Source organism: Bacillus sp. OTU2372, assembly GCF_038440275.1.
Lineage (GTDB): Bacteria > Bacillota > Bacilli > Bacillales > Cytobacillaceae > Neobacillus > Neobacillus bataviensis_B.
The window spans coordinates 1-57,671 of the sequence record NZ_JASATK010000024.1; the positions used below are offsets into that span (position 1 = coordinate 1).

Sequence of the window (57,671 nt, forward strand, 5' to 3'; positions counted from 1 at the left end):
CGACCGACGGCGAGTTTTTTATTATATTGTGGGAATTGGTTTAGTGACTAATAAATGGTAATTAAGAAGGTCCTGTAATGATATTAAAAAAACAATTCAAGTGTAACAGAGACATATCTCGTAAATGGCAGCTTGATATTCCTTGTCCGAAGGCGGCCTTTGTTCGGAAAGGGGCTCTTATTTTTTTGCCTCCTCTTGTCCGAAGGCGACCTTTGTTCGGACAGAGCCTTCATTCTTTTTGCCTTCTATTGTCCGAAGACTCCCCATGTTGCGGACACGGCCTTTATTTTTTTGCCTTCCCTTTGTTCGTATGTCACCTGCATTCAGTAGCTCATGCGTGCCACCAGATAGTTGAATGCTTATTTCAAGGAATTAACCCAGTCATCCACTGTCATCACATCTGCTTGACGTGGGAACACTTTTTCAGTCAGAACACGATGAACCTCAGGGTCACCATCGAGACAAGCATCCGAAAGGACCGTAATTGCATAATCTTTATCCGCTGCTTCCCTTACTGTTGAAAGAACAACACCGCTTGTAGCAATCCCACTCAATATTAACGTGTCAATTCCCATCGAACGAAGAATGACTTCGAGGTTACTGCCAGCAAAAGCACTAACCCGAAACTTGGTTACGACTGGTTCATTAGGTTGTGGTTGAAGAGCTTCATGAATTTGCGTTCCTGGGTCTACAACCGTCATTCCACTAGATTTAGACAATACTGAAAACATTTTATTCCGTGGATTGTTCTCAGGATAACCTTCACTAAAGGCCACGCGAACAAATATAACGCGAATATCATTCCCACGCGCTGCTTCCACCGCCTTTTGGAATGGAACAAGAATGTCTTGCTTTTCTGAGTACCGTGAAACAATACCATTTTGCAAATCCATAATTAATAAAGCAGTTTTTTCATTAGGTTTCATCATTGGTATGATCTCCTTCCCATTAAAGTAAATATGTAAGTGGTAGGTATTAACAGACGATTTTATTCCTGATTGATTTAATCATTGAAAACAGACTATATTATTTTAACATAAAAATAAGCAATAAACATGCAGGACAGACTCGAACCTGTATATTTATGGCTTATTATTGTTAGCGTATATTAGGCGTATTTTATACCAGCTACCTTAATATTGTTTTTATCAGATGATCCTCAAGGCGTAACAGCATAGGTCATTTCGCATTTTGGACAGTTCATAACAATAGTTTGTAATGTAAAGGTTTCTCCACACTCACATGTTATCTTATGAGGCACTGTCGGGGCAAAGTTTTCCTTACCTTTACTTTTCACCATTTTTTCAACATAATTTTAAAGAATAAAGATTTATCCTTAGCACATTCTATAAGAGGCTTGACCAATATCAACTTACAAGGGGGATTTTTATGAGCGACTTCTTAGGTTTATTTAGTGATGACCAATCAAAAAATACCGACAATCAAAATAGCCAGACTGATTCAAGTAATCAAGGGAACGAAACCACTTCAGCTACCCAAAGTAATCAAAATGACGGCACACTCCAACTTCATAAAGAAGAGTTAGACATTACGAAAAATAATGTCGATGCCGGAGAAGTAGTGATTTCTAAAGATGTTGTTGAAGAGCAAAAATCGGTAGATGTTCCTGTTATGCACGAAGAGGTTGTCATAAAGAGAACCCCAATGAATAACGAACGAAGCGATTCATCAGCCATCTCGCAGGAGACCATCACGATCCCTGTATCTCAGGAACAAGTGGAGGTAAATAAGTACGCGGTAACGACTGAGGAAATCTCCGCTTCAAAACGTCAAGTTGAGGAAACGCAGCAAGTCCAAGAGTCACTAAAACGCGAAGAGGCTCATGTTGATACAACTGGAAGTGTGAATATCGTTTCCGATTCGTCAAGCTTTAGCGATATTAATAACAGCTAAAAAAAGCACCTATTCATTGCTAGGCAATGAATAGGTGTCTCATCACTTTCCAATGGAGGGAAATTTAGTTGACTGAAAAGCAGAATTCATTAGACCAGCAAAATGAAGTAAAACTCCAACTACATAATGAAGAAATGGAAATAAATAAAAAGTTGGTTGATACAGCTGATGTTACCATTTATAAGAAAAAATATACTGAGGAAAAGCAAATTCTGGTTCCTGTCACCCATGAGGATCTAATTATTGAGAAAAAGCTTGCAAATCCAGAAAATCCTACGGATACAAAATTGGAAACAATCCGTATTCCTTTATCTGAGGAGCAGATTGAGGTCAAATTAACCCCAGCTATTCTGAATGATGTTAAAATATATAAGAATCAATATGAAGACCTTATCCAAGTTCATGAAACCTTGAAGAAAGAAAAAGTTCACATAGAAACTGTTGGAAATGTTAAACTAGCGGACGAAGATCCTTTATCATCGGTTTGACGGCCGCCTTGGTTATCATATTAAAAAAAGCAGCCTCGCTTAAAAAAAAGACTGCAATCCATACTACTTGTCAATTTATTTATTATCTTTCCCCATAAACGGGAGCCCTGAAAGATACCCAACGTATCCTGGATTTTGCGAGCTGTTCATGAGATAGGTATGTCCGTCAAGATTATCAACCATTTGCAGGCCGGTTGATTCTCCGCCACCTGGCACCGATAGGAGTCTAGAGAGTTTTTTGGTATCAACATTATAAGCCCATGTGTAGTTATTTTCATGTTTATCCGAATCCTCGGCGATGAATAAGGTCCTCATATCTTGTGAAAATACGATATTGTCCGGATTCGCAATCTTATCAACATTGGCTGTATTTCCATCTGCATCCGGAGCTGCTAAATCTTCACCTATTAGGGTTCCTTTCATGCTTACAGGAACATAATGACTGTTGATCTTCTTGCCATCCATTGTTTTTCTATTAGGTTCGAAGGAAAGTTCATAGACTCCACCTGCACTAATTTTTGGAAGCTGGATATCATCTGCAGGGGCAGTTGGGTCAGCTAACATTGTTTTTTCTTGGTAAGAGATAGCAACATATGCTTTATTGTCTTTTTCGTTAAAATCAAGACCTTCCATTTTATTAAATTCAACAGTTGCTCCTAGATAAGCCGCATAGCGATGAGTTTCTAAGAACGCGGCAGCGGTTTCCATTCCCGGTTTCACTTTCACCCACTCTACTTTCCCGCCATTCGCGGCTGTTCTGATCGCTTTATAGCCTTCCGCTTTTCCTTTTAAAGCATCATCTGTTGCATCAAAGATATCGCTGAATTTGGTTGTGTCAGCGAGCTTCTCTATGTCTTTATCAGTTGCATGGCCAAGCTTGATCCATTCAAGATCACCCGACCCGCCATTTTCCGTGCCGGTTTGTACCCATTTAGCGGCATAAAGTGTACCTGCTGATAAATCCTTCTCTTTATCAGCCACATACATAAACAGCCCGCCAGGATTGCTGTCGATTCCATAAATAACAGTTCGATTATCAGGCATTACCTTCACTCGTTCAAAGGCCATTCTGCCCATACTGTAATGTTTGACTACCTTTGTCGCACCTTTAGCGTCCACTGTTACTTCTGGTACGTGGCCGTAGTAATAGGGATTGCCAGTTATCGTTGAATCATTATAATAGTTTTTCATGAAATTAGTGACGGCAGAAGCTGCAGGATTTTTTTCATATGCTCTAGCATCTGGGTCTGTTTCTTCAGAGCCAAGATGGGTATTCCATGGAGTCAATAAACCAGCACACGGTTTCCAAATCCCATGAACGGCTGAAAAATCAATAGGTTTGATATCGACAACGGTCAATTGACCTGTAGACGGGTCCATCTTAACGGTGCTCAGACTCATGGTTCCTGGATTTTCTATTCCATTTTCGTTTTTGGGCATAGATTCATAGTGGCTGATCAGATAATATGTATTTTCAGGTAATCCCGGAACCTTCATCAAGCTATTCATATCAGGAGCTGTCGATACGTAGGGAGTGCCATTGGATTTGGTCATCACTTGTCCGTTTGCATTCATGGTCACGCCTGCGATTTTACCATTAATCACATCTCCAGGTTTGAACAACGTTTCATAGCTGAGAGGAACTGTCATCTTTGTTCCGTCATTATAGGTCACCTTAACAGATGCCTTTGAATACATTAACTCAGCTTTTTCTTGCTGGGTCTTGGGCGCATCCATTCCGAGGAATTCAACCGATTTAATTTTGCCAGGTTCTTTAGGGGCTGCCATAACGGCATTAAATGAAGATAGTGTGAACGTTGCTGCGAGAACTGGTACTAATACTTTTTTCAATTCTTCTCACTCCAATTATTGGTTTGGTTTACTCTTAAAACAATAACGGGAAATCATTAAGCCAATGTGAAGGGAGTGTAGAAGTCATGTAAATTTTTAGAATTCTTTTTACAAACAAAACCTGACTCTGTATAGAATCAGGTCTTTTTTAATTAACTCTTTTAGGGATAGAACCATGACGAAAAAATCCACCATTCATAAGAATGATGGAGTAAAACATATTCCGAATGCCCAGTTTTTCAGCTTGAGTTATGTTAGGTCTTTTGCCTTTTTTCTATTTTAATAAAACAAATCCTCAGGTAACCGCATACACTGTTGGTGAACAACCGATGACAGGGGGTGAGAATAAATGAGTTCTAACCATTTTTGCTGGGGAGCTTTTCTTGGATTTTTAACAGGATTCTTTTGGGTACTAGCTGTAGCATTGGGCTGGATTACTACAGTACTTGGAGTAATCGGCCTAACCGGTTTCCTTGTTACCGTTATCAACTTCCTAATTGCTTTAATTGGCATCCTAGCTTTCCTTATATTCGGATTATGTGTTTTCAAAAAAGCCTGGCATCACTGTAAGTGAATAAGCCAAGGTTAATTATAGGTATTCATTCAAGCTTGTAACTTACTAAAGACGGTCTCATATTTAGGGCTCTCTTTATCTAGGCAAATAAAAAAAGCGGGCAATAAGAGGCGTAATGCGCCTTGGCCCGCTTTTATCATTAAATTAGAATTTAGAATGATAGTTATCGATTTCCCATGTATGAACTGCTGTACGGTAGCTATCCCATTCTGCTTTTTTCATAGATACATATTCATTATAAACATGCTCACCAAGTGTATTAAAAGCAATTTCTCCTGCTTCTAATTCTTTAACAGCTTCAGCTAAGCTACCTGGTAGGTTATCAATTCCCCTGAATGCTCTTTGTTCTTCACTCATGTGGAAGATGTCATCGTTAATTGGTGCTGGTGCTTCAAGGCCTTTTTCAATTCCATCTAAACCTGCAGATGCAATCACTGCAAATGTTAAGTACGGGTTAGACGATGGATCTGGACAACGTAATTCTACGCGTGTCGCAAGACCTCTTTTTGCTGGAATACGAATTAACGCTGAACGGTTTGAAGCAGACCAAGCGATATAACAAGGAGCTTCGTAACCAGGTACTAAACGCTTATAAGAGTTTACTAACGGGTTTGTTACCGCGGCAATACCCTTAACGTTTTCTAATACACCCGCAATAAATTGGTACGCTTTTTCTGATAATTGCATCTCATCAGATGGATCGAAGAATGCATTTTCGCTTCCTTCGAAGAATGACATATTCACGTGCATACCAGAACCATTGATTCCGAATACTGGTTTTGGCATAAAGGTAGCATGCATACCAAATTTCTTCGCCACTGTTTTTACAACCCACTTATAGGTAGTTGCAAGGTCAGCTGCTGTTAATACATCCGCATATTTAAAGTTAATTTCATGTTGTCCTTCAGCTACTTCGTGGTGGGAAGCTTCAATAGTAAAGCCCATTGCTTTTAACGCACGGTAGATTTCTAAACGAACGCGCTCGCCAAGATCATGTGGAGATGGTTCAAAATATCCCGCTTTATCAGTTAACTCAGTAGTTGCGTATCCATTGTCATCGTTTTTAAATAAGAAAAACTCTAACTCAGGACCTACTGAAATGGTATATCCTTTATCTGCGGCACGTTCTACTGTTTTTTTCAAAACGTTTCTAGTATCTCCCTCAAAAGGAGTTCCGTCTGGATTTGTTGCTGAGCATAGGAAACGAGCTTCTGAATATCCCGCTTCTACTGTCCAAGGAAGAACAGCAAATGTAGTCAAATCTGGTTGAAGATAAAGGTCAGATTTATTAATAGGTGAAAAACCTTTGATAGAAGATCCATCAAACATCATTTTTCCTTCGACAACATCTTCTAATTGCGCACTTGTAACAGTGACGTGTTTTAAAATTCCTTCAATATCGACAAATTGCAAGTGTAAAAGTTCAACACTTTTTTCTTTGATTATTTCTTTGATTTGTTCTAAAGTTGCTTCTGCAGTTGCGTTTGAAATTAAAGTTTCAGCCACGTCACATTACCTCTCATTTTCATGTTATATTTTGTCACATCATTTAATAACTAGATTATATTTTAAAATTATTAGTTTGACAATCCTTTTTTGCATATTTTTTTGAATATTTATTACATTATTTCCGAAAGCGTTTTCAATTGTATTTAGGTTTAATAAGGTAAATCTCTCTTTACAGCTAGATTCTTATAAATAAAAATGCAAAAATATGCAAGGTTATCAATATACCTGTTCCCTCCGTCTTCCAAACGAGCAGAAAAAAATTACCTTTTTTATAGAAATACTAAAAATGAGAACTTTTTCGAACTTGAACGCGATTATAATAATAGAAAGGGCTGCTCCAAGTTGCGAGTAGCATTTTTTAATCAAACTTTAATGAAATACCAGTTTTTTAAGTTGGACGAGAGTTGGGTAATGGGGGTATAGTAGTTTCCATGAGTTTTTTATAAATAGGAGGACTATCATGTTTGGTATTTCCTTACCGCAATCTTTTTTACAAATGAATACTATTTTTATTTCCATTCTCATTGAGGCCTTGCCCTTCGTAACACTAGGCGTACTTATATCAGGGATTATTCAAATATTTGTAACGGAAGAAATGATCGCTAAAATCATGCCTAAAAATAAAATACTAGCCGTCATTTTTGCTAGTTTCCTAGGAATTTTGTTTCCTTCATGTGAATGTGGAATTGTTCCAATCGTGAGCAGGCTAGTTTCAAAAGGAGTACCAATCTCAGCTGGTATTGCCTTCATGCTGACAGCGCCGATTATCAATCCAGTTGTCTTATTTGCCACCTTCATCGCATTCGGCAGTGATTGGAAGATGCCTTTATACCGTGCCATTGGGGCAATTGTTGTGTCGGTCGTTGTAGGTAATTTAATTGCGTTTAAATATAAAGGCAGCCCTTTTAAGGAACATGTTCATCACCACCACCATCATTCGCATGAAACAACCTTCTGGAAAAAAATCTGGCAGACACTGGATCATGCAGTGGAAGAATTTTTCTCTATGGGTAAATATTTGGTGATTGGTTCATTAATTGCTGCGGCCGTTCAGACATATATTAAAACATCGACACTTGTTTCCATTGGACAAGGACAAGCATCATCCTCTATCGTGATGATGGCTCTTTCGTTTATCCTATCACTTTGTTCTGAGGCCGATGCCTTTATTGCTTCTTCTTTTAGAACAACCTTTTCAACCGGTTCCTTATTAGCCTTTCTAGTGTTTGGACCAATGGTAGATATTAAAAATTTAATGATGATGCTGGCAACCTTTAATAAGAAACTCGTGTTTATGATTGTTTCTTCCGTTTTCGTTGTTGTCTTCGTCTACTCTTTGTTGTTTTAAGGAGTTGAAACTATGATAAGAAGCTTAATACTAATAGGGTTTACGTATTTAATTTTTCACATGCATATCACGGGAGATATTAATAAATATATCAACATGAAATATTCGTACCTTTCCGCGTCTGCGGGGTATGCGTTACTGGTGTTAACGATTATCCAGATTTTGAAGCTTAACAAGGAAGCAGACGAGTCCCATGATGAACACTGTGATCATGACCATTGCGGACACAATCATTCGAAAGAGGATAAATGGTATAAAAAACTGTTGATCTATCCGATCTTCGCCTTTCCAATTATTTCAGGATTATTTTTCCCGATAGCGACGCTGGATTCCAATATAGTCAAAGCAAAAGGATTTCATTTTCCGATTTATGATGAAAGCAAGGGCGACTCCTTTATGCAGCAGCAATTTTTACGTCCCGATACGAGTGTGTATTATGGAAAAGATGACTATGATGCGTTAATGAATAAAGAAAAGAAGAAATATGTAAATCAAAATACGATTGTTTTAAACGATCAAAATTATTTAAAAGGAATGGAAACCATCTACAACTTCCCAGGTGATTTTCTTGGAAAAGAAGTCGAGTTTAAAGGGTTTGTGTTCAATGATTCTGAATCTATTAATAAGAACCAGCTGTTTGTTTTCCGTTTTGGGGTCATTCATTGTATTGCAGACTCAGGTGTTTTTGGAATGATGGTTGAAATGCCTGATGGTACGAAGAAATTGAAAAACGATCAGTGGATTACTGTTAAAGGAAAAATATCAACGATTTATTATCAGCCATTCAAAACGAATATCCCTTACTTAAAGGTTGAGGATTGGAAGACGACCACTGCTCCAAAAGAACAGTATGTTTTTAGAGGGTATTAAGAACCAAAGCGCAAGCGCCTTGGTCAGCCCCGACAAGCATAAGACGAGCCGGCCGAAAGGTTGCTTTTTAACCTTTTGGATGGATTGGCTGTAGACCATCGAAGGGCTAGGCGCTGGAGCTGGACGTGTCTAAACATGTAAAAAGTTGTCCACAAGTAGTAAATCTATTATTTCCTAGACCGTAAAAAAATGACCTATTCCAAGTGTGAATAGGTCATTTTTTTATTTATAACGACGCAAAAAGCCTAACCGGATGAATCGCTATTATTTATATCTTCATTTTCCCTAAATCAATGATTCTTTTCAGGTAATCGTATTCTTTTTGCTCTAGAATGTCGACCTCATTGTTGGTAGCAAGAAGAATCTGATCTCTGCATTTTGCAATTCTTTGGATCATGGGATGAATCGTGAGACTTGATAAATTCACAAAGTCATATAAGTCGTTTAGGCATACGGGCAATTTGTAGCCTTTATTACTGCTCGCTATCAATAACCCGCTGTCCCGCAGCTTAGAGACAATGTTAGAACGAAAATTATGCGGATTTAATTTAACATCCCTAATTGCATTCAGATTATCTAAGATTTCTTCCGTATATACATACTCGTCCGGATTTTCCTTTAAATTAAATAAAAGAAACTTTATAAAATCTAAGCGAAGCCTCTCATCTTCATCATCACTTTTTCGATGCTTTTCAATATATTTGTAAGTTAAATTAACGGCTTGCTTAATAATAATTTCATCATATTTTGGGTGATCATGCTCTGATTGATCGTCAAAAAGAAAGTTTTTGTAGTCCTGGGGCAAAAGGTTTACGGCAGCAATCTTGCTTTTAAAAATTTTAGAAAAAGAACGGTATTGATCCGTATAGATTGTTCTTTCATATCCTGTTGCAAGAATCCTGGTGATAAGGTTCGCTAATTGAAGAAGGATGTCTGAACGAGTTTGGTTGAATCCGAAGCTGGAATAATTAAATAAATCTGGGATACTTCTTGTTTTAATATAATTGTTAAATGAACTAATAAACAGTTTAGATTCTTGTTCATCTGCTGCAAAGTCAAGCTGTTCGAACGTTCGATTTAAGTCATCATAGATTTGTCTGTTTAAGTACTTAAGGAAAGGTACTTTATACAAAATCCCATGGTCTTCTCTTATTTTTCTTTTATCAATAACATAGGCATATACACTAAATGGTAAATCCTTTAGGTCATTTATGAGCTGCATAGTCTGGGTTGGATTATGGTCGATGATATTTGCATCTAATGTTCCGGTTTGAAAGTACTTTTGGCTAATTTGAACAAGCCCACTTTCTAAAGACTCTTTATTTGATTCCTTTAGGAGAATGGACACAATTATAAAGTGGGTTGATCCATTCCCTTTTTCAAAATCAAAACAATAATCACCAAATTCATCTATAAAAGCATATTGGATTTCCTCCATCTTCCCACCGTCCAGAAATGAAATTTTGTTGTTATATACAAGTTCAACAAAATTTCATAGAAACCTCCTAAAGGATACTATTTTCAAAAAATAAAGACACTAAATAAATAGTGCCCCTTCTAACAAAGATTTACTTGTTTTTGCTGTCTTTTTCACCAACCACCGTATTTCCGATTTTCGGTTCGGTCGTGGAGTTGGTTTCATTAGGAACCCAGTCAAAACTTGGTTCGGTAGTCCCTGTTGACATCAAAGGCTGGTTGACTCCGTCGACCGTTGATGCCTTTTTGGTATTTTTGGAGTTAGAGTTGTCTTGTGCCAAACTTTTTTCCTCCTTTAGTTTTACAATTTTCTTTGCTAATTCTCCTTCTTATTATGTAACAGCATTAATGATTTATTCTCTAAAAAGAGTGTTAATTTAATTCTTCCTTCAATTCTTCTATTTGTGCAAGATGTCTTTTTTCATGCAATCCTATAAGGGGAATCCACTGTTTTAAACTTAATTCACCAAACACAGGATGCGGATATGCCCTTTGCTCTAATAATGATGGATCAGCAGTATCCACCACTTTCGTTAATACTTCACGAGATTGAGAGAGCTTATTCTTCATTTCAACTAAAGTGATAAACCTTTTTGGGGGTTCCACTCTTGAAGGTGCATTTACCTTAGTTGTCCGATTAACGGCTAAATGTATTGGTTTATCGCTTATACTTTTAGATTCTCCATTTGCCAGCTGATCGGATATAACAAATGTAATGGCCCGCTCTATTAAGTGCAGATGATGGAGAACCTGCATAATCGACCAGCGTCCATCTTGTACTTGGACATTCAACTGTTCATCTGATAAACCACTAACAGACTGCAAAACTTCCTCTCGAATCTTCTTATTTTCTTCCATATTCTAAGCCCCCTTTTTTTCAGATTGAAATGTGGCCCTACCAGCCTTTTCGACAAATTAAAGATGTAATATGTGCAAGATGGTGACTGCCATGCCAAGCATACATTCCGATATTTCTGCCTATAGAAATCTCGCCGGATACAGGATGAATAAATGTTTTTTTCATATCAGCCGGACTTAAATGACGCAAAAGGAAGACCAATCGTTTATGTAATGCTTCAAGAAGTTCTAATGAAACATCAATCGATAATTTGCTATCTGGAAGCTCTGCCCACATTCCTTCCTCATAAGGCTTGATGACAGGATTTTCTTCGGTAAGAGCTAGTTTAAAACGAATATAAGCATTCATATGACTATCTGCAAGGTGATGGACCACTTGTCGGACTGTCCAACCACCAGATCGATATGGAGTATCTAGCTGCTCTTTGTTTAAGCCTTTTACAGCCCCTCTTAAAAGTCCTGGTAATTCTTCAATCTCCTTTATCCAATCACTTGTTACCTCGTCCGTAATTCCACCATTAAAATCGAATTTCCCAATCGGATACCTTTCGTCCAACACAATCCCTCCTATAAAACAATTAATCTATTAATAATCCAGTATTAACTTAAATAAAGATAAAAGGTTTATTTCATTAAACCTCCTTCTTTCCTAACTAATTTTAGCAAATTATACCATTAAATAAAACATCCCTTTTGTAACTAATTTAAACGATGGAAATGATTTACTTTTTAATCTAATTGTACTATGATATTAATGTGATATCACTTTTATATCACTTTACCTTTGGGAGGGGTTCTAGATGAGGGAAAAATCAATTTTTAAAATCAATGGATTTGCGGCAATGATTATTGCACTTGCATGTATTGGTTTTGGTATCTTTTTAATCGTAACCGGTGCAACAATCACTGAAAAAATAGCCGGAGCAATTGTATTAGTTTTGGGATTGATTATTGCAACAAGTTTAACGATTGTTCAACCAAACGAAGCTAAAGTATTAACTTTCTTTGGTACTTATCTTGGTGTCATTCGCGATCAAGGTTTATGGGCCACTATTCCTTTTACGTTCAAACGAAGTGTTTCACTGCGTGTGACGAATTTTAACAGCGAGAAATTAAAAGTAAATGATTTAGAAGGTAATCCAATTGAAATTGCCGCTGTTGTTGTTTATAAAGTAAATGATGCTGCTAAAGCATTGTATGATGTAGAAAACTATGAAAAATTCATCCAGATACAAAGTGAAACCGGTATTCGTCATATTGCCAGCAGGTATGCCTATGATTCGTTTGAGAATACCGGAAGTACTTTAACGCTTCGTCAAAATAGCGATGAAGTGGCCGATGTGCTTGTTCAGGACCTTCAGAATAGACTTGATGTTGCTGGTGTCGATGTAATCGAAGCTCGAATTATGCATCTTGCCTACTCTTCCGAAATCGCTTCTGCTATGCTACAACGACAACAGGCACAAGCTGTTTTATCCGCTCGTAAAGTCATCGTTGACGGTGCAGTTGGACTAGTAAAAGCGGCTATTGACCAGCTTACTGAACAAGATATTGTCGAGCTAGATGAGGAGAAAAAAGCGCAGATGGTCAATAACTTGATGGTAGCGATTGTCTCAGAGAAAGGTACTCAGCCAATCATCAATACCGGAAGCATTTATTAAGGTTGTGGAGGAAATGAGTAAAAGAAAAGCTTTTCCGCTTCGAATGGATCCGAAATTATACGAAGTATTGGAAAAATGGGCAGAAGATGAGCTGCGAAGTGTAAACGCCCAAATAGAGGTTATTTTAAAAGATGCTGCCAAAAAAGCGGGAAGATTGAAAAAAGACTAAACCTTAAAAGCAATAAATAGCCTGTATCCTTTGTGATATGGGCTTTTTTATGTGGTCTTACCCCTTATGCACAGCAATTAATTCTGCCATTCAACATAATGCTCACAGCCTTGGAAATAATAAACAAATAGTTTAAAGATTAATTGCCGGAGGAAAGAGACTTTGGAGCATACTTGGCTTTCTCTGTTACCTTTTATCATTGTCGTATCCATGTCCATATGGCTGAAAAACATCTTGCCGGGCCTTGTTGTTGGCTTGCTAGCCGGGGCTTTTATTGTTCAAACTGATTTATTGGCTGGAGCCTATCAAGCTGTTTCCTATATCGTCACGACCCTCTCCAACGGGAACAATATTAAAATTATCGGGTTTCTTTATTTATTTGGCGGGCTTGTCGGCATGATGAATATTTCAGGAGGCATTAAAGGTTTTTCGGAATGGATTGGAACTAGGATTAAGACTGAACGCGGACTGTTGGGACTCATTTGGCTTACCCTCCCGTTCACGTTTATGATGCCGATGTTTCGGATTATGATGATTGGGCCCGTCGTAAAATCTCTTATTAAAAAAATGAACGTTCCGAAACAAAGGGTCGGCTTGATGATGGATATCTCCACGGAATCAGTCATTGTCCTTTTACCCGTTGCGACAGCGTTTGTGGGATTCATGGTTTCTTTAGTGGAAGGAAGTATCCGAAAGCTGCAATTAAACATGTCGGCCTATCATGTATTTTTGCTAAGTATCTTGTTCGATTTTTTTGCGATTGTAATGTTAGTGATTGGAATCCTACTTACCTTTTGGAATCCAGCAAAAAGGAATCTTTCTCAACAACGTGATCATGAACTGTTAGATGAGGAAGGAAATGAATTTCATCGGGCTGGCATTCAAAAAGAGTTGTCCTTAGTAAAAGCACAGCCCTGGCATTTGATTTTTCCAGTCTTTTTACTCTTGGGATTATCATTATTCCTATTGTGGAAAGACGGAATAGATAAAGGGGCTAAAACGGTATTCGAAGCTTTTTCGATGGCAGATGCGACATTCGTGATGCTATTAGCCGTTTTTGTTACCCTTGTTCTATCCTTTGTGTTTTACATCATAAGGCGCCAACCTTTGCATGAAATCTTATTCCATTTTTATGATGGCGGGAACCAAATGATGGAGGCCATTAGTTTACTAGTCCTCATTTGGTCATTGACATTGTCGGCAGAGGATCTCGGTTTTTCAAAGTTTATCAGCTCAACATTAGGGTCCTTTCTGCCAGCCTTTTTAACCCCGGTTACGATTTTTGTACTCGGTTCTTTGATTGGTTACTTCATCGGTTCTTCCTGGGGAACCTGGGGATTGTTTATGCCCCTAGGTATGTCACTAGCTGTTTCGACCGGAGCATCGATTCCGTTAACTGTCGGTGCAGTGTTTGCCAGCGGGGCGTTTGGTGCACTAACTTCACCGCTCGGCGATACGACGATTACGACGGCCTCTATTCTCGATATGCCGCTGGTGGATTATGCTCGTTTTAAGTTGAAAATTTCTGTGATTGGGGCAGCGATTGCGATTGGTTTGTATTTAGTTAGTGCTTTGTTTATTATTTAACGAAATTTGGAGTCTTGACGGTCAATAAGATAATTTTTCATTGACCGTTCTCATTATCCACCACTATTTTTTTAGAGGCAGTAGGGTGATCATCCTATCTCGATGAAATTACTTCCATTTTCCTTTAGCTATCCTTTCACTATCCTTAAAAATAGATTATACTGTATTAACAAAACCTATTTGAAAAAGGAGATTTTCCATGACTGAAAATAATCAAACCGAAGAATCTAAAAAGAAGGTTAGTCTTCAAGAACTAATGAAGCAACAGTTAGCAAACAAAAAGAATCAATCTTCTTCAGGAAAAGGAACTGCAAATGGCAGCCTAGCGACACAGAAAATGAAAAGCCAGCAATCAAAGAAGCCAAGCAATACCCGCAGAAAAATGGGTGTCTAATGAACGGACGAAATCGGATCAACCTGCAGCCGGGCATGACGGTTGACATTGTTTTAAAAGCAGACCAAAGATCGGGGAAGCTAACTAGGGGAATTGTCAAAGATCTCCTAACCAAATCGGCGACCCATCCTCATGGTATTAAGGTCCGCCTGACCGATGGACAGGTAGGGCGTGTACAAGTCATTCACACTCCGGAAAAATAATCAAAGCAACGCTCATTTGGGCGTTGCTTTTCATTTTAGTCTTGATTTAGACCAAAATATTGTTTAGCCAATTCCTTAAATCTCTCAGCCTCGATGGTTTCTTTTGAAACATTCCCATCCTTCCACTCTGTCCATGTAGAATTAGTTAAAGTTATATTTCCATTACTAGTAAGACGAGTAAGTAGCGGTACTTTATTAAAAGGAGACTCCGGATGTTCGGCAATAATTGATTGGATCTCATTAAATTCTGTTACATCGTAAATAGGCTTCCTAGAGTCAAAAGCATAGCCTATTTTCCACTCCGTATCTTTATGTTTTAACTTCATCTCCAGCACAAAATCCCCATAATTTGTATCCAGTTTGCGAATTCTAAATTCTCCATTATAAGAGGTGGCCGACTCTCCTGTTAAAGGAACAGGTTTTAAAGGTAAATTCCCGCCAAAGCCAGTATCCACAACATAGCTTCGACCTTCATGATTCACTAAAATACTAACATGGGTTCTGCCAAGGTCTTGATAATCCTGTTTAACATGATTGTAAACAACACCACGGACCAAGGCAGCCTCAAACCCATTTTCAATTAGGTAGAAATAGAAAAGCGAATTCAATTCATAGCAGATTCCCCCCTCCCTTCTAATCAAGATTTTGTCGACTAAGTTAGCCTTTGAAATCTCGCTTGTCTTTCGATTAATTATACATATATTTTCAAACGGAATTGATTGCGCTGTTTTTTCTAGAACACGATCTAATGAATCAAAAGTAATGTTTTGCCCCTGTGACAAGCCAATTCTCTCATGAAACAATTTACTGAACTCACTCATTCATTTCCCCCCTTGTCCTATGTCATTATTCTACCAACTTATTTGTGATCCACTGAAACCAATCCAAAAGAAAATCTTAGAACACATATTTTTCACATATTTAGTCGATAATTCCACGGAAATTCCTCTTTATACTCATCTTTAGATAGAAACAACATATTGGAGGAATTAAAAATGAAGAAAAATAAATTTAGATTTTGGCTGGATCTCGCAATGACAGTCGTATTATGTTTACTATATAGTCCTGAATCAACAAGCTTACCGCTTCATGAAATCGCAGGACTTGTCTTAGGCGGTGCCTTAATCATTCATGTCCTTTTGAATAAAAAATGGGTGGTTAACATTACTAAAAAGATTTTTTCAAAAGACCTAAAAAAGAAAACAAGGTTCTCTTATCTATTGAACGTCATCCTTTTGATTGATATGCTCTTTATTATGGTTAGTGGTTTATTTATTTCCAAAGTCGTTCTACCAAATTTCAGATATTTTCCAAATGTTAACTGGATGCCCATCCATATCGTTTCTTCCATTTTAGGACTTGTGATTGTCGGTATCCACATTGGGCTGCACTGGAATTGGATTAAGCTAATGGGCATCCAATTTCCTAAGCTGGCTAAACTATTTACATTTCGTAAACCTTCTCGAAAATTAGTGTCACGACTCATTCTAATCATTGGTACTATCTGCATGCTAGTTCAAGTACCAAAAGCGGTTTCGATGACACCAGCGATGTTTAGTAATGCTTCGGAAAACGGATTTGAGAAATTCAAAAATGAAATGAAGGATAAACAAACTGGACAGAATCAAACAAACAGTGATAAGGACTTTAAAGGACATGATGAATCATTTTCGATCATAGGGTTAGCAGGCAGTGTTCCAAACCTCGTTCTTTATTCTTCTGTTTTAGGTTCGATGGCTTTTTATACCTATTCAGTCGAAAGAAGACGAAAAAGAAAACGGACCGTTTCGGCAAATTTGGAAGGTTAAGATGGTTGTTTAAATGGCGACAATCTATTTAGTAGAAGATGAAGAACATCTTAATCAATTACTAAAAAAATATTTAGAAAAAGAGGGATACAAGGTAGTATCCTTCTTTGATGGGGAATCAGCAATGCAAAAAATTCATGATCTGCCGGATCTTTGGATTTTAGATATCATGCTGCCAGATATTGACGGTTATCAGCTAATTAAAAATATTAAAGAGTTTAATTCAAAAACCCCTGTTATTTTTATGTCAGCCCGAAATCAAGAACTGGATCGCGTTGTGGGATTAGAATTAGGCAGCGATGACTATTTATCCAAGCCGTTTTTACCAAGGGAATTAATTATCCGCACAAATAAATTAATCCAGCGAATGTCTGGTGAAAAGGCAGAAACCTCAACTGCTCATCAATTAGTTGATTATCTAGTGGACCGTAAACAGCGAACGGTTTTTGATGGTGATCAAGAAATTATTTTAACGAATAAAGAATTTACTTTACTCCTTTATTTTATTGAAAATATCAATACGGTTGTGACCAGAGAGCAGATTCTTGAAAAAGTATGGGGAAATAATTATTTCGGTTCGGACCGCGTAGTGGATGATACGATTAGAAGATTGAGAAAAAAATTAATTAGAATTGTTATTGAAACCATTTATGGTTTTGGCTACAAATTGGCAGGTAAATAATGAAGTTTAAATCCTTAACATTAGAATTTGGTTTATCATATCTGTCATTGTTTTTATAATCGTATTTATCACATCACTTGTCTTTACCTTTATACTAAGGAATCACAATGAAGATAAAATGAGATATGTCCTGCAATCTGCTCACCAACTTGTCCTTCAATCCGTTCTTGATAATAAATTAGATTCGAATATAGGCAAGATGGCCAGCCGCGAAAAAATGGGACATTTTCTTTTGAACAAACAGACGAGTGAAATAACCTCTCTTTCAGAAGACAAACAGGTCTCGAAGAAGGCATTAGTGAAAGAAATAAATGATTCAATAGCTGGGAAGAGTCATAAGAGTATAACCGAAACCCTTGATAACAAGAATTATCAAATAGAGATTAGTTATGTAAAAGATTATATTTATTTAATATCCTTTCAGGAACAACATGATGATGAAGACTCACTTCAAATCTTTCTAATTGGTCTATTAATCATTCTATGTGCACTGCCTATAGCTAAGCTTATTGCAAATAATATTGCAAAACCCCTCAAACAATTAGAAACTTACACAAAACAAATTGCCAATAAAGAATGGGATCGGGACCTTCTTTTAACGAACCAGGATGAAATTGGCCGTTTAGCCAATGCTATGACGGAAATGAAAAATGCCCTTAAATTGGCCGATGAAGAGGAAAAGAAATTCCTGCAAAGTATTTCACACGATTTAAAAACACCTGTCATGGTGATTATGAGTTATGCACAGGCCATTATCGACGGAATGTATGTAGATACGCCGGAAAATACCGCGGTAATTATTAAGAATGAAGCAATTAGGCTCGAGAAAAAAATCAAACAGGTCTTGTATTTAAACACGCTTGATTATGTATTAGATAATGAAAAAGAACAGGATGAGGTCTATTTAGATAAATTACTCTCCTATCTGGTATCTAATTTTCAAGCTGTCAACCCAGATTTATGTTGGCAATTAGATATTAAGAAAAAGCCTGCCATTATGTTAGGGAACCCAGATCGAATCCGGGTCTCGATTGAAAACATATTAGAAAATCAACTGAGATATGCAGCAACAACAATCCAAGTATCATTACTTGATTCGGGTCCTTTATGGGTTATTGAGATAAAAAATGATGGGCCACATATTCCTGAGAAGGACATTAATCAGATATTTAAAACACTCTATAAAGGTACGAAAGGTAACTTCGGACTTGGGCTAAATATCACGCAAAAAATTGTTCACTTCTACAAAGGAAGTATTGAGGTCGAGATTCAAGACGGACAGGTTTGTTTTACGATACGCTATCAAAAAAAATAATCAGCGAAAAATAAAAGTAACCCCCTTCTTTGTACTGCACCCCAAAAGTTAGAGTAAAATCTGACTTTTGGGGTGTTTATTTATGGCTAAATATAGTGAAGAGTTTAAGCTGATGATTGTAAGAGAATATAAAGAAGGTACATTAGGACATAAGCTTTTAGCCAAAAAGTATGGTGTAAAGTCATATTCACAGGTTAAAAGGTGGATAGATGCATATGAGAAGTTTGGAGAGCAAGGGTTAAAGAGGAAGAATCATAAGGAAACTTATTCTGTTCAATTTAAGCTGGAAGGCAATAATAATGCTATTAAAAGTGCAAAGAATCGTACAGCTCTTAATGTAACTCCTAACCAAAACCTCTCATAATAATCCTCAGATGCTTGCAAGAACATTTTCAACGTAGATGGCAAAATTAAAGCGTGAGGGCTCCCGTCAAGGGGTATTGCGATTCTCCCCTCTGATATATCAGATGTAAGCTTATCAGGCCTTTCGGTTGTGATTATTTGTGGGAACAGAGAAAGTTGATGATTTTCTAATAAACGTTCAATCGTACCTGAGTCATGAGTATTTTCTAATTTAATACTATTAATGCGATCAATAATTTTTTGCAACGTATCTTTTGGAACTTTATTTTCCATGTAGATTATCGCAGTAAAAGTCTTTGATTCAGATCCGTTTTTTTAAAGCGTATTTTCAAGTTGGTACTTGGTACTGCGAATCATGGCAACATTCGTTCTTATAACTTCAACGAATCCCTCTCTAGGCCCCCTTATAACCACTTCGGATTGTGGTTCTCCCACTTGCCTAAAAGTCTTTTTAGAGTAACAGATTATTCCTGCTTTATTCTTGTTAGGAAATAAGATGATACAAAAACCGTATAATAAGTACGACAATATATCCTCAATTTTATCTAAAAAAAAACTGATGCTGTGGGAAACACATTTTCTAATACTGTGATATCGACATCATCGTTTCCGTGAGGATAATTTTTGACAACTTTTTCATACAAGGATTCGTATAATAATGTTTCGTCAACAATATTTTCACAATACATAAAAATAATTTGCTTCCCTTTAATATTTCGAGGGTTTAAAATTCTAAATTCTATATCCTCACAATGTGTAAGTTTATCTTAGAAAAATTTATAATTTTGCTCTATAGAATCGGTTAATTTTTCCATAAAATTCCTCCTTCTTTATTATTTACACTATTGGATTCAGTTTATAATTATTTAATTGACCTACTAGTTAATGGTGGTTCATTAAACCAACCTTTTTTAACCAATAGTTTAAACCCTTTTTCTGAAAAACTTTGGACCTGTTCCATCAATTCACTTAGTATTTTGACATGATTCTTCTTATAACTAGATACAGCAGCGTTTTGTAAATTTATTATTCCAATAGGATTTAAAAACATTATTAGGTTCGTCATTAACTTATCTGAAAATGGAGATTCATGGACCCTATGAACGAAGCTCTCTAGTCCAGTTGTAGTACTAACTCCGTTTTCTCTGAAAATATCCGATAAAGTAGCAGCTTGATGAAATGCTAATTTCTTGCCATCATTAAATAATTGCTTTGACTCTTCATCTTTTACAACATCAGCAAAAGCAGCGCATAGAGCAACACCAACATTATTGCATTGAAGTGCACTGTACATATGTCCCAATTCTACCGCATTAAGTGGTCTCAATTGTGTAGATACAACCTTAAACAGTTTGCTCTCTCTTTCATGTGCTTTCATGTATAAAAATGGACTGTTTTGTAACAAGTTCTTTTCTTTTAATAAACCTAAAAGAGATTCATCAATTTGAATAATCTTAGTGAGGACTTCACTAAAGAATTTCTTTACATTCATATCCGCTAGTTCTGAATATTGAGAAGCGAGGACCCGCATCCCATTTCCGGTAATATGCTTAAGAATTTCAATGATTAATTGATCGGTAAAAAGCTTTACTGAGGAGTTATATAAATCAACTTCACTGAAAAATGGCGTTTCATTATAACCGCTGTCATTTAATATCTTTGTAGCCTCTTTTTCTTGAAATGTAGATAATGAATTGATTTCATCTAGAACACTTCTCAAATCTTTATCCTCAGCAGTGTCAATAAGATTTTTCAAAATAATATTAACCATATTCGAACTTGATTGTAGATACCAAAGAAAGCCGAACTCATTTACGTTCATACAAAAGGCTCCTTCATTATTTATTTTCTCTTATTAGAATGACAAAAATATTGGTAATTATTCAGGGTATATTTCTAATTAATACATTTAGTCTCAATCTCAAACTTTATTAATTATTGTAATTTATATAATTTAATTAGAGTTTCTGTTAAAAGAATACTAATTAAATTCACTGGCTCTCAGGTTTCTCAATAGCTTTTTTAATGATTTTCATTAGTAAAAGGCCTATCCAAATTCCTGGTATCACGCACAAAATTGGTAACCATATTGGGCCAAATAAAAATCCGAATATCTTGAAAGTTGATGAATATATACACCCCACTGTTACAAAGAAAGCACAAAAAACGAATGGTAAATAAGAATATTTTCTATTTCCTCCACCAGCATCTTTATAAGCATCCCACATAGCAAAAAAGTATAAACAAGGGTAAAACATTAGCCATAAGTAATCAGTTTGAGCAATGGCTTTTTCGATTTCTCCATGAAAACTAGAAATTATAACAACATTAAAATTTGCATTTACATTTATAAGGAATTCTAAAAATACAAAAACAATACCTTTTATTAGTTTGCCATTTAAAAATTGACCAAAGCCAGGAAGAGCAATACTCCATAGTAATACTTCTTTTGAGTTAGCCACCTAATTCAAGCTCCTTACCAAGTTTCGTATAGTGTGATTATGTCAATTGTAAAAAAGGCAATCGCACTAATCATTATTCATTAAAAACTTAATTAGTTTTTTATTGTGGAAATAAAATTTAACATTACACCAACGTAACCTTAGAATGTCCTGCTTAACATAAAAAATGTGATGAAAAGTACAGTGATGGCATTTCATTTCTAAATATTAATAAACAGAGATATCCAATTAAAAGAAATGCTTCTATCAACATGGTCTTATAAAAAGCATAGAAAACTTATGTTAAAAACACATCCATTATGTGAATGCCTTATAAATTAGAATATAATTTCTCTAACAATTCTAAGAAAGTGATTTATGATTATAATTCCTTCTATCATCTGTTTTTCCTCATTATAGATGAAGTTCTTGTCCCCATCGCTTGTGAGGATACCGTTCTGGTCATCCGTTTATGCCTAACACAATACCTGACTAATTTAGGAGTATTTGATATTGATAAAATATTTTAAATATATTGGGATGTATATTAGCTTTCATGCTTTAAAATTTTTTCGTAACCTAACTCCCCAAAAATAGTGAAATGTTTATTGTATTAACCTACTCCTTCGTTGAACAAGGAAAAGGCTCTTTATGAAGAGAACAGGTTCTTCAGAAATAGAAACAGCCCTTCATTTTGGGCTTACTAATCCCCCTATGATAAGTTCATTGAAAAGGTCTTTTTTGAAGGTGGGGCTGAAGCGCTGGATAGACCGAAAGGACGACCACCCATGTCTGATAAAGCAAAGAACATAAAAAACAAACCTACTAATGAAAAAGAAATGACTTATGAGCAAAGATTGGAAAGAGAAAACGAGCTTCTTCGTTTGGAGGTAGAATACTTAAAAAAGTTGCGAGCTTTTCAGATGGATCCGAAAGGCTATCTCGAAAAGCACAAGCAGTGTTATCATTCGAACTCAAAGAAGCCTTCAAATTAAAAGATGTTTTACGTATAGTTGGTATTCCTGAATCCTCCTATCACTATCATATAAAGGTGATGAAGAAGCAAAATCCAGGCCAAGAACTTGAAAAGTCTATACAAACCATTTTTGATGAACATAAAGGCAATTTGGTTATCGACGTATCAAGCTAGAATTGAGAAACCGTGGTACTAAAGTGAATCATATGAAGGTACAATGCATCATGAATAAACTCGAACTAAAAGGAGATAAGTACAGGAGAAAATCACGTAAATACAGTTCTTACAGTGGGACTACGGGGACGGCTGCCAAGAACCGCATTAATCGTCGTTTTCATACTAATGTGTGTCATCAAAAATTAATAACAGATATCAGTGAATTTAAGTGTTAGGACGGTGTAAAACTGTATCTAAGTCCTATTATTAATATGTTCAACGGTGAAGTCGTTTCATATGGGATAAGTATGCGTCCGTCCCTTAGATTTAGCGTTCTACCCTCTGGAGGAAGCTCTTAAAATAGTAAAAAATTCAAAGTACAGAACCACTATACATTCAGATCAAGGCTGGCATTATCAACATAAAAAATGGGTAAAAACACTTAAGAAAAACAAGGTGTTCCAGAGTATGTCGCGAAAAGGAAACTGTTTAGATAATTCCCCCATGGAGAATTTTTTCGGGTTACTAAAACAAGAAATGTATTACGGAGAAACACTCAGCTCATTTGAGGTATTAAAAAAAGAATTGAAGAATATATCGATTATTATAATAACAAGCACATAAAGCAAAAATTGGCAGGTATGAGTCCGGTTCAATACTGTACCCATACCTGCCAATTAGCTGCTTAGTATAAAACTCTAACTTTTCGGGGTCACCTCACTTTGCTAAGAGATGGGGGTTACTTTTTGTAATTACTATAAATAATGAAGCTAATATATCATATTTTCTGCCACAACCTGGTGCTATCCATAATGGAATGACGTTCCACAATTTCGTAGGCTGCGTTAGTAATCGCTTGGGCTAACGAATCCCCTGTTGCACAAATATCATTAAAGCAAACTTTTGAGAGCCCTTTAATTTGATACGTAAAGCCTAGCTCCTCTAAACGCTCGACAATAAGCATGGCATGATCTATATTCTGCTCCGGCTGAAACTCGGACTCATGAATAAATTTCCCCTGTTCATAATCATACCAGCGGTCCCATCTATTTAACTTCCAACCTAGGATTCTCCGTGCTATCGCATCAATTTTCATCATTTTCGATTCCCCTTTTCAATTATTGATAACTTTTTACGGCCTCTATTGTTATATAACAGTTTTATTAATTAATTGTAATTATATAACACACTTTTATCATTTTCCAGTATTTATTAAAAAATTTTTACCTGAAACTTTTTCTATTGTACATTCACAAGTTGGATCCTAGCCAAATAAAAAAGAACACGAACCCAGTGGGATTCATGTTCAAGGTTTAAATGGTGAATCGAATTAGTTTAATATTAAAATGTAATTCTACATAAATATAATAAGGAAATGAAAAAAAGGGGAATTCTAATGAATGAACTAGTTAAGGTTTTTTTAGTCACTTTAGTTAGTGACATTGATAATATGTTAATATTAGGAGCTTTATTACGTAAATATACACATTTAAAGATTACCCTTCCAGCCATTATCGTACTTACACTCGCTAGAGTTTTTTATATATTTATTATAAAAAGATTATTAGATATTCCTATGCTCCAACTCTTGATGGGAATCATATTGCTATTTATAGCATTTAAACTTGTTCGAAAATCGATCGATGGGGAATCATTTACAAGGCCTTCTTATCAATCAATCTTTATAAAAATTAAGGTTTTATCAGTCCTTGCTGCAACAGACTTTTTAATATGTCTTGACAGTGTGGTCATTATTGCTGGAATATCTCAACATGTTGAAGCTGTAACGATTGGGATCTTTTCTAGTCTTTTGGTATCCCTCCTATTTCTCCCATTAGTGATAAAGCTTGCGACCAACTTTGTTTGGATTAATATTATCGCGGGAGCTTTTATTGCACAAAATGCGGTAATTGGGATTTTAAAGGATCCCGTATTGACTGATTGGCTCACTACAATGAATAGGCTATTTCCGGATATGAATTTAATAAATATGACTGCAAATGGGGCAATTATTATTTTTATTATTATCGGGGTCTACTCGTATATTAAGCACCAAAGAATCACTATACATAAGTAGCATTTAGTCTAAAAACGAGTGAAAATAAAATAAACTCTTAAACTTTAAAAATGAGGAATACAATTATGAACCTTCCCGTTAAGGCAAAAGAAGTCTTAGCTGTGGCATTACCTGCGATTGGTGAATCTTACTTGCAAAGTCTACTTGGAGTGGCAGACTCTTTTTTCATTGCAAGATTAGGTCTATTAGCGATTAATGCAGTCGGTGTGACAAATATATATAGTATGACCTATATTGGAGTTTTTACAGCGATTTCAGCCACTCTTTCCGTCTTTTTATCAAGAGCCTTTGGGGCAATGAATACTGAACAATGTAAGTCCGTTATTTTTCACGGGCTATTAATCTCCTTTTTAATTGGCTTACTTTTCTCTGTTATTTCAGTCTTGTTCGCCAAACCATTATTAGTATTTACAGGAGCAAACGAGCAGCTTATGGAAGCCGCTTTAACCTACTTTAAGATTGTTTTAGGTTTAACCCCATTCATGGCCTTATTTACTGCTCAATCTGCTTCATTTCGAGCCATAGGTGATACCAAAACCCCGCTTCGAATCGGTTTTGAGATGAATGTCGTCCATGTTATCCTCGATTACCTTTTAATTTTTGGAATAGGCTCATTTGCTGGCTTAGGTTTAACAGGTGCAGCAATAGCTATGATCTTTGCAAGAATATATGGATTTATTCGTTTGGTTATAAAATCCCAAACCATTTCTAACATTGCTTTAAAAAGAAGCGATTTTAAGATCATTGGGAAATTAGCACGCAGCATGATCCGTTTTGCAGTTCCCGCTACGGTTGAAAGGTTATCCATGAGATTAGGTCAGGTCCTCTATTTTGGATTCATTGTCCGGATGGGAACCGAAGTCTATGCAGCGCATAACATTGCCGGTACGATTACAACTTTTTCCTCAACGATTGGCGGAGGCTTTGCAGTAGCTGCAAGTACTCTTATAGGTCAAGCAATTGGTCGAAATAATTGGTCTGATGTTCAAGAATATCGAAAGTGGAGTTACCTTCAATCGGCAGTTTCTATGACAGTCATAACCGCAATATTAGCTAGTACTAGCCCTTGGGTGGGGAAATTTTTTACAACCAATGAACAGGTTATTCATTTATTGATGGTTGTCTTATTCATTGACACTCTCTCACAGCCATTCCTAGCTTCAGTGACGGTCGATACTTCTGTCGTTCAGGCTGGCGGAAACAGTAAGTACCCTATGTTGGTCACCATTATTGGCATATGGTTAATCCGCGCTCTGGGTGTTTATATATTCGCTTGGAAGCTTGGCCTTGGTTTACCAGCCGTATGGGGCTCTATTGCGGTTGATAATGCTCTACGTGCAGGACTGTTTATGTGGTATCGCAGGAATCGAAATGTCATAAAACAACTAGTTTAATAGGCTCAGTACATAAACTGGAACCTTTTATTACTTTATATTTCAGTGTCCCTGCTATATTGTTTTCCCACTGTAAGTTGGACTCCCCTACAAATTTTTGCCTAATATAAAAATCAACAGCATTTTTTATGATTTTGTTTCATACATAAGAGAATGGTGATAGCAAACCAAATATACAGTACAAAGGCACTCAAGGAGGCTACAATGATTCAACAAACAGTGAAAATTAATAACAAAGCAGGATTATACGCTCAACCGGTCAACCAATTAGTTCAAGCAGCTTCTCAATTTAATTCGGATATTTTTCTTACCCACAATGGAAGAACTGTAAGTGTAAAATCAGTTCTCGGCGTTTTATCATTAGCCATTCCTAAGCAAGCAGAGATTACATTAGAGGTTTCAGGGGATGACGAAAACGAGGCAATCAAAGAAGTCCTTCAAACCTTGAAGAAGTTAGAAAACTAGTAAAAATACGGGAAGAGGCAGGCTTTTGGTTAAGCCTGCCTCTTTTTGTTCACTATATTCGAAAAAAGTGTGTTAGTAAATCTTACAAGATACTTGGGAAATACCTAGCTTTAAAATTATAATAAACTTGTGACATTACTCCTTGAATGAAAACCATCGTGTGGGAAGGCACTTTGGTTTTCACTCTTTTACATCAAATATTCTGACGACGTTTTTGTCTATTTCTTTGTAATTCGCTCTGTTTCCATATATATTTTTGCATGTATACTCTAAGTACATCTTTCATTGACTTTCCGTTATTTTCCACTGCATCACGGAAATTTTCTCTAATGTTTTCTGGGATTTCAATACTTAATCGAACAGTTTTTGTATTGACTTCTTTACCTTTCCTTTCATTCACCTTTTCGCATTTGTGTACTTGTTGCATAATTTAACCTCCTAGCAAAAGTTCTAATGAATACACAACACTATTCAAAGTAGTCGTAAGAGAGTAAATATTTAAAATATTTGAGCATGAGTATATATTAACAACTGAAAACGGATACAGTACAAAAATAATTTTCGCCAAATTTCGACATAACTCCAAATAGGCTCATTAATAAAATCAAGAAATACGCTGCCTTATCAAGCAGCGTCATTCATTTTTCATTGGTTTACTCTATTCATCCTGGTGTGCAGGTTCAAAAAGGTCTTTATTTAAGATTGGAAGTGTTTGATAAACATTTAAACGACCTCAATTTTTTACATCTTCTTCAAATCCTCTTTGGCGCAGTCCTGATAAATTTTTAAACAGTTTGACTGTTTAATCTTTCAAGCTCTTCCTCAATTCGTATTAATTCAATTCGTTCAAATAACGGTTTCACGTTTGATAATCGTATTGATTTAACCAATAATGAACTCCAATTTGTTTCTGATAGATTTAACATGTTTTTAACTTTTTCACTTGCGAAAGGAAGAAACGGAGTCAATACATGTGCTAAATTTCCAATAAGATAAACGCAATTCGCAAGTGTTTGTTTACAGGCCTCTGGTTCTTGGTGTATTTGCTTCCAAGGCTGCTGTTCATCAAAGTATTTATTTGCATACCTAACCAATTCAAAGACCTTTTCCAAGCCTTGTTTGAAAGAGGTATGTTCAATCAAGTCTCCTACTTCATTATATAAATGATTAACCTTTTCTTGTATGGATGGAGTGATGTCATTCTCAGGTATAACACCCTCAAATGACTTTTGAATAAACTTCAATGTGCGATTGACGAAGTTACCATATGCCCCCAACAATTCACTGTTGTGACTATAAATGAATTCCTTCCAAGAAAAATCAGCATCCCGGGTTTCTGGTGCGTTGATAGTTAAAAAATAACGGATGGAATCAGGGTCATATCTATCCAATAGTTCTGGAACCCAAACGGCCCAATTCTTACTTGTCGACAACTTTTTCTTTTCCAATGTAAGATACTCGTTTGAAACAATATGTGTTGGTAATGGATCTATTTCAAGACCAGCCAGGATTCCTGCCCATATGATTGAATGAAACGGGATATTATCTTTTCCGTGAACATAATAGGATGTGGCCGAAGCATTCCAAAACGTTGAATCGTCCTGATTCGTTACTTTCGCCCAAAGTTTACTGGCTGTATAATATCCCGAAACCGCTTCAATCCAAACGTAGATTTTCTTATCTTCATAACCTGCAACTGGAACGCTTACTCCAATAGGCAAATCTCTCGAAACTGCGCGATCCTTCAAACCTTCCTTTAAATATCTTTTCGTCAATGATATGGCATTTTCACGCCATAGTTTATTGATATCAGCTTCTTGAGTGTAGTTCTCTAAGAGTGCTTGGAAGGAACTTAACGAAAAGTAAAAATGTTCCGTCTTTCTCGTTGTAGGGGGGTTTCCGCAAATTTTACATGTTCTCTCTAATAACTCAAGTGGCTCTAAAACACTTGAACAAACATCACATTGATCTCCACGTGCTTTTGCACCGCAATGGGGACAAATACCTTCCACATAGCGATCAGGTAAAAATTGCTGATCATGTTCACAATAGGTTTGTTCAATTTCTTTTTTATAAATAAGACCTTTTGAAAGGAGACTTATAAATATTTCTTGGACGATTCTGTGGTGATGTTCGGTATCCGTTCTTGTATAGGTATCGTATGAAAATCCTAATCTGGAAAAACAATCTGCAAATTCTTGATGATAACGATCAGCGATCTCTTTTGGCGATACTCCTTCTTGTTTTGCTCTAATTGTAATAGGTGTCCCATTACAATCACTGCCTGATACATATAACACCTTTTCTCCTTTTAGACGGTAATATCTTGCTAAAATATCACCAGGTAACAAACTTGAAATATGTCCAAGATGTAAAGAGCCATTAGCATAGGCCCAAGCACCACCAATAAATATACTCATAAATAAAAAACCTCCTTAATAACAAATTTAATGGTAAAACAAAAAAACCCCGACCTTAACTGTAATGTTAAGGACGAGGTTTGAATTCCACGTGATACCACCTTATTTTGCAAATAGCTCACACTAGTTGCCTCTACAAGTACGGAGTAAGCAAGCTACTCTTATACTGTGACTTTGATAACGAGTGCCAAAACTCGTCGCAGCCTACTAATACAATAATGTATGTTCAGTACGAAGCTCAGAGACCATTGTTCAAATGAGCGTTTTTGCTTCTTTTCAGCTGCCGAAGCTCTCTGTGGAAAACAACATCATTTTACTTTTTCTCTTCAATGCCTTTTTTTGTTAATTAACAATAGTTTAGTCAATGTATGAAGTCAAGTCAATATTAAAATATTTTATATATTAAAATTATTTTAATCAACTTCATATCTTATCATTCAACTGACGAGCACTAATATAATAAGATGTCAAAAAGGTTGGTGATTTACTTTGCTGGCAGCATTTATTGTCATTGTAATTGGAATCTTATTTATATTGTTAGGATCATTCTTTTGGAACAATGGCCTAACCGAAGAAGCTGCGCCTATTTGTTGGATTATTGGCTTAATTTTATTCTCATTAGGTTTCGTCAGTTTATTTAATCATAAGATCTTGGAAATTCTTTTCAACTATCTGTAAAAATGTCTGAAAATGTCATTGAAATATTGAGATAAAAAAACTCTTTGTAATTGCTACTTAGGCTCGAAATACTAAAGGGGATACCCATTATTTTGGGATAGTTCTCGTTATAATGGAAGCATAAGAACCATCCCCATGCTTCCATTCAACTTAGTCCTTTTTATTTTTCCCCTTGGCCTTGCCTTTTTCCTTACCATTTGGTTTTTTTCGATCCTTAGATTGAGATTTTTCATCTCCAATATTATTTTCAACCTTTTTAGGAGTTGCTTTTTCTTTGTTGATTTTAGGTTTTACAGGGATTTCTGCTGAGCTGTTTCCTTTTATATATAGTTCATTATTGTAGCTGTAAACACTATCTGGCTGCTGAAAATTGGATGAGTCTGTTCCAAAGGATTGCATCATGGCTTTAAACATATACTGTGCAATTTTCGTCGTATTACCAGCCATATAGTTTCCAGATCCGTTTTGTGCATATCCAGTCCAGACTGCCATGGTGTATTGTGGTGTATATCCAGCAAACCAGCTGTCATTTGTTGCAGTACTTGGATAACCATATCTTGCACGAGTTTTTGCATCAAAATTGGTTGTTCCCGTTTTCCCGGCAACATCTAATCCTGGGACGTTTGCAGTAGTCCCTGTCCCCTCATTTACAACTGATCGTAACATATCCGTTACCATATAGGCAGTGTAATCCTGCATTACACGTTTTGGTTTTTCGGCAAAATTAACGACTTTACCATTTGGAAAAACAACTTTTTGGACAAAGTGTGGTTTATTGTACACACCATCGTTTCCAAAAGCACTGTACGCTCCAGCCATTTCTACAGGATTGACGGTATTACTCCCAATTGAATAAGATTCATATACTTGGTTATTTTTAAAAGTAATCCCTAACTGTTCTGCAAAGTTCTTGGACCTATCAAGTCCAACCTCTCTAAGCGTTAGCAGCGCAGGAATATTATAGGATTTTTCAAGTGCTGTCCTAATCGTAAGTAATCCATGATATTGGTGATCCCAGTTTGAAATGGGCTGGCCGGTTGAATAGAAAGTCGCTTGATCATTGATTAAATGGGCAGTGGACCATTTTAACTTTTCTATCGCAGGGCCATAGTCAAAAATCGGCTTAAATGAAGATCCTGGCTGGCGATTTAAATCGACTGCAAAGTTGTTACCAAGGAATTGTGCTTTATAGTCGTTCCGTCCACTTCCAATCGCCCTGACTTCCCCTGTCTTTGTATCTAAAAAGACGAAAGCTCCCTGAAAACTCGCATCTGGATAGGCAATGACTTCATTGGTATTCATTATTTTATCTGCATAATCCTGTGCTTTTGGATCCAGTGTCGTATAAATAGATAACCCATCCGTGCTGATGTCAACATCCTTCAGTTTTCCCTTTACTTCTTTCACTACTGCATCCAAAAAGGCCTCGTAAGGCATACTTTGTTGTGTGGTTTTTTCTACTAGCCCCTCTGTTACGGGAACTTTTGCTGCTTCCTTCATTTGTTCCGCTGTTATATAACCATCTCTCAGCATCGAACTTAAAACAATATTACGGCGTTTCGTGGCATCATCTCTGTTTTCTGGCTTTGTTGGATCATAATTATTTGGACTTTGTGGCAGTCCCGCTAGCATTGCCGCCTGTGCCAGTGTCAATTTGTCCAATTCATCCGCTTCAATACCATAGTAATTCTTTGCTGCTGCAGCCACACCATATGATCGGTTTCCAAGGTAGATTTTGTTTAAGTACATCATTAAAATATCATGCTTAGAATATTTTTGTTCTAACTGATATGCCAGGTCCCATTCTTGTATTTTTCTCTTTAATGTTTTTTCTGGAGTTAAAAATGAATTTTTAATCACCTGCTGCGTAATCGTACTACCGCCTTGTGATCCGAAATCTCCTGTTACATTCACTAAAATAGCTTTGGCAGTCCTTTTAATATCGATTCCATGATGTTCATAAAAGTGGGAATCTTCGGTAGCAATAAACGCATGTTCGAGCACTTTTGGAACTTGTTCATACGTGATTTTTGTTCGCTTTTCCTTACCATATTCATATAAAAAGTTTCCATTTTCATCATAAAATTTCGTCGAAAGCGGATCTACCAGTTTAGAAGAATCCAATTTAGGCACATTCTTAATCATGGAAGCGAACGTTATCGCTCCTGCCCCTGTTGAAACGAGGCCAAGCACCAGACAGGCAATAATGACCTTCTTAAACAAGGAAGTTTTTTTCGGGTTTGGATTACTCCTTTGTTCATTCTGTCTTTCTCTTTCTGCTCGTTTTCGCTCTTCACGAGATTGATATGTTTCTTCTGACATTCTTCTTCTCTCCCCTGTATATTTGGTTACTCAAAGTTGATTTAAGAGGCAATAATCAGTTACAACATTTGGATGAGATTATATTTAAGCCGTTTCTTTTCATTTACGCGTATATAACGGATTAAGGAACTATTAATCCAGCAATCTCCTTTACTGTCCTTCGCAAGAAAGTATTTCCGTTGTTCGATTTTTTCTAGTATTTCTTGGACCACATCTTCTTTTTTAATCGTTGACTCTTTCATTATTCTTTCTCGTTTTATATCGTTTTCTAAGGTATAACAAACCACAAACTCCTTCAAAAAAACTCTCCCCTATTCCCTTGTTCATGAAGTTGATTTTAATGTTAATAGCTGGACATTACTTATAGAAATAAAAAAGTAAAATATCCCTTCTTTATTAAACTATATATAAATGTTCGTAAGAAATCTAATTTTTATGAGGGAATTCGACTTAGAAATTTTATTGTAATAATTTTAACCTGAAACAAATATAAAAATAGACCAAACCAATCACTCATTTTTATACAAAAATGCTTCTAAACTAGAAAGTGAGCAAGTCCTATAGAACCTTGCTCACTTTACATTACTTATATTTAGTTTAAAACAATTCCTTAATAGATCTTATCACCATTGAAAATAGAATTCTTAACAATGACATAATCTACATTTCGAATTGCTGAGAGCTTGTTACCGCCAGCATAGGAAATTGAAGATTGCAAATCCTGCTCCATTTCCACTAGGGTATCCTGTAAAGACCCTTTAAATTTAACATACATCTTTTTGCCTTCGACATTTTTCTTCTCACCTTTTTGAAACTCAGAAGCCGAACCAAAATACTCTTTATACAGTTCTCCGTCTTTTTCAACTGTTTCTCCTGGTGATTCTTCATGCCCTGCGAATAACGAACCGATCATGACCATCGATGCTCCAAAGCGAACAGATTTGGCGATATCCCCATGGGTACGGATACCTCCATCGGCAATAATAGGCTTGCTTGCTGCTTTTGCACACCATCTAAGTGCAGCTAATTGCCAGCCGCCAGTACCAAACCCAGTTTTAATTTTAGTAATACAAACCTTACCTGGACCAATTCCCACTTTTGTGGCATCGGCACCGGCATGCTCCAATTCCCTAACGGCTTCAGGGGTTCCAACATTTCCTGCAATAACAAAGCTGCCTGGAAGGTGTTTCTTGATATACTGAATCATATTGATGACAGCATTAGAATGACCATGTGCAATATCAATTGTAATGTATTCTGGTGTAAGATTCTCTTCTGCTAATTCCTTTATAAAACGATACTCGTCTTCTTTGACGCCCACACTAATCGATGCATACAATCCTCGAGCTTGCATATCTTTCACAAAATCTAAACGTTTCTCAGGCTGAAAACGATGCATAATATAGAAGTAATTATTTTCCGCTAAATAGACTGCAATATTCTCATCTATAATTGTCTGCATATTTGCAGGCACAACAGGCAGCTTAAACGTACGACCGCCAAATGTAACCGTTGTATCACATTCAGTCCGGCTGTTTACAATAGATTTTGCTGGAACAAGTTGAATATCCTCATAGTCAAATACATTATCCATGTGTTTTCACTCCATAATTAGGTTTTGTACTAAGAAATAGTTCTTTGATTAAAAATAACTTGTCTAATAAATGTAGTTTCCCGAAAGTAGACAGTTTCATCCACTTCTTTAAGTTGAGTTTTAAATACTTTTTATCTTAAACACAAAATCGATTGTATAACACGAATATTAGTTTGTCAATTATTAAAAATGTTCGTCTTTTAGTCCAAAAGAATCCTTGCATCCTAAAAATCAAATATAATCTCCATAATCGAACATTTATGCTGATTATTCTAACTCTTTTAAAAAGAAGTATAACTGAAGTTTTGAAGGTTCCCTGCGTGAGATCTCCATTTTCCTTCTTATATCTTGTTTGAATAAATAAATAGGACCTTTCATTTGAAAGGTCGCTTTCTTTAAATCTTTATTCTAATGTTTTATTCATTAATTTTTCTATTTGCTCCTTGGGGCTCCAGCAATTAAATTTGTAGTTCGGCTTTGTTTCATAACCTAACCGGCTGCAATAATAGTTTATTCCTTCTGTTTTTTTCTCCGCTCTAAAATATTTGCATGTTGCACAGCAATGGAAATCTTTCATGGACACCAGCACCTTTACATCAGAAATATCATGGTGATTTCATCCTATTTTTGTTGTAGTTTATTCTTCAAATCCGATTTGTGAGCTAATTGATTTAACCTTTTTATGATCGAATCCGCAAAATTTTGACTGCGCTGAAAGTCCTGTATTTGCGGAAGCAGTTCAACCTTCAACGTGGCAGCAAGGTTTGTGTGAACGTATAACATATCCCGAAACAAATTGACGGCACCACAATAGTTCGGATAAAAGCTATCTCCGGTTCCGAAAACTGCTGTAACCAAGTCTTTATTGTCAAGTTCCTCTAAGGCTTGATAGAGTTTCCACATTTCTTTAGGAATTTCACCATCTCCCCAAGTATAGGTCCCAATCGCAATCGCATTATAGCTTCTTAAATAAGCAGGAGAAAAGTCTTCAACCCTATACATCATTACGTCGACCGAATGGCTGAGGAAGTTCCGATAAATTACTTCGGCTAATTCTTTCGTGTTTCCAGTAACAGACGAATAAACAATCGCAATCTTCATCTTATAATTCGTCAAACCCATTGGACTGTGAAACTTTTGAGTAGGTCCTTGATTTTTGCTCAAAGAAATCCGACTTCGTCTCATTCACCATGTCATCTCCAAAAACTTGAATCCATGGCATAGGGTTTATTTTTTCAGAATAAAGATTGTTTAATCCTAACTGTCTCAACCGTTTATTTGCAAGATATTCGACATACTCTTCAAATTCCTGTAAATCAATACCCTTTATATCAGCTAAAATGTAATGAGCCCATTCCTTCTCCAGCTCGACCGCCTCGTTAATGGTTTGATACACATAGTTGATATTCTCTTCTGTATGAAGAGCAGGATTTTCCGTTAAAAGAATGCGGATAAACTGGGCAATAAAGTAGGCATGCTGCATTTCATCACGCTGGATATAACTGATCATGGTACTGGTTTTCAGCATTTTTTGCTGACGAGCTAAATGATAGAAAAAAGCAAACCCTGCGTAAAAATAAATGCCTTCAAGATTAATGGAATTCACACATAATTGAAATAACGATTGTGGCGTCGGATTCTCTCTAAAATTCTCATACGCATCCAGAATCAATTGATTTCTCTTCCTAACAATCGGATCCATTTTGGCTTGATTGAAGCGCTCATTTTGTTCGCCAATTGGAACTAATGAGCTTAAGATATAGGAATAGGATTCATTATGGACCGCTTCTTGCTGTGAAATCACGGCAAAGATTGCTTTGAAGCTAGAGTCTGTTACATAATCCATGACCTGACTCATCGTCGGTGTTTGCAGGCTGTCAAGTGAAGCAAGCTGTGTATTTATTCGCAGGAAAACATCTTTTTCTGTTTCACTTAGGGAATCCCACTGTTTAATATCATCCTGCATATTAATTTCTTGCGCCTTCCAAAAATTTGCGAGCAGGGTTTGATACAAATCATACATTTTTGGATAAGCGATATCATTCCAATTCAACAAACCTGAAGACTTGCCATTGATAATTCCGGTTGACTTATTAGGATATTCCGGGTTTAATAGTTTTATTTTGGTTAATGGTGTATGAATCATTTTGTAAATACCTCCCTTTATTCACTAACTATGACATGCTTCGCATTCTTGGATTTCTGATTGAGATGTACTTCTTACATAATAGGTTGTTTTTAAACCTTGCTTCCAGGCTTCCATATGAAGATTCAATAATTCCTTCGCTTTAATGTCATGACGAACATAAAGATTAAAGCTAATCGATTGATCAATGTGCCTCTGACGGGCAGCATTTTGTCGAATACTCCATGTCTGATCCAAGACATGTCTCGACCGGCGATAATAGTTATAAGTGTTATGATCTAAATCGGGTGCGGTGACTTTAAATTTGAAATTCTTCTTTTCTTCCGCGTATTCTACTGCATACAATGGATCAATTCCATCTGTTGATCCGCCGATTTTTGCCGTGGATGAATTAGGAGCAATGGCCATCATCCACCCATTTCTTACTCCGAATTTGGAAACATCCTCTTTTAGCTGATTCCAACGTACACTTTTATAACCTTTTCGCTCAAAATAACGACCCGTTTGCCATTCCGACCCAGCGAACTTACTATAAAAGCCTTTTTCCTTTGCTAACAACATTGAGGCACGAATGGTATAGTAGGCAATCTCCTCATAAAGTCGGTCAGCAAATGAAACGGACTCATCTGATTCCCAGAAGATCCCCTCTAATGCAAGGAGATGGTGCCAGCCAAATGTACCCAAACCAATGGCACGATATTTTTTATTGGTCGCTTCTGCTTGTCCTACTGAAATGGTATTAAGATCAATGACGTTATCTAACATTCTTACCTGAATGGGAATTAACCGTTCTAAAACATCCACTGATTTAGGCAGATTAATAGAAGATAAATTACAAACTACAAAATCCCCAGGTTTGCGAACAATCACGATATTTCCATCTTCATCCTTATATTCCTTGACAATGGTTGTAGCAGACATATTTTGAGCAATCTCCGTACACAAATTGCTGCAAAAAATGGACGTACGTCCAATTCCTGCTATATGTTTGTTAGGATTTTGCCGGTTGACTTCATCTCGATAAAACATATATGGCGTCCCTGTTTCTAATTGAGAAATCATAATTCGCGCCATAATATCCATTGCTCGATACGTTTTCCTTGGGAGTAATGGATGTCTTACTGCTTCTTCGTATTTTTCGGTAAAGAACTTGTCATCCACTTCGTCATAAAAATCTTCTAAACCAAGTGGCGTTCCATCTTCATCCTTCCACCCCATAATTTGTTTGACTTGATGCGGACAAAAGGTATGCCATTCTCCATTGCTTCGGCCGTTTTCATCGACTTCTTCCAGTTTCTTCATAAATAAATCAGGGATGGAAACACCCGTGAAAATATCATGTGCTTTTCTTCTCTCGTCTCCATTGTTTGTTTTTAAATCCAAAAAGCCACTCATCATGTCTTTATGGAAAACATCTAAGTAAACGGCGATGGCTCCTTGTCTTTGTCCTAGCTGATCCACACTCACAGCCGTATCATTGATCAGCCTGATCCACGGGACGACCCCGGATGAATTACCTTTGAATTTTTTGATATCGGACCCTAAGGCACGGACTTTTCCAAGATAAATGCCAATACCGCCGCCATCTTTACTCAGACGGGCAATATCCCAATTATTCAAATAAATTCCGTCTAACGAATCGTCCACCGTATCAATAAAACAGGAGGAAAGCTGTCCAAAGCTTTTCCCGGCATTCGAGAGGGTCGGGGTGGCAACTGTCATATACAAATTGCTTAATGCCCAGTATGCTTCTTTTACATACGAGATCCTCTTATCCCTTGGTTCGTTTTTCATTAAAGTCATGGCGATGATCATGAATCGTTCTTGAGGTAATTCGTAAGTTTTACCTTCATAATCCTTTGCAAGGTATCGGTCTGCTAATAAAAATAATCCTATGTAATTAAACAAATCATCCTTGTTTGGATCTATTTCCATTCCCAAGGTTTCAATTTCTTCCTTGGTATAATCATTTAATAGATCTTGTGAGTAGATTCCTATTTTCGAAAGATAGGTAAGTAGTCTGTAAAAATCACCGTATTTTTCTGTTTGGTCATATCCTCTATGTTTGGCTGCTTTATGATATAAATCATTTAAAAATAGGTTTGCCGCAAGAAAGGTCCAGTTGGGATCTTCCATGGAGATTTGATTTAAGGAATAAAGCAATGATTGTTCGTATCGTGAAGATTCCTCTAGTTCGGCTATCTTTTGGACTAGCTGTGTTGTATCTAGTTTGTATTTTTCATTTGCCCTTTTGATGGCTTCTAAAACAGTATCCATTTCAGGATGATTTTTAACATTCATATGATTACCCCTTTTTTGTGACCGTCGCTCGCCGATATTGAAGAGTTCGGTCGTAATTATCTTTTTTTATGACCATTGGTACTCTTTTCACTAGTGTACGGGCACATTTATCTGCTTTTGTGACCGATTAGAACTTTTTATACGTCCCTCGGTAACAATTATCTTCCTTTGTGCCCCAATACCGCCTTTCGGCCAACCGCTCAGTCATTATTACTTGTTCTAACAACAGTAAAAAACCCATCTTCAGAGAAGATGGGTTTAATAAAACGTGGATTGATCTAGTAAAACAGCAACATCACTGTATTAGTCAGAATACCCCTCGTTCTATCTTCCCATTTCCCGAAGAAGATAACACGCTATAAAAATGGCAGGTCTCCTGACTTATGCTTCCACCCTACTCTAATCCCTTCCCGTCCAAAGACAGTGGATGCGATTATTTCGTCAGCAATTACAGTTGCGGGTACAGTACTGGATTTACACCAGATTCCCTATTAAGTCTATATATAGACACCATTTTCATTGGTTATTATCTATATTTAGTGTCTATATTTAAAAACAAACACTAAATATTGTATATCAACTAATATAGTATACTACTTACACTTTTACAAGTATTTTATTTTTTCACCACTAGTTTCTCTCTAACTTGCTCCGCAGCCTCAACCATTACTTCCAATGCAGCAACTGTCTCCTCTAGCCCGCGGGTTTTCAAGCCGCAGTCAGGATTAATCCAGAACACCTTTGGTTCAAGGACTTGGAGCGCACGCTCGATGTTTTTCGTTATTTCTTCAAGTGCAGGTACTCGAGGACTATGAATATCGTAAACTCCCAGACCAACACCTTTATCATAGGTATTCTCTTCAAACGCGGAAAGTAATTCACCATGACTTCTGGATGTCTCAATTGAAATGACATCCGCATCAAGAGCGTTAATCGCTTCGATGATATCCTCAAAATTCGCATAACACATATGGGTATGAATTTGGGTCTCATTTCGCACGGATGTGGTTGAAAGTTTAAAGGCATAAACCGCTGCATTCAAATAGCTGTCCCAGTTTTCACGCTTTAATGGCAGCCCTTCACGGAGAGCTGGTTCATCCACTTGAATCATGCTAATTCCATTTTCCTCTAGCAATTCTACTTCTTTTCGAAGTGCAAGGGCAATTTGATTTGCCACCTCAAAGCGCGGAATATCATCGCGGACAAACGACCAGTTTAGAATTGTAATTGGACCTGTCAACATCCCTTTTACAGGCTTTTCAGTTAACGACTGAGCATAGACAGTTTCCTTAACGGTCATTGGGTCTTGATAGGATACGTCTCCATAAATTAGCGGCGGCTTAACACAACGGGATCCATAAGACTGCACCCATCCGTATTTGGTAAATTGAAACCCGGCTAATTTTTCACCAAAGTATTCAACCATATCGGTTCGCTCAAATTCTCCATGAACAAACACATCTAGCCCAAGCTTTTCTTGAATCTCAATCCATTTTTTAATTTCTGCATTGATATATTTCTCATATTCCGCATCGGTTAACTCACCTTTACGCCACAGTTGACGCTGCTTCCGGACCTCCTGTGTTTGCGGGAAGCTCCCAATGGTTGTTGTCGGCAAAAGCGGTAATTGGAATGTGGTTTCCTGGATGGCTTGTCGAATGTTAAATGGTACTTCACGTTCAGCACGAACCGAAGCCAAGTTTTGAATGTCGTTTTGTACTTGTTGATTGTTTCGGAAAGTTGATTCATTTAATGCCTTAATCGCTTTTGTACTTGAAACGATTTCTTCTTGAATGGAATCTTTCCCTAGACGAAGCCCTTTTGTCAGAACAACCACTTCATGTAATTTTTCATCCGCAAAGGAAAGGGCATTTTTTAGCACCTCTTCAAGTGTATCTTCACTCTTCACTGTAACAGGAACATGTAATAAGCTTGATGATGGCTGTACAATGAGGCGATCCTTTGGAACGATCTCCGCGATCTCCGAGAGTAATGATAACTTCTCATCAAGATTGGTGCGCCAGATATTACGCCCATCGAGAATCCCCGCTGCAAGCACCTTATCTTCCGGGAATCCAAACTTCTTCAAGGAAGCCAAATTCTCACCGCGATCATGGATAAATTCCAACCCTATTCCCTGAACAGGTAGTGAAATTATCTTTTCGTAATAATCGATGCTATCAAAATAGGTTTGCAGCAAGATGTTTACGTTAGGTGCAGCTTCATGCAATTGCTGGTAGACGTCAGCAAATAGTTCTACCTCTTCCCTTGAGAGCGATGTCGTTAAAATAGGTTCATCGACTTGTACCCAATCAACTCCCTCTGCTTGCAGCTCACGCAAAATTTCAGCATATAATGGAATGAATTGATGAATGACTGTCTTTAAATTAGTGTACCCTTTTGATAATTTAACAAATGTAACCGGACCTATTATTACTGGCTTTCCTTTAATACCAAGTTTTTGCTTTGCCTCTTTATAAAATTGAAGCGGGCGGTTTTCAACAAGAGTCGGAACAGTTTGGTCCAGTTCCGGAACAATATAGTGATAGTTGGTGTTAAACCATTTTGTCATTTCTGCTGCTACAGCATCCTTTGTTCCTCTTGCGATTTCAAAATATGTTTCAAGTGAGACTTTACCACCCTTATAGTTAAACCGCTTTGGTAAAAGCCCGAACATTACTGCTGTATCAAGGACATGGTCATATAGGCTAAAGTCACCTACAGGAATCAAGTCGATTCCTTGGTCCTTTTGCTTTTGGAGGTGTTTCAGGCGAATCTCCTCCATTTGTTTTAAAAATGGCTCTTTTTCTAATTTTCCTGTCCAAAACTGTTCCAATGCCTTTTTCCACTCGCGTTTTTCTCCAATTCTTGGATACCCTAAATTCGAACTTTTCATTTTCTAGAAACATCCCCTTATAGGTTTGTATTTTTGTCCCAACAAAAAAATCTCCCTTTCAATGGAAAGAGAGATTGATACGCACAGTTAACTGGAATTGAGACCTTTTGGTTTTCTCAACACGTATTTCTCACTCCCCCCTATACACCCGTAGAGTTCAAGCGCATACAACAGGCAGGTCTCCTGGCTTAGGTTCATCGCTCCTTATCCCTTCCCATTTCTACTGAAACAGTGGTTGTTGATAAGTTGCTCACCTATACAGTGGCGGGACCGCGCCGGATTTTCACCGGTCTTCCCTTTTAAGCTGTGTAATTTTAAACAGCACCTGTTGCATTTCTTATGTAATTTTTACAAACATTTTGAATTTAATAGCCATATTAGCATGTATAACAAAGACTGTCAAAACTTAGTTGTACGATTGAAAGAATTATGAACAGGCAAAACATTTTGTTTTACCTGTTTTATTTTTAGTATACAGTGACTGAGGCACGATCTCTAATCTCTAGCGGATCCTGTGTGTCAGTAGGTTGATTCACTTCCACCATTGGTGCCTTCGATTCATTTTCGGGGCTCATTTCAGATGGTTCACCCATATCATTCATGGGTATTGGAAACTTATTTTGTTTCTCCATTTTTTTATCACCTCCATCCTTATTATTACGAGAAAATGAAAATTTAATGGTTTCTTTAAAATTTGGAAATAGTAAGGTGGAAATAAATGAGTTGGAGGAAAAGTCATGGAAGAAAAGAAACCAAATTTCCATAAAGAAACCATTAAAAGTTCGCATGAGAATGAACCAGCCTTTAATGTGTATCTAGATGAGTTATTAGTTGCGGAAGTACGCGGGAATGATCCCACTAAGTTAACCGTCATTCCGATGAGGGAACTAAATGATTATGAAGAGGACAAACTTCATGAGTATATTGAATCTATGGTATCAGATCAAGAATACTAATGTGAAAAGGACTAACGGCCATTCGTTAGTCCTTGATTTCTATTAAGCCTCCACTGTAATACTCTCCTTCTTAGAACCTTCTCCTCCTGCATTTCCTTCTGTATCTAATTTAGTCCACATTACAAATTTCAGATAAATTTAATCTTATTTTACAGTAAATGGGTATTTATCCTCGGTAACTTGTCCAATCCATAGTGCCTTTCGGGAATAAAATACTTAATAGGAAAAGGGAAAGGAGTTGAATCAATTGAGAAGAACAAGAGAATTTGATAATCAAGGAAATCAATCTGTGTTTAGAGGTACTGGTAGAAATAACAATAACAACAATAACTCCAATGTTGATGTTGATGTTGATAATGAATTCGATAATGATGTAAGAAATACTTCAGAATCTGAAGCAGAGGCTGAAGTACGCAACACAGACAGAAATACAAATGTTGCTAGAGCAACTCTTGCTAATTCAGGAAATGCTCGTGTGAATGTTACATTAAACAGCCGCAGCAACGCTCGTGCTAACACTGACCAAGATCAAGATAGTGACCAAGAACAAAATACAAATGTAGATGTCGAAGACTAGAAGTAAAAATTAAGAATTTAAGGGGGATTATTAAATGGCAAGAAGTGAAAGTGGAAGAAACCGCCGTAATAACACTAACACAAATGTGAATGTGGATGTAAACAACGATTTTGAAAATGACGTTCGCAATCGTTCAGAATCAGAGGCAGAGGCAGATGTACGTAATACTGACAGAAATACAAATGTTGCTAGAGCAACAATCAATAATTCAGGAAATTCTCGCGTAGATATTACACTAAACAGCAGAAGCAATGCACGTGTAAGATCTGATCAAGATCAAGACAACGAGCAAGATCAAAATACTGATGTAGATGTAGATTTTTAATTAAAAATTGAGGGGTGGGATATAAATGTTCCACCCTTAATTAAGATAGGTGGAAATAATGGAAAGATACAGAGATAAGAACCAGTACATCCCTTCTAATTGGCAAAACACAAGAAACCATAACAACTCCTCCGATTCTCTTGCATTCCAAGAAGATAATGTAAAGATTAAAAGCGAAAACATTAACACAATTGGACAAAGTGGCAATTCTGATGTAGATGTGAAAGTCGACGTATTTGTGGATACGACTCCAATTGCATTTGCCATCCTTACTTCCTTACTTGCAACAAACCAAATGACTGTGGAAGAGTTTAATGAAGCGATAAGGCGTCTTGAAAATCTTACCCAAGGAAGGGATTTAAACGTTTCTTCATTTATACCGAATAATGTTTCAGATGTAAAATTATTCACAAAAAGTAAAAGAAGAGTGGATTAATGGTCCACTCTTCTTTTACTAAAAATTAATTAGAGAATGAGGGAATAGTATTTTAGATATTTTATCTTTACCTCCTTCCTCCCCATTATTTTCACGTATCACAGATTAATGATATAAAGAGGGATTGATATGATAAATAGTTCAATAAACACGTTTGATTTTATTGTTGTTGGAACGGGTCCCGCTGGTGCAGTGATAGCTAAGACACTCACAGATGATAAAAAAACTTCGGTCCTAGTCTTGGAGGCAGGAGAAAACGATGATAAGGATCAGCCGATAAGTGATTCAAGATTTGCGCCTGAACTTGAGGAACAATTTTTCCCACAATATTTTTGGCAAGGAGAAGGTATACCTCAACCAGGGGTGGATAATAGATCTTTTGAATGGACAACAGGCCGTCTTTCTGGTGGTGGATCATCAATTAATGGAGAACAGTATGTTAGACCTACACCATCAGTTTTAAGAGAATGGGAAATGCTTTTAGGGCCACTTTGGTCACCTGAAAAAGCCATAGAAAACTTTAAACAGTTAGAAAATTTCCATGGTAAAACAAATAGCCCAGAATTTCACGGGCTTAATGGTCGTTTGAATATCAGGCAGACACCAAAAAATCCACCTAGTATGACAAAAAAACTGGTTTCAGCTATGGAACAGGCAACTGGTTTTAATAAGATACTAGATTATAATGACCCTAGAACCCCAATTGGTCCTTTTACTCGATGGCAGCTATTTCAGAAAAACAATGGACAACGTGAAAGCTCATCCACAGCATTTTTATCTTCCGATGTGATGACTCCCGATGGTTTTGGTGTAAATGGTCGTAAATTAAGAGTTTTATATAAGTCAACTTCACTTCGTATTTTATTTAACGGGCAAACTGCAATTGGAATTGAATTTCTTAAAGAAGGAAAAAAGGTAAAAGCCTTTGCACGTAAAAAAGTAATTATTTCAGCAGGGATTAACAGTGCCCAGCTGTTAATGTTGTCTGGAATTGGTCCAGCAAATGACCTTCTTCAAGTTGGCATACCAGTTGTTTTTGATAATCCGAATGTAGGGGAATTTTTGACTAATCACACCTTAAACACTGCTACATTTACTGTTAATCAAAAAGATGTCTCTGAGTTGCAAAGAGACCCATTTGCTCTTTATACTGGTGGTGCTTTTTTACCTAATCCACTTAGCGGAATAAATGATCGACGCCGTGGAGTACAATTAATAGGAATCTTTTCAGAAGGAAACTTAAATATTGCTATTTTATTCTTACAGCCTAGAAGTCGGGGAGCCATTAAAATACAAAGCAATGATCCATTAAAAATTGTATTAGCAGATGAAGGTTTTCTCGATAACAGGTATGACTTGGAGGCAATTAAAGCAATCTATAAAACTTACATTAAAAGTATTGCGGAGAAACTCTCCAGCATAGATCGGAATTATAAGCTTGTAAACCCGACACTGGAAATGATTGGAAATGATGATGAACTTGAAGAATTCATTAAAGAAAACTTCGGTCATAACCACCATCAACAGAGTTCTCTACGGATGGCGCCTTTTAATCGAGGTGGAGTAGTAGATCGGTTTGGTAATGTGCATGGAGTGGATAATTTAATTGTAGCTGATGCATCGATTATTCCATTTACCGTTGATGGCAATACCTCTGCATCAGCTTACCTAATTGGCTATACAATCGCAAAACACTTAACTGAATAGTGTTATAAAATGAAAGCCATTTGTGATTTAATCAAACTCACAAATGGCTTTTTTTATTTCAAAATTTAGTGTAATATCGCATGGCCCTTGTTTTCTACACTATTCTTATTAAACCTAATACGACCTGATCGATTTCGTCTTTTGTCGTGTACCTGCCTAAACTAAAGCGAATCGCACCCATCCCAACTTCCTTAGTGACACCCATCTCCTTTAATACCGGTGATAATTCAATTCTTCCGGCATGACAGGCAGAACCAGTCGAGGCAGCTAGACTTGGTATTGCCGCTAACAGGTCTTGACCTATTTTTCTTACAAAACTTACATTTAAGGTATTTGGTAGCCTTTGTTCAGGATGCCCATTCAAGACAATCTGCTCCCCAAATGCATCCATTAATTGACTCCAAAAATAGTTAGTCAAATTTTTTAAATCAGGATTACCTTCCTGCTGCTTCGCGAGCTCACAGGCCTTTCCTAATCCTACTGCCAGTAATGTATTTTCAGTGCCTGCACGAAGGCCGAACTCATGCCCTGCTCCGTGAATGAGCGGTTCAAGCTCGATTCCGTTTTTGATATAAAGTGCCCCGACCCCCTTAGGTGCATATAGTTTATGGCCGGCAATCGTGAGCAGGTCTACATTTAGCTCATGCACATTGATTGCCACCTTTCCCGCTGACTGGGAAGCATCTGTATGAAAAACAATCCCATATCTTTCAGCTATTTTCCCAATCTCTTTGATGGGCTGTAAGGTACCTGTTTCATTATTGGAGTGCATAATCGAAATCAGAATGGTCTCATCGGTAATCGCCTTTTCGACTTCTTCCGGTAAAACTCTCCCGTAAGGGTCAACTCCTAGGTATGTCACCTTTGCCCCAACTTGTTCCAAAAACTGACAAGGATTCATGACCGCAGGATGTTCAATTTTAGAGGTGATGATGTGGCTGCCTTTATGCCGATTTTTAAAATAAAAGCCTTTCAAAGCTAGGTTATTTGCTTCGCTGCCACCACTAGTAAAAATGATTTCTCTCGCCGAACTGCCGATTAAATCGGCCACCTGTTCTCTGGCATTCTGCAATAATTCTTTTACCGGTTTCCCAGCCCAATGTAAGGCTGATGGATTTCCATAAAAGTCAGTCAGCAGCGGCTGCATGGCATCAACGACTTCAGGTGCCAATGGGGTACTAGCATTATAATCCAGATAAATTTTTTCCATGTATCAATTCCTCCGTTCCATCCATCAAACCGTAACTTTCAAACAGCTTTTAATAAATTCTACGAACAAATTGTTCATCTGATTATTGGTGTTTGCCATGGATTCTGGATGCCATTGCACTCCCACTGTAAAAGTATTTGGATAAATGTATTCGACAGCCTCAACAATCCCGTCAGACGACTCTGCTACTACTCGTAAATCTTTGGCCACCTTATTTATTGATTGGTGATGAAGACTATTTACTCTAACCTGCTCGGAGTCCAGTATTTGAAATAATTTACTATCTTTTTGGATGTTGACCCAATGAGTTTCGCGGCTTCTAGTAACCTTTTGCGAGTGTTGAATCGGCTCTTTGACTTGGCTTGGGATATCTTGTAGTAACGATCCTCCTAAGGCCACATTTAAAATTTGAATTCCTCTGCATATGGCGAGCAAGGGAATATTGTTCTCTAACGCGTATTTGGCAATGGCGATTTCAACCGAGTCGCGCTCACGTGTAGTGGGACCTAACTGTGGATGTGGATCCTCGCCATAAAAAAGTGGGTCTACATCTTCTCCGCCACTTAGGATAATCCCGTCACAAAGCGGCATCGTTTCTATAGCTAGTTCCGCATTTATGTATGGAAGAATGATCGGTAGTCCTCCGTTAGCGGCGACTGTCTTATGGTAATCATGATGAACATAAACGCCTTCCATAAATTGATTATGATTGACATATGCCCCTGTAATACCGATAATTGGTTTATTCATGAAAAATCTCCCCCTTAATACTAAAGCCAGCCCTCATCAATGGAGCTATTATCCGCAATGGAAAAGGCTGCGTTTGTAATCGCGTGGGCTAAAGTTTCACCCGTTTCACAAACATCATCAAAACAAGCCTCGTTTTTCCCATTTGTTTTATAGACAAAGCCTAGCTCTTTTAATCTTTCTACTAAAAGCATGGCATGTTCGAGGTTGTCTTCCGGTTGAAACTCCGAAACAGGAATGAAGATTTCCTTCCCATTATCATACCATCTGTCCCATCGATTTAGCCTCCAGCCTAGGATTCTACGAGCAAGGATTTCTATTTTGTTCATCATATGTAATGACTCCTTTATTTACTAAGTTTTATTATTTTACCATTTTCATAGTTTCTCTCCTATAAAAACAGATCCAGTTCCGGCAAAAGCAAAAAATTTTCACAAAATCGCCACAATACACTATACTTGGACTTACTAACTTTTTTTAGGGTTTTATATAGTTAGGAAAGGGAAAATAAGTATTGAGGTGAAAAAAATGAACGTTACTATGATTACAGTCGCCAAGCAGCAACTCAAAACTCAGCTTGGTAACGCACCAATTGTTCGAATTAACGAAATCCGAACTACTGGTTGAGGGGCGACCTATATGTATGAACTTGCTCAGGTTGAGCAGGCAGAAAATGATGAGGTTTTTAAGATTGATGATATTACCATTCTTATTGACTCACTGGTGATAAGTCATCTGGATGGGGATGTTGTGATTGATCATAACAAAAATTATGGCTTTATTCTAAAAAACAGTTACGAGATTTTAACCTTTGGGATGAAGTTAATCAAAAACGCATAACCTATTATCGTTTCAATACCTATCTAAAACTGAAACAAAACAGCCACTGTATCTTGGAGAAACAGTGGCTTTCAATTTACCTTTTTCACGCAAACAAAAGACCTCTTAATTGAATAATAAGCCTCCAAGTACATATGCATTAAATAGTAAAGTTTAAGGAGGTAGTTACTTGAAAAAATTTCATCAACCAGGGGTAAAACCCTACCTGATTACAAAGTCGTTAAACCCAGAAAATCAGGAAACACCCCTACAATTTATAAATAATAATATAGTAGATGGAAATTTATTTTACAGAAGAAATCATTTTTCTTATCCTCACTTTACATCATCCTTCTACTTTCTTCCAATTCAGGGATTCGTGCATACCCCAAGAACATTTTCATTACAGGAAATATACTCACTGCCATCGAGAACGATCAAAGTGGTTTTAGAGTGTTCAGGAGATAAACGAGACTTTTTTGAACCAAAAGTATTTGGAGAACAATGGGAAAAAGGTGCCATAAGTCAAGGAATTTGGAAAGGAGTATCTTTAAGGACATTACTGCAGTACACTGGGGTGATTGATGCTGCCAAAGAATTAGTTTTTGAAGGTTATGATTACGGTGAGAGACCTGATTCCGACCAGATGGTTAACTTTTCAAGAAGCTTACCAATTGAAAAATCGCTTGAACCAGACACCATCATAGCTTATGAGTATAATAATCAGCCAATCCCCTTTAAGCATGGTTTTCCCTTGAGATTGATCGTCCCTGGCTGGTATGCAATGGCCTCTGTAAAATGGATTAAAAGTATTACTGTGATTGACAAGGAATTTAAAGGCCCCTATCAAACAGTGGACTATGTTTACTATCCAAACAAAGAAGATGATAGTGGGAAGTTTCCAGTCACGACGATCAATGTAAACTCTACGATTCAATATCCATTAAATAGGCAATTACTGACTACAGGAATATACCAGATAAAAGGAATTGCGTGGACTGGAAAAGGAAGTATAGACAAAGTGGAAATTAGTTTAGATGATGGTCACACTTGGGAGACCTGTCAATTAACATCTACATCTGAGAAGTATTCATGGGTTTCTTGGAATTATCAATGGGAGGTGCTTAAAAAAGGTGAGTATACGATAAAATCAAAAGCAACAGATTCACATGGGAATGTCCAACCTTCAAAACCATTCTGGAACCGAAAGGGCTATGGTTATAATGCAGTTGATCATATAAAGGTTAAAGTGGAATAAAACCAAACATTGTAAACCGATAAGGCTTAAGGCAGAGATGAAACTCTGCCTTATAACATTTCAATTTCGTTTATTTATATGTATAAATCATCCAGAATCCAATGTCTTCAAAACCAATCCGTTTATAAATGGCTCCAGCTTCTGGATTGTCGTAGAACAAACATAGTTCTTTTCCTTCATCAAGAAGTTGACTGCACAACTTCAGCATACAGTTAGTAGCGTATCCTTTTTTCTTATATTTTTCTTGTGTAGCTACCCCCACCACCATGGCTGACATTGAATTTTCTGCTGCTGTTGAGGCGGTTGATACTATTTTCCCATCTTCCTTTATAAAAAATGATCGCGAACTTCCGTCATTCAGTTCACGTAGTTTTCTTTCCAAAGTCATGGTTGATAAGTTAAATTCTGGAACCGAGTTTAGTAATTCAACAAGTTCTTGTGCATCGTGGGGTTTTGCTTGTTGAACATTTGATTTGTCAACATTATTTGTAACAGTATTTAATTTAGTGCATTTAGCATAATAAAGTTTTCTTTTCCTTTTGTAAGGTTGATTCAGGAAGGGCTCAATTTGCTCGGTAATCCCCTTTAGACCTGACATCAGCTTAAAAGTAGAATCGTTAGACATGACCTCAGCAAATCCTCTTGCATCAAATGAATCTAATGCAAATGGAATATAATTTTCCTCGAATTTTAACAAAACAGCAATCAGGTCTCCACCTTCGTTAAACTCTCCCCAAAGCTTTTGAAATTCTTGTTCATACCCATATACCTCTATGTCACCAATAATAAATAAGTTTTCTGCAGGTTTGGTTTTCAATAAACTTAGACAAACGTCATGATCATTTATATTTAATCTTCTTATCATGTTTCTCCCCCATTTTATGTACTCTCTAGGTAAAATTTCCCTTGTAATTTATTAGTATAATATGAACCCAGCTAACATGGAAGATAACTACTTTGATTCTGAACGATTAATTAAAAAACCGACCCTTATTACATTAGAAAGGTCGGTTTTGAAGTTACATTATTCTGTTTTTGAAATTCCTTTAACGATTTGGGTCAATGCCTCTGTGATTGGTGTAGCTGGACGACCAAGAAGTTTTTCGAAATCATTACTCTCAATTTCCAAGGCCCCCTCACGAATCCCTTTCTGGATGTCTACTAGGAAAGGAATGATGAATTCTGGGACGCCAGCACCTTTCATAATGTCCGCATATGCATCGTCATCCACCCGTTGTACAGGTATCTCTTTCCCCAAAACTGTTCCTAGTGCAGATGCAAACTCTTCTTGTGTTAATGGCTTACCTGAAAGCTCATAGATTGTATTTTCGTGATTTCCCCCTGATAGTACCGTTGCTGCAGCCTCTGCATAGTCTTGTTGCAATGCCCAGCCAACCTTTCCTGAACCTGCAGACGTCACCCAAGGGGCACCTGCTAGAACTCCTTGAATGCTTGAGATTTCATTTTCCAAGTACCAGTTGTTGCGTAAGAAAGAATAGGGAATGCCTGTTTTCAAGATTGCCTCTTCTGCAGCACGGTGTGGCGGTGCAAGGAACATCACGCTTTCCATAGCATTACCTAAACTTGTATACGCCATAAATTTAACCCCTGCACGTTCAGCAGATGCCACTGCATCTGTATGCTGACGAATTCTTGTTTCATTGTCTCCATCCGCAGAAATGATTAATATGCGATCGATCCCTGCAAAGGCAGTATCCAATGTCTCTGGGCGATCAAAATCTCCTTGGCGAACTTCTACTCCTCGAGCCCGTAGCCCTTCCGCCTTCTCTGGATTGCGAACACTGACAGCAAGTTGATTGGCGGGGACAGTTTTCAATAAAGCCTCTACAACCTTCATTCCCAGCTTTCCTGTTGCTCCTGTTACTAACATTTTCATTGACTATTCCTCCCAGAATTCTTTTGTTTACTATCATTCTTTCCTTTTGTAACAAATTTAATTAAATGTAACTATAATAATTACATTAGTCGTTTTTGTCAATTATTTTTATTATCCTTATTTATCTTGTACTAAATTGTTAAAAATACTGATTGTTTTAAACCAGTAAAAAAGGACATGTAACAAGATGTCTCTCATTACATGTCCCTTTATGTTTATATTCTTAATTGAAATTTGCCAACAGCTGAAAATTTCATACTTGTGCTCTGAATTCTAAATTAAAAGCTTGATGAAGGCATAGTAATTGTAAATGTAGTTCCAACATCAACTTTGCTGTCTACATGTATGGCTCCATCATGACTTTCAATAATTTGAAACCAAACCAACAGACCTAGTCCTGTTCCTTTATCCTTTCTGGTATAAAAAGGTTCACCGATTCTATTCAATAAATCTTTCGGGATACCACTCCCTTGATCGATGATCTGTATTTGAATATTTTCTTCGATATCCACTACATTAAGAAAAATATTACCGCCATTCTCCATGGAATCTATAGCATTTTTTATTAAATTGATAAAAACTTGCTTGATTTTTGTATTTTCACAGTATATATAAAGGACCTCACGGCTAGTTCGTAGTAATAATTCAATGTTCTTCAAATTTGCCTGAGGCTTTAACAATACAATCACGTCTCCGATTAATTGTATGATGTTATGATTTCTTCGATTGTCAGAATGAGGCTTGGCGAGGAGATGGACATCTCTAAATAATATTAGGTTCACTGTTTAGCATTATGGTTTCTGGAACCTTGTTTTTATAGGTTACAAAAGGTTGGTAGATATTCTATCAACCTTTTTTTATTTTCAAAGTTATAGCTGAAGTATCAACCGAAATATAATAAATTACTAATACAAATTAAGCCTGCGAGAAAGCTATTAATACCATTAACTTGACTTACCATATTTTTTGTTTACACTTTTTGAGTGGAGCTTTTATACGGTTTTTAAACAGTCATGATATACTTGGGGATATGCATTTTATAATCTAGCTATAGAACAGCAGCTTAGGAGTGTGAATGATGAATTATAAGGTAGTCATCTTAGATATAGACGGAACTATAGTTCCACATGGAAAAACCGTCAGCCCCGCAACAAAGGATGCGATTCAGCGGTTAAAAGATAAAAACATAAAGGTAGTCATTGCTACGGGACGGGCTCCTTATTTTTCAAATTCTGTTGTAGTGGAAACCGGAGTAGAATCAATGGTTTTCTTTAACGGTTCGTATGTTTATCATGAAGGAAAAGAGATCTATCAAAGTGCAATTGATAAAGGTATCTTAAAAAGGGTTCATCAGTTATCTGGTGATTATCAACATCCGCTCACTTTCTTGAGTGGTTCAAGCTTTACAGCAACCGACTTGAGTCATCCTTTTGTTGTTGAAGCCTATAGTCATGATCCGTGGAAGCCTGTTCTAGCGCCTCCTCGTTATTGGATGGACCAAGATATTTATCAGTTGTTTCTCCACTGTAATTTGGAGGAAGAGATTCATTATAAGGCTAAAATTCCCGAGTTGGATTTTCGCAGATGGAGCTCTGGGGCACGAACCTGTGATGTGAATCTTACGAATTCAAACAAGTCTGTTGGGATTACAAAGTTATTGGATAAGCTTGGTATTGCTCCTGATGAAGCTGTTGCCTTTGGAGATGGTATAAATGACATTGAAATGCTCTCATTGGTAGGAATGGGCGTAGCCATGGGGGCGGCATCTGATGAATTAAAGCAAGCCGCAAATATGGTGACTCTTTCTGCTGAAGAAGATGGGGTTGTTTACGGGTTGGCAAAGCTTGGATTAATTTAACTGAGAAAAAGCTTGTAGCAATGATCGGGCACGACCTTCTTCTACAAGCTTTTTTAGGTTTTGTAAGTTGAATTTCTGGTTCAAACTGCATAAAGCCTTTTTTTAAATGCAAGGATTTATTGTTCTGCCTCCCATTTAGAAACTTCCTCACGAACCCGTGGCGCTACCTCTTTACCCAATAGCTCAATCGCTCTCATAACATCCCTATGAGGCATGCTTCCTACCGGTACATGGAGCATGAACCTGGTAACCCCCACATTCTTGCGAAGATAAATGATTTTTTGTGCCACCGTTTCAGGGTCTCCTACATAAAGCGCCCCTTCAAAACTTCGTGCCGCATCAAAACTGGACCGATCGTAATACCCCCAGCCCCGCTCACGACCTAACACATTCATTGCTTGCTGGGTAGACGGGAAAAATTTATCAGCTGCAGTCTCAGTGTCTTCTGCAATAAAACCATGGGAATGGGATGCGACCGTTAACTTTGAAGCATCATGTCCTGCCTGTTCCGCCGCTCTTTTATAGAGTTTAACAAGCGGTGCAAACTGGACAGGACGACCGCCAATAATTGCAAGAACAAGCGGTAATCCTAACAATCCGGCACGAATAACGGAATCCGGCGTTCCCCCGCTGCCAATCCATACCGGCAGGGGATTCTGCACAGGACGAGGATAGACACCCAGATTATTTATTGCTGGACGATGCTTACCGCTCCAACTCACGTTCTCGGACTCCCGCAATTTTAATAAAAGATCCAGTTTCTCTTCGAACAGTTCATCATAATCTTGCAAATCATAGCCAAACAATGGGAACGATTCAATAAACGACCCACGACCCACCATGATTTCCGCTCTCCCGTTTGATAGACCATCCAGCGTGGCAAAATCTTCAAATACCCGGACAGGATCATCAGAAGAAAGAACGGTCACGGCACTTGTCAGTCTGATTCTTTTTGTCTGAGGCGCGGCAGCAGCAAGGACCAGAGTTGGAGAGGATGCTGCATAATCTTTGCGGTGATGCTCCCCCACTCCAAATACATCTAAGCCTACCTCATCTGCAAGGACAATTTCCTCCACGACTTCACGGAGCCGCTCGGCATGACTTATTACTTCTCCGGTCTGAACGTCCGGGGTGGTTTCTACAAACGTACTAATCCCTATCTCCACCTATAATTCCTCCTATTTCTACTCAAATTATGTAAGTAATTATGACAGCCTCATTCTATCATAGTTTGTTCAAGTCTATAGCCATCCCTAGCTCAGTTAAAATAATTTTTGGGTAGTTTACACATAATACAGAAAAAAGGTGTGTTATTGCTTGGATTACTTGGATTTCCCTTCCATTCAGATGAATTTTTGGGATGCTGTGTTTGCGATCCCAATGATTATGGTGTTAACACAATTCATTAAGGTTTATTTTAAAATTCCGAAATGGTTTGTCCCTACGATTGCTGTTTTATTCGGACTTGGTATTTCCATTTTTATTAGTCACAAACATAGCTTAATCTCTGGTCTTTTCATGGGCTGGTTTTATGGATATGCGGCGATTGGCTCCTACGCTTCTTTAAAAACAAACATTGTTGCGTATCGAAATAAAAAAAGTGATAAGTATTAAAAAAAAGGAAATCTTTCGTAATTCAGTCTACGATAGATTTCCTTTTTCTATATAATATGGAAAGTATTAATCGACTTTGAGAAATGTCTAGCTCAGGCTATACGCATCTGAACAGGGCGGTTGGGCTTTTCTTACCTAAATCTATTAGGGAACTGTTTAACAATTCCATCTGTTAAAAAGTCACCCATATGAATGAGATGGGTCTCATTGGTATCCGCCGTTTTGATATCTGCGGTCCAATCCCCTTTTAAGCGGTCCTCTACTTCAGTCGTGGTCAATTTTAAATTGGTATAGAACATGTCAGTTAGAACCTGTTTATTCCAATTCGGGTTTGCACTAGTCAGGAAGGCAACAATTTCATCGGCATTACGGATCCAATCTTTATTAAATTGATTGACCTTCGCTTGGTCCCCGGCTTTTGCCGCTTCAATAATTTTACCGGCAATTAAGATGTGTTCCTTAAGTAAACTCGTTAGCATGTTCCCTGCCTGTACTCCATAATAGGGTTTAATAATATTACCAAGATCCACTTGATTCTCTAATAACCTTGCCAATACATCATTTTGATCTTTAAGTCCCGCTAGGCTGCTAACAATAAACTCTCTTGTCCACCAAGCATGTTCAATCCACAGCTTTTGCATTGGATACTTTAATTGAATCACCGATTGATTAATACATGCCCGCTGCGGTGCCGGTCTCCCTTCGGCTCCGGCGGATGAAACAGTGGTTGTAAAGGCGAGTGCACTAACAAACAAACAGGCGATTAGTTGTTTTTTCATGGTTGACTGCTCCTATACTGCTATTTTTTAAGTTTTAGTATTGTTAATTTTTCCTTCCTTATACAATTAGATCCAGATACCCAAACAAAAAATTACACCTTATCAGGAAGAGTCTGATCATTCAAGGGATCATTATAAAGAACCATCCCTGGCATATTAATCTGATGTTTGTGAAATACCTTTAATAATTCAAACCTTACCTGTCTCGATACCTCAAAATAATCATCTGGCCAAACAAGCCCCACCATACAAAGCTCATAACCGACATATTTCTGATTAGGGTTAAGGTCTGTTATGCCGATAAACTGAAATTCCTGCTCAGGGCTGCCGTCCTCCATTTTCAACAGGCATTGGGAGTATCTTTCATTACAAGTACTGCAGACTTGCTCCATCAACTGCTTCATTTTTTGTGGATCTTCCTGATAGCTGACTGTCATTCGTTCAATGACGCGCATTTTTCCTTTATTAAAATTTTGAATGGTTCTTACTTCCCCATGTGGAATCGTCAATAATTTTCCTGACCATTCACGAATTTGCATAAAACGAATGCCAATCTCCTCAATAGTACCTGAGTTATTTCCATTAAAGGTGACATAATTTCCAACACGGAACTCTCGATCGGACAACCGAACCAAACCTAATAAGATATCCTTTAACACCTCCTGGGCCGCAAGACCAACAACGACACCGACTAGTCCTGCTCCAGCAAGCAAGCCTTTAAGGTTCATAAACTGGCCAATCAGGTAAACAATCACAATGGTCACTGAAGAATATTTTAAGGCAGAACGGATTACCCCTTGGATGGTTTGTTCGACCTCGTCTTCCAATAGGTGAGACTTTCGAAAAAACCAATCAACACTCCGGTTAATCACAAACGAAATAATCATTAGGAACACGATCATAAAGACGACTCTTAAGATTAAATAATCTCTTATATATTTCAAAAAATTTTCTGAATAAGTTAAAAGGTCCATCGATTCACTTCCTTCAAAAATTGGAATCACCTTTTAGCATGACCTATATTTTCCAGAATTATGTTCTTTGCCCTTTTTTGTCTATTAATCGCTTCTTTCTATAAAATGCAACTCTAGTATTACGTAATGTAACTGTAATACTCTGTAATACTAATCTAGCAATTCCATTCATAGAAATAGACATTAATAAGAGAATTCGACTGGAGGAAAATGACCTTGAAAAAACTTATTACTGCCATTTCTGTTATAGCTTCTCTATTATTTGCTTCACCTGCTTTTGCCTACACCGTAAAAAGCGGAGATACGATGTCAGGAATTGCCAGGAGTCAGAATCTTTCATTGCAAGAATTAGCGAGACTTAATCCGCAGATTAAAAACCTGGATTTAATCTATGTAGGACAAAATGTTGATACAGGAACTATGGAAGAAAAAACAACCAGACAAACCGTCGATACAGGAACTCTGGAAGTAAACGCAATTGGACAAGCCGTACATACAGCTTCAAAAGCTGAAATAACCGTAGGATACTCGGAAAACGAATTAGATTTGCTTGCAAGATTAGTCCGAGCAGAGGCTGAGAGTGAACCATACCAAGGAAAAGTCGCCGTCGCCTGTGTGGTCCTTAATCGAGTTGCCAGCTCCTCGTTCCCTAATTCGATTAAAGAGGTTATCTATCAAAGGGGGCAATTCCAGCCTGTCCGGAATGGAGAAATTAATCAACCGGCGGATGAGGATTCGATTAGAGCCGTCCAAGAAGCCATGGATGAAAAATGCGATGTAGCTGCTGGCTCGTTATTCTTTTATAATCCAGCTACTGCGACGAACCGCTGGCTTGATACAAGAGCTACAACGCTTGTGATTGGCCATCATGTTTTTAAAAAATAACTTTATGATCCCAGCGCTAGGGGTTTTCCAATCTTATGGATGGCACCTGGCGCTTTTCTACGCTAAAATTAGAATGTTGTAAATCATGAAAGTTTTATGAAGAAACAAAGGGGAAAGTATAATGAAAAAATATCAAACATTATTATTCGATGTCGATGATACATTATTAGATTTTGCTGCTGCTGAAGCCTCAGCCCTAAAGCTCTTATTTGAGAGTCAAAGTATAACGCTAACAAAGGAAATGGAAGCCCGCTACAAAAAAATAAACCACGGACTGTGGAAATTGTTTGAAGAAGGACACATCGAACGGGATGAAGTAGTCAATACCCGTTTTTCCCTTTTATTTAAGGAATACGGAAAAACCGTTGATGGTGCCTTATTAGAAAAAAACTATCGCGGTTATTTAGAAGAAGGACACCAATTAATTAGTGGTGCGCTTGAATTAATGTCCGTGTTGCAAAACCAATTTGATTTATATATTGTTACAAACGGAGTTTCCAAGACACAGGACAAACGCTTACGTGATTCCGGTCTTCACCCGCTCTTTAAAGAGATTTTTGTCTCCGAAGATACAGGTTTCCAAAAACCGATGAAGGAATTTTTTGAATACGTCTTTGCCCGAATTACTAATTTCTCTTCAGAACATGCTTTAATTATTGGTGACTCCTTAACCTCTGACATTAAAGGCGGGCA

General features: G+C 37.3%; 59 protein-coding genes, 3 pseudogenes, 2 riboswitches and 1 other annotated feature (1 of these 65 running past the window's edge). Of the genes and pseudogenes, 31 read left to right on the forward strand and 31 right to left on the reverse strand.

The window, feature by feature from the left end; translation table 11 throughout:
• Positions 1-359: 359 nt before the first annotated feature.
• On the reverse strand, positions 360-929 hold the full coding sequence (locus AAHB15_RS24675) for a cysteine hydrolase family protein (protein ID WP_342043545.1): 570 nt from the start codon (positions 927-929) through the stop codon (positions 360-362).
• Between the two features lie 460 nt (positions 930-1,389).
• Between AAHB15_RS24675 and AAHB15_RS24680 the strand changes: the two genes are divergently transcribed.
• Together AAHB15_RS24680 and AAHB15_RS24685 are read left to right on the forward strand one after the other, a co-directional pair.
• Positions 1,390-1,914, forward strand: coding sequence for a YsnF/AvaK domain-containing protein (locus AAHB15_RS24680; RefSeq protein WP_342043546.1), 525 nt, complete (start codon positions 1,390-1,392; stop codon positions 1,912-1,914).
• 68 nt (positions 1,915-1,982) lie between these two features.
• On the forward strand, positions 1,983-2,402 hold the full coding sequence (locus tag AAHB15_RS24685; protein ID WP_342043547.1) for a YsnF/AvaK domain-containing protein: 420 nt from the start codon (positions 1,983-1,985) through the stop codon (positions 2,400-2,402).
• Between the two features lie 75 nt (positions 2,403-2,477).
• Here AAHB15_RS24685 and AAHB15_RS24690 read toward each other — a convergent pair whose 3' ends face one another.
• Positions 2,478-4,253, reverse strand: coding sequence for a PhoX family protein (locus AAHB15_RS24690; protein ID WP_342043548.1), 1,776 nt, complete (start codon positions 4,251-4,253; stop codon positions 2,478-2,480).
• Positions 4,254-4,602: 349 nt separating this feature from the next.
• On the opposite strand from AAHB15_RS24690, the gene AAHB15_RS24695 reads away from it, so the two are divergent.
• Complete coding sequence (locus tag AAHB15_RS24695) at positions 4,603-4,827, forward strand: ABC transporter (protein WP_335574268.1); 225 nt, start codon at positions 4,603-4,605, stop codon at positions 4,825-4,827.
• A gap of 144 nt (positions 4,828-4,971) precedes the next feature.
• On the opposite strand, the gene glnA is transcribed toward AAHB15_RS24695, so the two are convergent.
• Positions 4,972-6,333, reverse strand: coding sequence for a type I glutamate--ammonia ligase (gene glnA / locus AAHB15_RS24700; protein WP_335574269.1), 1,362 nt, complete (start codon positions 6,331-6,333; stop codon positions 4,972-4,974).
• Between the two features lie 463 nt (positions 6,334-6,796).
• Here glnA and AAHB15_RS24705 point away from each other — a divergent pair, with 463 nt between their 5' ends.
• Both AAHB15_RS24705 and AAHB15_RS24710 read left to right on the forward strand, forming a co-directional pair.
• Positions 6,797-7,684 (forward strand): permease, encoded by an 888-nt coding sequence (locus AAHB15_RS24705; RefSeq protein ID WP_335574270.1) that lies wholly within the window; start codon positions 6,797-6,799, stop codon positions 7,682-7,684.
• A gap of 12 nt (positions 7,685-7,696) precedes the next feature.
• A complete protein-coding gene (locus AAHB15_RS24710) occupies positions 7,697-8,554 on the forward strand; it encodes a TIGR03943 family putative permease subunit (RefSeq protein ID WP_144566563.1) in 858 nt (285 codons plus the stop codon).
• Positions 8,555-8,822: 268 nt separating this feature from the next.
• Here AAHB15_RS24710 and AAHB15_RS24715 read toward each other — a convergent pair whose 3' ends face one another.
• The 4 genes from AAHB15_RS24715 to AAHB15_RS24730 form a co-directional block, all read right to left on the reverse strand.
• On the reverse strand, positions 8,823-9,992 hold the full coding sequence (locus AAHB15_RS24715) for a hypothetical protein (RefSeq protein WP_342043549.1): 1,170 nt from the start codon (positions 9,990-9,992) through the stop codon (positions 8,823-8,825).
• A 130-nt stretch (positions 9,993-10,122) separates the two neighbouring features.
• Positions 10,123-10,311 carry a hypothetical protein gene (locus tag AAHB15_RS24720; RefSeq protein ID WP_335574272.1) on the reverse strand — a complete coding sequence of 63 codons (189 nt, stop codon included), beginning with the start codon at positions 10,309-10,311 and terminating at the stop codon, positions 10,123-10,125.
• 91 nt (positions 10,312-10,402) lie between these two features.
• Positions 10,403-10,888, reverse strand: a complete 486-nt coding sequence (locus AAHB15_RS24725) for a DinB family protein (protein ID WP_342043550.1) — start codon at positions 10,886-10,888, stop codon at positions 10,403-10,405.
• A 37-nt stretch (positions 10,889-10,925) separates the two neighbouring features.
• Positions 10,926-11,447, reverse strand: coding sequence for a YfiT family bacillithiol transferase (locus AAHB15_RS24730; protein WP_342043551.1), 522 nt, complete (start codon positions 11,445-11,447; stop codon positions 10,926-10,928).
• 241 nt (positions 11,448-11,688) lie between these two features.
• On the opposite strand from AAHB15_RS24730, the gene AAHB15_RS24735 reads away from it, so the two are divergent.
• The 5 genes from AAHB15_RS24735 (at position 11,689) to AAHB15_RS24755 (ending at position 14,902) form a co-directional block, all read left to right on the forward strand.
• On the forward strand, positions 11,689-12,549 hold the full coding sequence (locus tag AAHB15_RS24735; RefSeq protein WP_335574275.1) for an SPFH domain-containing protein: 861 nt from the start codon (positions 11,689-11,691) through the stop codon (positions 12,547-12,549).
• Between the two features lie 13 nt (positions 12,550-12,562).
• Positions 12,563-12,718, forward strand: coding sequence for an Arc family DNA-binding protein (locus AAHB15_RS24740; protein ID WP_098533396.1), 156 nt, complete (start codon positions 12,563-12,565; stop codon positions 12,716-12,718).
• Between the two features lie 162 nt (positions 12,719-12,880).
• Positions 12,881-14,305 (forward strand): Na+/H+ antiporter NhaC family protein, encoded by a 1,425-nt coding sequence (locus AAHB15_RS24745; RefSeq protein ID WP_335574276.1) that lies wholly within the window; start codon positions 12,881-12,883, stop codon positions 14,303-14,305.
• A 199-nt stretch (positions 14,306-14,504) separates the two neighbouring features.
• A complete protein-coding gene (locus AAHB15_RS24750) occupies positions 14,505-14,699 on the forward strand; it encodes a hypothetical protein (protein WP_144566570.1) in 195 nt (64 codons plus the stop codon).
• On the forward strand, positions 14,699-14,902 hold the full coding sequence (locus AAHB15_RS24755) for a YwbE family protein (RefSeq protein WP_144566571.1): 204 nt from the start codon (positions 14,699-14,701) through the stop codon (positions 14,900-14,902). Before AAHB15_RS24750 ends, AAHB15_RS24755 begins: the two co-directional genes overlap by 1 nt.
• Before the next feature lie 35 nt (positions 14,903-14,937).
• On the opposite strand, the gene AAHB15_RS24760 is transcribed toward AAHB15_RS24755, so the two are convergent.
• A complete protein-coding gene (locus AAHB15_RS24760) occupies positions 14,938-15,723 on the reverse strand; it encodes an arylamine N-acetyltransferase family protein (protein ID WP_342043552.1) in 786 nt (261 codons plus the stop codon).
• A gap of 174 nt (positions 15,724-15,897) precedes the next feature.
• On the opposite strand from AAHB15_RS24760, the gene AAHB15_RS24765 reads away from it, so the two are divergent.
• The 4 genes from AAHB15_RS24765 to AAHB15_RS24780 all read left to right on the forward strand — a co-directional run bounded on the left by AAHB15_RS24765 (position 15,898) and on the right by AAHB15_RS24780 (position 19,071).
• On the forward strand, positions 15,898-16,710 hold the full coding sequence (locus tag AAHB15_RS24765) for a DUF4405 domain-containing protein (RefSeq protein ID WP_342043553.1): 813 nt from the start codon (positions 15,898-15,900) through the stop codon (positions 16,708-16,710).
• A 13-nt stretch (positions 16,711-16,723) separates the two neighbouring features.
• Complete coding sequence (locus AAHB15_RS24770) at positions 16,724-17,392, forward strand: response regulator transcription factor (protein ID WP_098533382.1); 669 nt, start codon at positions 16,724-16,726, stop codon at positions 17,390-17,392.
• Between the two features lie 118 nt (positions 17,393-17,510).
• Positions 17,511-18,707 (forward strand): sensor histidine kinase, encoded by a 1,197-nt coding sequence (locus AAHB15_RS24775; protein ID WP_342043554.1) that lies wholly within the window; start codon positions 17,511-17,513, stop codon positions 18,705-18,707.
• An 82-nt stretch (positions 18,708-18,789) separates the two neighbouring features.
• The gene (locus AAHB15_RS24780; RefSeq protein WP_420491196.1) at positions 18,790-19,071 is read left to right on the forward strand and encodes a transposase; all 282 of its coding nucleotides are present in this window, start codon (positions 18,790-18,792) and stop codon (positions 19,069-19,071) included.
• Here AAHB15_RS24780 and AAHB15_RS30305 read toward each other — a convergent pair.
• From AAHB15_RS30305 to AAHB15_RS24790, 3 genes and pseudogenes are all read right to left on the reverse strand, one after another.
• Positions 18,981-19,598: pseudogene (locus tag AAHB15_RS30305) on the reverse strand (spore germination protein). The gene AAHB15_RS24780 and the pseudogene AAHB15_RS30305 sit on opposite strands and share 91 nt — an antisense overlap.
• A gap of 334 nt (positions 19,599-19,932) precedes the next feature.
• Positions 19,933-20,892, reverse strand: coding sequence for a DUF3231 family protein (locus AAHB15_RS24785; protein WP_098533372.1), 960 nt, complete (start codon positions 20,890-20,892; stop codon positions 19,933-19,935).
• Positions 20,893-21,061: 169 nt separating this feature from the next.
• Positions 21,062-21,532: a hypothetical protein gene (locus AAHB15_RS24790; protein WP_098935022.1), complete on the reverse strand. Its 471-nt coding sequence runs from the start codon at positions 21,530-21,532 to the stop codon at positions 21,062-21,064.
• 767 nt (positions 21,533-22,299) lie between these two features.
• On the opposite strand from AAHB15_RS24790, the gene AAHB15_RS24795 reads away from it, so the two are divergent.
• The 3 genes and pseudogenes from AAHB15_RS24795 to AAHB15_RS30315 all read left to right on the forward strand — a co-directional run bounded on the left by AAHB15_RS24795 (position 22,300) and on the right by AAHB15_RS30315 (position 23,332).
• The gene (locus AAHB15_RS24795) at positions 22,300-22,506 is read left to right on the forward strand and encodes a hypothetical protein (RefSeq protein ID WP_335574280.1); all 207 of its coding nucleotides are present in this window, start codon (positions 22,300-22,302) and stop codon (positions 22,504-22,506) included.
• 142 nt (positions 22,507-22,648) lie between these two features.
• Positions 22,649-22,879 (forward strand): annotated as a pseudogene (locus AAHB15_RS30310) (IS3 family transposase); the annotation flags it as partial.
• Between the two features lie 124 nt (positions 22,880-23,003).
• Positions 23,004-23,332: pseudogene (locus AAHB15_RS30315) on the forward strand (transposase).
• 89 nt (positions 23,333-23,421) lie between these two features.
• Here AAHB15_RS30315 and AAHB15_RS24800 read toward each other — a convergent pair.
• Positions 23,422-23,742: a BC1872 family protein gene (locus AAHB15_RS24800; protein ID WP_335574281.1), complete on the reverse strand. Its 321-nt coding sequence runs from the start codon at positions 23,740-23,742 to the stop codon at positions 23,422-23,424.
• Between the two features lie 297 nt (positions 23,743-24,039).
• Between AAHB15_RS24800 and AAHB15_RS24805 the strand changes: the two genes are divergently transcribed.
• From AAHB15_RS24805 to AAHB15_RS24815, 3 genes are all read left to right on the forward strand, one after another.
• The gene (locus tag AAHB15_RS24805) at positions 24,040-24,720 is read left to right on the forward strand and encodes a TerC family protein (RefSeq protein ID WP_186446538.1); all 681 of its coding nucleotides are present in this window, start codon (positions 24,040-24,042) and stop codon (positions 24,718-24,720) included.
• 65 nt (positions 24,721-24,785) lie between these two features.
• Positions 24,786-26,114 (forward strand): MATE family efflux transporter, encoded by a 1,329-nt coding sequence (locus AAHB15_RS24810; protein ID WP_342043555.1) that lies wholly within the window; start codon positions 24,786-24,788, stop codon positions 26,112-26,114.
• Between the two features lie 204 nt (positions 26,115-26,318).
• Positions 26,319-26,579, forward strand: a complete 261-nt coding sequence (locus AAHB15_RS24815) for an HPr family phosphocarrier protein (RefSeq protein ID WP_335574321.1) — start codon at positions 26,319-26,321, stop codon at positions 26,577-26,579.
• A gap of 193 nt (positions 26,580-26,772) precedes the next feature.
• On the opposite strand, the gene AAHB15_RS24820 is transcribed toward AAHB15_RS24815, so the two are convergent.
• The 10 genes from AAHB15_RS24820 to AAHB15_RS24865 all read right to left on the reverse strand — a co-directional run bounded on the left by AAHB15_RS24820 (position 26,773) and on the right by AAHB15_RS24865 (position 41,568).
• Complete coding sequence (locus AAHB15_RS24820) at positions 26,773-27,006, reverse strand: hypothetical protein (protein WP_144566578.1); 234 nt, start codon at positions 27,004-27,006, stop codon at positions 26,773-26,775.
• Between the two features lie 358 nt (positions 27,007-27,364).
• On the reverse strand, positions 27,365-28,999 hold the full coding sequence (gene metG, locus AAHB15_RS24825; protein WP_335574320.1) for a methionine--tRNA ligase: 1,635 nt from the start codon (positions 28,997-28,999) through the stop codon (positions 27,365-27,367).
• Positions 29,000-29,065: 66 nt separating this feature from the next.
• Positions 29,066-29,338: a binding site (T-box leader), on the reverse strand.
• A 489-nt stretch (positions 29,339-29,827) separates the two neighbouring features.
• Positions 29,828-31,999, reverse strand: coding sequence for a transglycosylase domain-containing protein (locus AAHB15_RS24830; protein WP_335574319.1), 2,172 nt, complete (start codon positions 31,997-31,999; stop codon positions 29,828-29,830).
• A 59-nt stretch (positions 32,000-32,058) separates the two neighbouring features.
• Complete coding sequence (locus tag AAHB15_RS24835) at positions 32,059-32,298, reverse strand: hypothetical protein (RefSeq protein WP_335574318.1); 240 nt, start codon at positions 32,296-32,298, stop codon at positions 32,059-32,061.
• 311 nt (positions 32,299-32,609) lie between these two features.
• On the reverse strand, positions 32,610-33,593 hold the full coding sequence (gene guaC, locus AAHB15_RS24840; protein ID WP_335574317.1) for a GMP reductase: 984 nt from the start codon (positions 33,591-33,593) through the stop codon (positions 32,610-32,612).
• A 621-nt stretch (positions 33,594-34,214) separates the two neighbouring features.
• On the reverse strand, positions 34,215-34,715 hold the full coding sequence (locus AAHB15_RS24845) for a flavodoxin domain-containing protein (protein ID WP_335574316.1): 501 nt from the start codon (positions 34,713-34,715) through the stop codon (positions 34,215-34,217).
• Positions 34,696-35,739: a ribonucleotide-diphosphate reductase subunit beta gene (locus tag AAHB15_RS24850; RefSeq protein ID WP_144566581.1), complete on the reverse strand. Its 1,044-nt coding sequence runs from the start codon at positions 35,737-35,739 to the stop codon at positions 34,696-34,698. Before AAHB15_RS24850 ends, AAHB15_RS24845 begins: the two co-directional genes overlap by 20 nt.
• A 24-nt stretch (positions 35,740-35,763) precedes the next feature.
• A complete protein-coding gene (locus AAHB15_RS24855) occupies positions 35,764-38,040 on the reverse strand; it encodes a ribonucleoside-diphosphate reductase subunit alpha (protein ID WP_335574315.1) in 2,277 nt (758 codons plus the stop codon).
• A gap of 349 nt (positions 38,041-38,389) precedes the next feature.
• Positions 38,390-38,570: riboswitch (cobalamin riboswitch) on the reverse strand.
• An 86-nt stretch (positions 38,571-38,656) separates the two neighbouring features.
• Positions 38,657-40,936, reverse strand: a complete 2,280-nt coding sequence (metE, locus tag AAHB15_RS24860; protein WP_335574314.1) for a 5-methyltetrahydropteroyltriglutamate--homocysteine S-methyltransferase — start codon at positions 40,934-40,936, stop codon at positions 38,657-38,659.
• 156 nt (positions 40,937-41,092) lie between these two features.
• Positions 41,093-41,280, reverse strand: a riboswitch (cobalamin riboswitch).
• A gap of 123 nt (positions 41,281-41,403) precedes the next feature.
• A complete protein-coding gene (locus AAHB15_RS24865) occupies positions 41,404-41,568 on the reverse strand; it encodes a hypothetical protein (RefSeq protein WP_335574313.1) in 165 nt (54 codons plus the stop codon).
• 105 nt (positions 41,569-41,673) lie between these two features.
• Between AAHB15_RS24865 and AAHB15_RS24870 the strand changes: the two genes are divergently transcribed.
• The 5 genes from AAHB15_RS24870 (at position 41,674) to AAHB15_RS24890 (ending at position 44,937) form a co-directional block, all read left to right on the forward strand.
• A complete protein-coding gene (locus AAHB15_RS24870) occupies positions 41,674-41,892 on the forward strand; it encodes a hypothetical protein (protein WP_098531197.1) in 219 nt (72 codons plus the stop codon).
• A gap of 247 nt (positions 41,893-42,139) precedes the next feature.
• Positions 42,140-42,469, forward strand: coding sequence for a hypothetical protein (locus AAHB15_RS24875; RefSeq protein ID WP_335574312.1), 330 nt, complete (start codon positions 42,140-42,142; stop codon positions 42,467-42,469).
• Positions 42,470-42,503: 34 nt separating this feature from the next.
• On the forward strand, positions 42,504-42,794 hold the full coding sequence (locus AAHB15_RS24880) for a hypothetical protein (RefSeq protein ID WP_335574311.1): 291 nt from the start codon (positions 42,504-42,506) through the stop codon (positions 42,792-42,794).
• A gap of 58 nt (positions 42,795-42,852) precedes the next feature.
• Positions 42,853-43,230, forward strand: a complete 378-nt coding sequence (locus tag AAHB15_RS24885; RefSeq protein WP_335574310.1) for a hypothetical protein — start codon at positions 42,853-42,855, stop codon at positions 43,228-43,230.
• A gap of 129 nt (positions 43,231-43,359) precedes the next feature.
• On the forward strand, positions 43,360-44,937 hold the full coding sequence (locus AAHB15_RS24890) for a GMC family oxidoreductase (protein WP_335574309.1): 1,578 nt from the start codon (positions 43,360-43,362) through the stop codon (positions 44,935-44,937).
• Positions 44,938-45,031: 94 nt separating this feature from the next.
• On the opposite strand, the gene AAHB15_RS24895 is transcribed toward AAHB15_RS24890, so the two are convergent.
• From AAHB15_RS24895 to AAHB15_RS24905, 3 genes are read right to left on the reverse strand one after another with little or no spacing between them, the layout of a single operon-like run.
• On the reverse strand, positions 45,032-46,147 hold the full coding sequence (locus AAHB15_RS24895; protein ID WP_335574308.1) for a cysteine desulfurase family protein: 1,116 nt from the start codon (positions 46,145-46,147) through the stop codon (positions 45,032-45,034).
• Between the two features lie 24 nt (positions 46,148-46,171).
• On the reverse strand, positions 46,172-46,897 hold the full coding sequence (locus AAHB15_RS24900) for a gamma-glutamyl-gamma-aminobutyrate hydrolase family protein (RefSeq protein WP_342043556.1): 726 nt from the start codon (positions 46,895-46,897) through the stop codon (positions 46,172-46,174).
• Positions 46,898-46,917: 20 nt separating this feature from the next.
• Complete coding sequence (locus AAHB15_RS24905) at positions 46,918-47,226, reverse strand: BC1872 family protein (protein WP_335574306.1); 309 nt, start codon at positions 47,224-47,226, stop codon at positions 46,918-46,920.
• A 307-nt stretch (positions 47,227-47,533) separates the two neighbouring features.
• Between AAHB15_RS24905 and AAHB15_RS24910 the strand changes: the two genes are divergently transcribed.
• Together AAHB15_RS24910 and AAHB15_RS24915 are read left to right on the forward strand one after the other, a co-directional pair.
• Positions 47,534-47,734 (forward strand): hypothetical protein, encoded by a 201-nt coding sequence (locus AAHB15_RS24910; RefSeq protein WP_144566591.1) that lies wholly within the window; start codon positions 47,534-47,536, stop codon positions 47,732-47,734.
• Positions 47,735-47,903: 169 nt separating this feature from the next.
• Entirely contained in the window at positions 47,904-48,971 is a 1,068-nt protein-coding gene (locus AAHB15_RS24915; RefSeq protein ID WP_335574305.1) for a sulfite oxidase, read from the forward strand.
• 70 nt (positions 48,972-49,041) lie between these two features.
• Here the strand turns inward: AAHB15_RS24915 and AAHB15_RS24920 are convergent, their stop codons facing one another.
• From AAHB15_RS24920 to AAHB15_RS24930, 3 genes are all read right to left on the reverse strand, one after another.
• Entirely contained in the window at positions 49,042-49,836 is a 795-nt protein-coding gene (locus AAHB15_RS24920; protein WP_342043557.1) for a GNAT family N-acetyltransferase, read from the reverse strand.
• Between the two features lie 159 nt (positions 49,837-49,995).
• Positions 49,996-50,868 carry an SDR family oxidoreductase gene (locus AAHB15_RS24925; protein ID WP_335575672.1) on the reverse strand — a complete coding sequence of 291 codons (873 nt, stop codon included), beginning with the start codon at positions 50,866-50,868 and terminating at the stop codon, positions 49,996-49,998.
• Between the two features lie 278 nt (positions 50,869-51,146).
• Positions 51,147-51,548 carry a HAMP domain-containing sensor histidine kinase gene (locus tag AAHB15_RS24930; protein ID WP_342043558.1) on the reverse strand — a complete coding sequence of 134 codons (402 nt, stop codon included), beginning with the start codon at positions 51,546-51,548 and terminating at the stop codon, positions 51,147-51,149.
• Positions 51,549-51,943: 395 nt separating this feature from the next.
• On the opposite strand from AAHB15_RS24930, the gene AAHB15_RS24935 reads away from it, so the two are divergent.
• Positions 51,944-52,726: a Cof-type HAD-IIB family hydrolase gene (locus AAHB15_RS24935; protein WP_342043559.1), complete on the forward strand. Its 783-nt coding sequence runs from the start codon at positions 51,944-51,946 to the stop codon at positions 52,724-52,726.
• Between the two features lie 116 nt (positions 52,727-52,842).
• Here AAHB15_RS24935 and AAHB15_RS24940 read toward each other — a convergent pair whose 3' ends face one another.
• Positions 52,843-53,892, reverse strand: coding sequence for an LLM class flavin-dependent oxidoreductase (locus AAHB15_RS24940; RefSeq protein ID WP_335575669.1), 1,050 nt, complete (start codon positions 53,890-53,892; stop codon positions 52,843-52,845).
• A 160-nt stretch (positions 53,893-54,052) separates the two neighbouring features.
• On the opposite strand from AAHB15_RS24940, the gene AAHB15_RS24945 reads away from it, so the two are divergent.
• Complete coding sequence (locus AAHB15_RS24945; protein WP_335575674.1) at positions 54,053-54,340, forward strand: hypothetical protein; 288 nt, start codon at positions 54,053-54,055, stop codon at positions 54,338-54,340.
• A gap of 131 nt (positions 54,341-54,471) precedes the next feature.
• Here AAHB15_RS24945 and AAHB15_RS24950 read toward each other — a convergent pair whose 3' ends face one another.
• Together AAHB15_RS24950 and AAHB15_RS24955 are read right to left on the reverse strand one after the other, a co-directional pair.
• Positions 54,472-55,119 (reverse strand): glycosyltransferase, encoded by a 648-nt coding sequence (locus AAHB15_RS24950; protein WP_335575668.1) that lies wholly within the window; start codon positions 55,117-55,119, stop codon positions 54,472-54,474.
• A 92-nt stretch (positions 55,120-55,211) separates the two neighbouring features.
• Complete coding sequence (locus AAHB15_RS24955; protein ID WP_420491232.1) at positions 55,212-56,093, reverse strand: mechanosensitive ion channel family protein; 882 nt, start codon at positions 56,091-56,093, stop codon at positions 55,212-55,214.
• 210 nt (positions 56,094-56,303) lie between these two features.
• Here AAHB15_RS24955 and AAHB15_RS24960 point away from each other — a divergent pair, with 210 nt between their 5' ends.
• Both AAHB15_RS24960 and AAHB15_RS24965 read left to right on the forward strand, forming a co-directional pair.
• Positions 56,304-56,978: a cell wall hydrolase gene (locus tag AAHB15_RS24960; RefSeq protein ID WP_342043560.1), complete on the forward strand. Its 675-nt coding sequence runs from the start codon at positions 56,304-56,306 to the stop codon at positions 56,976-56,978.
• Positions 56,979-57,099: 121 nt separating this feature from the next.
• Positions 57,100-57,671, forward strand: partial view of a YjjG family noncanonical pyrimidine nucleotidase gene (locus tag AAHB15_RS24965; protein WP_335575666.1) — the 5' portion only. It continues 133 nt past the right edge of the window; only the first 572 of its 705 coding nucleotides appear in the window; the start codon lies at positions 57,100-57,102; its stop codon lies off the right edge, out of view.

What these genes read in the sequence shown, in the direction of transcription:
- AAHB15_RS24675 (WP_342043545.1), bottom strand. Translation starts at nt 929, where the DNA reads ATGATGAAACCTAATGAAAAAACTGCTTTATTAATTATGGATTTGCAA.
- AAHB15_RS24680 (WP_342043546.1), top strand. Translation starts at nt 1,390, where the DNA reads ATGAGCGACTTCTTAGGTTTATTTAGTGATGACCAATCAAAAAATACC.
- AAHB15_RS24695 (WP_335574268.1), top strand. Translation starts at nt 4,603, where the DNA reads ATGAGTTCTAACCATTTTTGCTGGGGAGCTTTTCTTGGATTTTTAACA.
- AAHB15_RS24705 (WP_335574270.1), top strand. Translation starts at nt 6,797, where the DNA reads ATGTTTGGTATTTCCTTACCGCAATCTTTTTTACAAATGAATACTATT.
- AAHB15_RS24710 (WP_144566563.1), top strand. Translation starts at nt 7,697, where the DNA reads ATGATAAGAAGCTTAATACTAATAGGGTTTACGTATTTAATTTTTCAC.
- AAHB15_RS24715 (WP_342043549.1), bottom strand. Translation starts at nt 9,992, where the DNA reads ATGGAGGAAATCCAATATGCTTTTATAGATGAATTTGGTGATTATTGT.
- AAHB15_RS24725 (WP_342043550.1), bottom strand. Translation starts at nt 10,888, where the DNA reads ATGGAAGAAAATAAGAAGATTCGAGAGGAAGTTTTGCAGTCTGTTAGT.
- AAHB15_RS24735 (WP_335574275.1), top strand. Translation starts at nt 11,689, where the DNA reads ATGAGGGAAAAATCAATTTTTAAAATCAATGGATTTGCGGCAATGATT.
- AAHB15_RS24740 (WP_098533396.1), top strand. Translation starts at nt 12,563, where the DNA reads ATGAGTAAAAGAAAAGCTTTTCCGCTTCGAATGGATCCGAAATTATAC.
- AAHB15_RS24750 (WP_144566570.1), top strand. Translation starts at nt 14,505, where the DNA reads ATGACTGAAAATAATCAAACCGAAGAATCTAAAAAGAAGGTTAGTCTT.
- AAHB15_RS24755 (WP_144566571.1), top strand. Translation starts at nt 14,699, where the DNA reads ATGAACGGACGAAATCGGATCAACCTGCAGCCGGGCATGACGGTTGAC.
- AAHB15_RS24760 (WP_342043552.1), bottom strand. Translation starts at nt 15,723, where the DNA reads ATGAGTGAGTTCAGTAAATTGTTTCATGAGAGAATTGGCTTGTCACAG.
- AAHB15_RS24765 (WP_342043553.1), top strand. Translation starts at nt 15,898, where the DNA reads ATGAAGAAAAATAAATTTAGATTTTGGCTGGATCTCGCAATGACAGTC.
- AAHB15_RS24770 (WP_098533382.1), top strand. Translation starts at nt 16,724, where the DNA reads ATGGCGACAATCTATTTAGTAGAAGATGAAGAACATCTTAATCAATTA.
- AAHB15_RS24775 (WP_342043554.1), top strand. Translation starts at nt 17,511, where the DNA reads ATGAGATATGTCCTGCAATCTGCTCACCAACTTGTCCTTCAATCCGTT.
- AAHB15_RS24780 (WP_420491196.1), top strand. Translation starts at nt 18,790, where the DNA reads ATGGCTAAATATAGTGAAGAGTTTAAGCTGATGATTGTAAGAGAATAT.
- AAHB15_RS24785 (WP_098533372.1), bottom strand. Translation starts at nt 20,892, where the DNA reads ATGAACGTAAATGAGTTCGGCTTTCTTTGGTATCTACAATCAAGTTCG.
- AAHB15_RS24795 (WP_335574280.1), top strand. Translation starts at nt 22,300, where the DNA reads ATGTCTGATAAAGCAAAGAACATAAAAAACAAACCTACTAATGAAAAA.
- AAHB15_RS24800 (WP_335574281.1), bottom strand. Translation starts at nt 23,742, where the DNA reads ATGATGAAAATTGATGCGATAGCACGGAGAATCCTAGGTTGGAAGTTA.
- AAHB15_RS24805 (WP_186446538.1), top strand. Translation starts at nt 24,040, where the DNA reads ATGAATGAACTAGTTAAGGTTTTTTTAGTCACTTTAGTTAGTGACATT.
- AAHB15_RS24810 (WP_342043555.1), top strand. Translation starts at nt 24,786, where the DNA reads ATGAACCTTCCCGTTAAGGCAAAAGAAGTCTTAGCTGTGGCATTACCT.
- AAHB15_RS24815 (WP_335574321.1), top strand. Translation starts at nt 26,319, where the DNA reads ATGATTCAACAAACAGTGAAAATTAATAACAAAGCAGGATTATACGCT.
- AAHB15_RS24820 (WP_144566578.1), bottom strand. Translation starts at nt 27,006, where the DNA reads ATGCAACAAGTACACAAATGCGAAAAGGTGAATGAAAGGAAAGGTAAA.
- metG (WP_335574320.1), bottom strand. Translation starts at nt 28,999, where the DNA reads ATGAGTATATTTATTGGTGGTGCTTGGGCCTATGCTAATGGCTCTTTA.
- AAHB15_RS24830 (WP_335574319.1), bottom strand. Translation starts at nt 31,999, where the DNA reads ATGTCAGAAGAAACATATCAATCTCGTGAAGAGCGAAAACGAGCAGAA.
- guaC (WP_335574317.1), bottom strand. Translation starts at nt 33,593, where the DNA reads ATGGATAATGTATTTGACTATGAGGATATTCAACTTGTTCCAGCAAAA.
- AAHB15_RS24845 (WP_335574316.1), bottom strand. Translation starts at nt 34,715, where the DNA reads ATGGGTTTGACGAATTATAAGATGAAGATTGCGATTGTTTATTCGTCT.
- AAHB15_RS24850 (WP_144566581.1), bottom strand. Translation starts at nt 35,739, where the DNA reads ATGATTCATACACCATTAACCAAAATAAAACTATTAAACCCGGAATAT.
- AAHB15_RS24855 (WP_335574315.1), bottom strand. Translation starts at nt 38,040, where the DNA reads ATGAATGTTAAAAATCATCCTGAAATGGATACTGTTTTAGAAGCCATC.
- metE (WP_335574314.1), bottom strand. Translation starts at nt 40,936, where the DNA reads ATGAAAAGTTCGAATTTAGGGTATCCAAGAATTGGAGAAAAACGCGAG.
- AAHB15_RS24865 (WP_335574313.1), bottom strand. Translation starts at nt 41,568, where the DNA reads ATGGAGAAACAAAATAAGTTTCCAATACCCATGAATGATATGGGTGAA.
- AAHB15_RS24870 (WP_098531197.1), top strand. Translation starts at nt 41,674, where the DNA reads ATGGAAGAAAAGAAACCAAATTTCCATAAAGAAACCATTAAAAGTTCG.
- AAHB15_RS24880 (WP_335574311.1), top strand. Translation starts at nt 42,504, where the DNA reads ATGGCAAGAAGTGAAAGTGGAAGAAACCGCCGTAATAACACTAACACA.
- AAHB15_RS24885 (WP_335574310.1), top strand. Translation starts at nt 42,853, where the DNA reads ATGGAAAGATACAGAGATAAGAACCAGTACATCCCTTCTAATTGGCAA.
- AAHB15_RS24890 (WP_335574309.1), top strand. Translation starts at nt 43,360, where the DNA reads ATGATAAATAGTTCAATAAACACGTTTGATTTTATTGTTGTTGGAACG.
- AAHB15_RS24895 (WP_335574308.1), bottom strand. Translation starts at nt 46,147, where the DNA reads ATGGAAAAAATTTATCTGGATTATAATGCTAGTACCCCATTGGCACCT.
- AAHB15_RS24900 (WP_342043556.1), bottom strand. Translation starts at nt 46,897, where the DNA reads ATGAATAAACCAATTATCGGTATTACAGGGGCATATGTCAATCATAAT.
- AAHB15_RS24905 (WP_335574306.1), bottom strand. Translation starts at nt 47,226, where the DNA reads ATGATGAACAAAATAGAAATCCTTGCTCGTAGAATCCTAGGCTGGAGG.
- AAHB15_RS24910 (WP_144566591.1), top strand. Translation starts at nt 47,534, where the DNA reads ATGTATGAACTTGCTCAGGTTGAGCAGGCAGAAAATGATGAGGTTTTT.
- AAHB15_RS24920 (WP_342043557.1), bottom strand. Translation starts at nt 49,836, where the DNA reads ATGATAAGAAGATTAAATATAAATGATCATGACGTTTGTCTAAGTTTA.
- AAHB15_RS24925 (WP_335575672.1), bottom strand. Translation starts at nt 50,868, where the DNA reads ATGAAAATGTTAGTAACAGGAGCAACAGGAAAGCTGGGAATGAAGGTT.
- AAHB15_RS24935 (WP_342043559.1), top strand. Translation starts at nt 51,944, where the DNA reads ATGATGAATTATAAGGTAGTCATCTTAGATATAGACGGAACTATAGTT.
- AAHB15_RS24950 (WP_335575668.1), bottom strand. Translation starts at nt 55,119, where the DNA reads ATGAAAAAACAACTAATCGCCTGTTTGTTTGTTAGTGCACTCGCCTTT.
- AAHB15_RS24955 (WP_420491232.1), bottom strand. Translation starts at nt 56,093, where the DNA reads ATGGACCTTTTAACTTATTCAGAAAATTTTTTGAAATATATAAGAGAT.
- AAHB15_RS24960 (WP_342043560.1), top strand. Translation starts at nt 56,304, where the DNA reads ATGACCTTGAAAAAACTTATTACTGCCATTTCTGTTATAGCTTCTCTA.